Consider the following 56,350-nt stretch of genomic DNA (forward strand, 5'->3'; position numbering starts at 1 on the left):
CCGCCGAGCCCTCCACTGAGCCTTCCGCCGGGCCCTTCGTCGAGCCTTCCTCTGTGCCCTCCGCTGGGCCCTCCGCTGGGCCCTCCGCTGGGCCCTCCACTGTGTTTTCCTCTGGGCCATCGCCTCGGGCGGGTGCCGTGCGTCTGGGCGCGGCGGCGTTCGACGCCAGGACCGGGCGGCTGATCAGCCTCGGGGACGCCGAGCTCGACGGGCCGGTGCTGGACGTGTGGCGGGCACCCACCGAGAACGATCGCGGCCAGGGCCCCAGGAACGCGCTCGCCGCCGACTGGGAGGCCGTCGGCCTTGATCGTTTCCTGCACCGCACCGCGAGCGTCGAACGCCCGGACGACCGCACGCTCGTGGTGCGCGGCCGCAGCGGCCCGGCCACCCGCACCCTGGGTTTCCGCACCACGTTCACCTGGCGATGGCGTCACGGCGCGCTCCACCTGACGATCGAGGCCGAGCCGGTCGGCGACTGGCACGACACCGCCTACGGCCACCTCAGCGTCACCCCGCCGCGCATGGGCGCCAGGTTCGCCCTCCCCGGCGGCTACACCGACGTCGCGTGGTTCGGCCGCGGCCCCGGCGAGTCGTACGCCGACAGCCTGGCCGCCGCCCGCGTCGGCCGCTTCGCCCGGCCGATCGACGACCTGCAGACCCCGTACGCCTTCCCGCAGGAGAACGGCAACCACGTCGAGACCCGCTGGCTGGAACTGTCGGGCGACGGCCTGCCGACGGTGCGCGTGGACGGCGAGCCGCACCTGGACTTCACCGCCCGCCGGTGGACCAGCGAGGCGCTGGCCGCCGCGCTCCACCCGCACGACCTGGCGGACTCCGGCCGGGTCTGGCTTAACCTGGACCACGGCCAGCAGGGCCTCGGCAGCGCCTCCTGCGGTCCCGCGCTGCCCGAGCGGTACCGGCTGCCGGTCCGCCGCTCCGCCTGGTCGATGACGCTGAGCACGTGATGTCCTCCCCAGAGCCCTCGCGAAGGAGTTACCGATGACGTCGAAGTTCGACTTCTGCCCGTGGCTGTACTGGGACCACGCGACCGACGAGGACCGCCGCGCCCAGGAGGGCCACCTGGCCGAGCTGCGCACCAGGATCACCGTGGAGGCCGCGGAGAAGGTCTTCGTCTCCCCGCTGGCGGCCGTCCACGCCGACAGCCTGCGCATGGGCGACCACAGCTACATCGCCGCCCACGCCTACGTCACCGACACCCTCGTCATGGGAGACGACTGCACGCTCAACCCGTACGCCGTGGCGCGGGGCCGCGTCGTGCTCGGCGACGCCGTACGCGTGGGCGCCCACACGTCCCTGCTCGGCTTCAACCACGGCGTCGAGCCCGACCGGCCGGTGTTCCGCCAGCCGATCAGCTCGAAGGGCATCACCATCGGCGACGACGTGTGGATCGGCTCCAACGTCGTCGTCCTCGACGGGGTCACCATCGGCGACCACGCCGTCGTCGGCGCGGGCGCGGTCGTCACCAAGGACGTGCCCGCCTGGGCCATGGTCGCCGGCAACCCGGCCCGCCCCATCCGCGACCGCCGCACGCGGTCACGACCGGGGGAAGACCTGGAAGGGCTGCTCGCCGCCTTCGCCGACCGCGCCAGGGAGCAGGCCGAGGCGGTGCTCGCCCGCTGCTGGACGGGCGAGCGGTACGTCGACCGCCCGGACGCCCCGCCCACCGTACGCGCCTGGTGCGACGCCGTGGAGATCGCCGACCTGCTCATCGGCGGCCCGCCGCCGGTGCCCGCGCGCGAGGAGATCGTCGCCTTCCTGCGCGACCGCCAGGACCCCGCCACGGGCCTGATCCCGGAAATCGGCGCCCCAGGCTCGCCGGAACAGGCGCAGGCAGGGGGCGTTCCCGCCTCCCCGGAACCGGCGGGGGACCCGGACGGCGGCGGGCCGGAGTTGGAGGGCGTCACGGCCTACCACGTGCTCTGCGCCGGTTACGCGCTCGACCTGCTCGGGACCGGCTTCCAGCACCCCGTCCAGGCCGTCCACGACCTCGCGGGCAAGGACCTGACCGCCGCGCTCGACGCCCTCGACTGGGACCGCGAGGCCTGGACGTCGGGCTCGGTGGTGGACGCCATCGGCACCGGCCTCTACCGCAACATCGCCGGCTTCGGGCTGCGCGGCGACCTCGAGACCCTGTACGGCTGGCTGCTCACCCGCTGCCGGCAGAGCCACGGCATGTGGGGCGAGCCGGACTCCGACGCCGGCTGGCTGATGGTGGTCAACGGCTTCTACCGGCTCACGAGGGGGACGTACGCGCAGTTCGGATTGCCGCTGCCGTACCCGGAGCGGGCCGTCGACACCGTGCTCGCCCACGCCCGCGACCCCCGCTACTTCCACGGGGACACCGGCAACGCCTGCAACGTGCTCGACGTCATCCACCCCCTGTGGCTGGCGGGCAGGCAGACGGCGCACCGCCGCGAGGAGGGTGAGGCGTGGGCCCGGAGGCACCTGCGCCGCGCGCTGGGCGGCTGGCAGGACGGCGCGGGCCTCAGCTTCGCCCTCACCGGCGGCACCGGCGCGGCCCGTCTGCCCGGCCTCCAGGGAACGGAGATGTGGCTCGCCATCATCTGGCTCCTCGCCGACCACCTGGGCCTCTCCAGCGCCCTTGGCTACCGCCCCCGAGGCATCCACCGCCCCGAACCGGCGATCCACCTCCCGGCCCGCTGACGCCTGGTTGATCAGATCGCGTCCGTGGCGGCACCGGCCAGGAGCAGTAGCCACCGTTCAGCGGTGGCTTGGTCCACGATGATCGCGGGAACCTCGGCGGCGAACACCTCACCGAGTAGCTCTTTCAATCGCTGGTCGTGGACTTCGCCCAGCACAGACGGGGGTCATGGCGTGGCCTCGCTGGTGCGGCCCGGAACCGCGAGGTAGCCCCGCCGATCACCGGCTCTGGTCCTGCGTGCTGTGTGATCATTGTGTGCCTCGGCGTGGACGCGCTGCTCCGCGACCGCCACGGCCGTGTCCTGCTCGTCGACCCCGCCTACAAACCCAATTGGGATCTGCCCGGCGGTATGGCCGAAGCCAACGAAGCTCCGGCCGACGCGCTACACCGGGAACTGGCCGAAGAGCTCGGCCTCCACCTTCCCCAGGGCATGGCGTTGGTGTGTGTGGATTGGGTCGCCCCACACGGCCCGTGGGACGACTCCCTGATGATGATCTTTAACGGTGGAACCCTCACGCCGGACCACGTTGCCAGGCTCCACCTGGCGGACGCCGAGCTGGCCGCGTTCGAGTTCTGCACCCTGGAGGAGACGCAGAAGCGGTTGCGGCCGTACGTGTGGGAGCGCCTACACGCCGCGATCACCGCCGCCGCCGCCGGTACCGTCGCCTACCTGCACAATGGCCAGACCGCCACCTGATCAACCCGCACGGCGTGAGGAGGGCGGGCGACCCACCTCCCGGCCCGCTGACCCATGATTCCGGCGGTTCGTCCCACGTCTCATTGCCTGTTCGGCAGCGTAGCGGTCGTCTTGGCGGCGGGCGAGAATTCCCGGGCTTCAGCTTCAGCCCGGGGAAGCTCGTCAAGGCGTCTACGAGGTCACGGCGCGGGGATCGTGCCGTTGACGTAGTGGGTTTTCACGGTCTGTGCGATGGATCGCTGCCAGGCCGTCATGTCGGCCTTGAGCTGCTCCGGTGTGCGGGTGCCCTCGCGCAGGTCGGCGATGAAGGCGTCGTACTGGTCGAAGGCCCAGTTCTCGATGCCGAAGGTGTACTTCTGGATGCCGCCCTCACCGTAGTAGCCCACCCCGTCGGCGGGGTCGCCGGCCAGGGCCACGGTGTCGATCGTGTGGTCGGCGTTGCGCCCGCAGCTGTACCCGCATGAGTCGTCGTCGGTGTAGTCGTAGACGAGGTGGCGTTTGGCGTTGCTCGCCTCGTGCATGTCCGACAGCTCGGCCGGGGTCGTGCCCGCGTACGGGAAGAGCGGCACGAACACGCTGACCGTGGGCTCGCCGAGAGCCACCCACATCGTGGTGAGCTTCCCCTCATAGGGGTCGCCGGCCTTCGAGCCGGTGATCACGGTTCCGAACGTGGAGACGAAGCGGTTGAGGTGGTAGCCGGTGGGCTTCTCGGCGGCGGGCAGTTCGCCGACGTTCTTGGACAGAGACTCGATGGTCCACTTGCCGCCGATGCCGTTCGAGCGCACCTCCTTCTGGATGAAGTAGCGGTAGTCCTTCTTGTGGGGGTCGTCCATGCGGATGCCCACGCGGTTGTGGCGCATGACGGCGCTGGTGGAGTCCTCCCAGTCGTGCACGCCGTCCGGCGTGGCGCCGGTGTTGACGACCTCGCCGTTCTCCACGGTGGTGGTCTGCTCGTCCACGAGGTAGGGGAACCCGCTGGGCTTGGTCCACTGGACCTTGCTGAAGTTGGTGCGCCAGTCGTAGCCGGAGTAGGCGCCGTCGGCCGGGTCGGCGGCGTCCTTGTCGTCGGTGTGCGACGCGGCGTAGTTGCCGTTCGCGTCCTGGGCGTACTCGGAGGTGATGTTGTCGCGGGTGAAGCTGTCGCCGTCGATCTCGAAGACGGCGGCGTTGCCCCACCGGTCGAAGACGCTGATGATCGTGGAGGTGTTGCGGCCGGAGCTGGCGTTGAAACCGCCGCCGTCGGCGGTGTCGCGCAGCAGTTGCTCCACCTCGTCGACGCGTTCGGCGCGTGAGAGCACCAGGTGGTTGAGGTAGCCGCCGGTCATCCCCTTGTCGAGGTCCTGGGAGATCGGGAAGCCGTGGCCGGCGGCGAAGGCCGAGGTGAGCGTGTGCCCGGCGACCTGCACGAGGCCGAGACCGCGGTCGTTGGCGCCCGCCCACGGGATCGTCTCGCCGGTGATCGGGTCGACGCCGGAGGAGCCCAGCGCCGTGACGCCGGTGTAGCCGAAGCGGGAGGTGTAGCGGTCGCCGCTGCCGAAGATGCTGCCGTCGGCCGGTGTGTGGAACGGCACGACCTTCCACCCGTCGGGCGTGGACCAGTGGTCGCGGTTCTTCCAGGCGACCGGGCGGCCGTCGACGGTGGACATCCCGGTCGCGATGGCGGAGCTGGAGGCGTGGGCGGGCGGCGTCCAGACGAGGACGGTGACCAGCGCGGCGGCGGCGAGTAAGGGCTTTTTCACCTGGGAGTGGCCTTTCCGATGAGGTCGGCGAACAGCGCCCGGGACTCCGGGCTGGTGTGGATGAGCTCTTCCGGGTGCCATTGGACGGCCAGGATCCGGTGCTCGGTGTGCTCGAGCCCTTCGACCAGGCCGTCCTCGCTGTAGACGGTGGCGTCCAGGCCTTCGGCGAGGAGTTTGACGCCTTGCTTGTGGATGCTGTTGACGCCGAACTGGTCAGGGCTGAACAGCTCGCCCAGCCGTCCGCCCTTCGCGGTGACCGTGTGGGTGACCTCCGTGCGCGACGCGTCGGGGCGGTGATTGACCGTGTACGGCGTACGGGTGAGGTCCTGGTGCAGCTCGCCGCCGAAGTACACGTTGACCATCTGGAGCCCGCGGCAGATCGCCAGCACCGGCAGGCCGCGATCGAGGGCCTGGTCGAGCATGGCCCACTCCAGCCGGTCGCGTTCGAGGTCGAGCTTCACCGTCACGCCGTCCTCCACCGGCGACGCGTAGCGGGCCGGCTCCACCGAGGCGCCGCCGGCGAGGACCAGCGCGGTGGCGTCGGCGGGCAGGGCGAGCGTGCCCTGCGACGGGGTGATCGTGCGCGGGACGCCTCCGGCGTGCTCGATCGCGGCCTCGTAGGGGCGGGCGGGCGTACGGTCTCCAGCGGTGATGATGATCAAGGATTTCGCTCCGTGGGTCATTTGAGGCCGGTGGTGGCGATGCCCTGCACCAGCCGGCGTTGGAAGAACATGAACAGCAGGAACAGCGGCAGCAGCGACACGACGGACATCGCGGTCATCGGCCCGAGGTCGGAGCCGGCGGTTGCGTCGAGGAACATGCGCAGGCCGACGGGGAGGGTGAACTTCTCGGCGCTGTTGAGGTAGATCAGCTGCGGCAGGTAGTCGTTCCACGTCCAGATGAACGTGAAGATCGCGGTGGTGGCCAGCGCCGGTTTGAGCAGGGGCAGGGTGATGTACCAGTACCTGCGGAAGGCGCCGCAGCCGTCCACGGCCGCCGCCTCGTCCAGCTCGCGTGGCAGGCCACGCAGGAACTGCACGTTGAGGAAGACGAAGAAGGCGTCCATGGCCAGGAAGTACGGCACGATCAGCGGCAGCGGGCTGTCCACCCAGCCGAGGGCGTGGAAGATGGAGTACTGCGGGATCAGCAGCACGTCTTTGGGCAGCAGCAGCATGCCGATGGTGAGCGTGAAGCACAGGGTCCGGCCGCGGAAGCTGAGCCGCGCGAAAGCGTAGGCGGCCAGCGAGCACGAGATCACGTTCCCGGCGACCGCCAGAAGCGCGATGACCGTGGAGTTGCGCAGGTAGGTGCCGAACGACTCCACACCCGCGCCGTCCCAGCCCTCGACGAAGTTGCCGAATGTGGGATCGGCGGGAAGGAGCGAGACGTTCTGCGCGATCTCGGCCGTGGACTTGAACGCGGTCATCACCATCCAGACCAGCGGATAGAGCATGACCATGAGCGTCCCGACGATCACGACGTGGGCGAGGCGGTTTTTCATGCGTTGTCCCCGTAATGAACCCAGCGGCGCGAGCTGCGGAACAGGAAGACCGCGACCATGGCCAGCGCGATCAGCATGAGCCAGGCCATCGCCGAGGCGTAGCCCATGCGCTGGTGGTCGAATCCCTGCTGGTAGAGGTTGAGGGCGTAGAAGAGGGTGGAGTCGGCGGGGCCGCCGTTGCCGTCGCCGACGAGCTGGGCGGGAGCGAACGTCTGGAAGGCCCCGATGATGCCCAGCAGCAGGTTGAAGAAGACGATCGGGCTGAGCAGCGGAACCGTGACGCTGACGAACGTGCGCAGCCGGCCCGCGCCGTCGAGCGCGGCGGCCTCGTACAGCTCGCCGGGGATCTGCTTGAGCCCGGCCAGGAAGATGACCATCGGCGCGCCGAAGCGCCACACCTCCAGCGCGATGATCGTCCAGAGCACCGTGCCGGGATCGTTGATCCACGACCGCTCCGAGACGCCGAACCAGCCGAGCACCCCGTTGACCGGGCCGCCGTAGTCGAACATGGCCCGCCAGGTGATGGACACCGCCACGCTGGCGGCCAGCAGCGACGGCAGGTAGAACAGCGAGCGGTAGAGCCCCTGGCCCCGGCGTTCCCTGACCAGGAGGAGCGCGGCGGCCAGCGCCGCGCCCAGCTGCAACGGGACCGCGACGAGCACGTATCCGCCGGTGAGCAGCACCGAGTGGACAAACCGGGGATCGTCGGTGAACAGCTCCAGATAGTTGCCGAGCCCCACCCAGCGCGGGGACGCCAACAGGTCGTAGTCGGTGAAGGACAGGTAGAGCGACCAGCCGAGCGGCGCCGCCACCACCAGCAGCAGTCCGGCGGTCCACGGGATCAGGAACGCGTAGGCCGCCAGGTCACGCCTGATCAACTGGCCCGCTCCAGAACCTTGGCCGCCTCCTGGAAGAACGCCTCGGTGGCCTGCTCGACGGTCGCCTTGCCGAACCAGACGTCCTGAGTGTGCCGGGTGAGCAGGTCGGAACGGATCTCCTTGCCGCCTGTGGGGTCCGGGGCGGGGGCCGGACCGCTGTTGCCGGGCTCACGCAGGTACGCGACGTACTCGGCGATCTGCTGGTCCTGCGGGTCGAGGCCGGCCGCGAGGGAGGTGGCGATGGCGGAGTTCGGTGGAACGCCGCGCGTCAAACCCAGGGCCCGGCCCGCTTCGGGATCGTTGAGCAGGAAGTTCACCAGTTGCGCGGATTCGCGCGGATGCTTGGTCTTGGCGTTGATCGCCCAGCTCACCGAGCGCATCAGGTGGCTGCCCGGCCGCTCCGCCTCGCCGGGCAGCGGACCGTACTTCCAGTCCTCGCGCGGGAGGCTGATGCTGGTGCCGTACACGCTCATGGCGACCTTCTTGGCGGCCACCGGGTCCTGGGACACGTCGCCTCCGGCGGAGCCGCTGGTGACGTCGGCCGGCGGGACCACGCCCTTGGCCCGCAGGCCTGCCCAGAACGTCCACCATTCGGCCAAATCCTCCTTGGCGAAACCGAGCGCCGTGCCGTCGGCCGTGAACCAGTCCTTGCCCTTCTGTCGCAGGAACACCTGCAGGTGGTTGTGCTGGGCGCTGCTGTCGGCCAGCGCCCAGGTGCCCTTCGGCAGGCCGCCGGCCAGCTTCGTGGCCAGGGCCGCGAAGTCCTGCCAGCTCGTCCGCGCCGTGGGGGCGCTCACGCCCGCGCCCTCCAGCAGCTTCGGCTGGTGGACCAGGGCCATCGGGCTGGCGCCGGCGGGCACGTCCATCAGCTTGCCGTCGATCGTGCCCTGGGCGAGGAACTCCTTGCCGAGGGCGTCGGTCTTGAGCACGTCCTGGTGGGCGCCGAGGTCGAGCAGCAGCCCTTTGGCCGCGTACGTGCGCACCTGGTCGTCCTGGAAGACGTCGGGCGCCGCGCCGGAGGCGAACTCGGTGTTGAGCTTGTCGTAGTAGCCGGGGAACGCCGACGGGCGGACCTTCACTTCGATCTTCGGGAACTTCTTGGTGAACAGGTCGATCGCGGCGTTGGTCGCCTTGGTACGCGCGGGGTTGCCCCACCAGGCCACGACCAGCGTGACCTTGTCGCCGGCGGGTTCGCCCGAGGAGCAGCCGGTGAGCAGGAGGGACATCGACGCGAACGCCGCCAAGCAGGAACGCAGCATGAGGGGGCCTTTCGAAGAGCTGCGGTGGTGATCATTGGAGAGTGGATCGCTGGAGCCGGAGCATGAGGTCCCCGTCGGTGCGCAGGGTGTTCAGGACCTGGTCGAGTGAGCGTTCGCTCGGGGCGTGCCGCAGTTCGATCAGCTCGGCCCGCGGCGCCGCGCGGCGGACCAGGGGAGTGGCGGCGCTGGTGTGCAACACCGCGCCGGCGTCGGGCAGGGCCCGCCGCAGCGCGTCGTCGTCATCGTCGGCGACGAACTCCATGGGCGGGATGCCGGGGTGCCGCTCCTGGATCAGCGCCTCGTAGCTGTGCCGGGTGGCCGGCCGGGCGACCAGCACGATCCGATCGCCGTCGCCGAGGCGGCGGATGCGGCCGAACACCTCGGCGTCCAGCTCGGAGGTCAGCGGCAGCACGCGCACGGGTTGCTCGGCCAGCCGCTCCTCGACCTCCCTGACGTGGAAGACCAGGCTGATCACGTGGGTGACGTCCTTGACCCCCGCACGGCGGAACTCCTCGATGTCCAGGGCCTTGATGGCGCCGGGACCGTCGGGCAGCCGTGCCGACAGCGTGGCCGCGTACCGCTCGGCCGAGGCGCGCACGCCGATGAACGACACCCGCAGCCCGAGCCTGAGCATGGTCAGCCGCTGCTGCGTCGCCCGCCCGGCGACGGTGGGCGTGACCCCGTCCGCGAGGAGTTCGAGCAGGGCCGCGTCCACCTTGGCGGTCTGGCGCAGATCCCAGGGGTCGTTGCCCGGCACCGCGGACCGGGCGGGCAGGGTCACCTGGGTTCCCACGCCGTGCCGGGTCTCGGCGAAACCGGCCTGCGCCAGCCCGTCGTACGCCTGGCGCACGGTGTCGACGGCCACGCCGAGCCGCTGCGCCAGTGCGCGCACGGCCGGGAGCTTCACACCGGGCTCCAACTCCCCGGTGGCGATGATGTATTCGAGCTGGGTCCGCAGCTGGACCCAGAGGGGGATGTCCGAATCGGGGTCGATGCGGAGCCGTCTGTCAAGCTCAACGCCAGTCATGGAGTGTTATGGAACAGTAAAACACTCCAGGTGTCAACGGTGGCATGTGCCGGGACGGTACGTGATCTCCAGCCGTCAGGTCCGCAGCGGGGGCACCTCGACGGCGGCGGCCATCGCCTGGTGGCCGGACGTGCTCGGGTGGAGGTGGTCGCCGCAGTCGTAGCGGGGGAGCAGGCGGGCAGGGTCGGCGGGGTCGCGGAGGGCGGCGTCGAAGTCGGCCAGGGCGTCGAACGCGCCCCCGTGCCGGGCGTACGCGTTGACCTCCTGCCGGGCACGTTCCCCCTCCTCGGTGTGGTACTCCGCGCCCGCGTACGGCGTGAGCGTGCCGCCGATCACGCGGACCCCGGCGGAGCGGGCGGTCGCGGCGATGCGATCGTAGGCGGCGATGAGGTCGTCCGCCCGCGCGCCCGCGCCGAGGTCGTTGAGCCCGGCCAGCAGGATCACGGTGTCGATGCCCGGCTTGGTCAGCACCTCGGCGGTCAGGCGCGTCTCGGCGGGACGCCCGGTGCCCGCAGCCAGCACGCGACCGCCAGAGACGCCCTCGTTGACCACGGCCAGCGGGGGAGACCTCCGTACGGCCGAGTCGGCGAGCAGGTCCGGCCAGCCGTGGCCGGTCTCGGAGCCGACGCCGGTGGCGATCGAGTCCCCGAGCACCGCCACGGCCGACACGGGGGCGGGCGCGGTGACCGTCAGCGCGTCCATCCAGTGCCAGACCGCCACCTCCTCGATGAACGCCCCCGAGCCCTCGTCGGCGGCGTGGTCACCGGGAACCGACCGGTAAGCCGGGGCGGTGGCGGGCTCCGGTCTATCGCCCGGCAGCCGCTTCGGGCCGAAGCCGGGCGGCGGGTAAGCGGGGGCGGTGGCGCGGTTGCGGCCGGTCAGCGTGCCCGCTTCGCCGCGGACGTGCAGGCTGACAGCGAGGCGATGGCGCGGGCGCACCGGCACGGGGAGCGGGTCGCTGAGGGCCGTCGCGCCCGGCGCCACCGTCACCTCGGGGCTCCCGCCGAACGTCAGCATCCGGTTCGACCCCGGCTCCAGCGCCGCCCCCGCCAACGGGACGCCCACGTAGACGTGCCCGAACGTCACGGGCCGGTCCCCGAAGGCGTTGGTCAGCCGTACACGCAGGCCGCTCCCGCCCACGGCGGTCCGCACGACGTTGCGCACGGTCAGGTCACGCGGGCCGCCGCCGAGCCGTTCGGCGGCGGCGGCCCACGTGGTGACCGGCCGGTCCGTCAGTGTTCCCACGGCGCGGTGAACGTGTACCGGCCCGACCCGACCCGGCACACCAGCGCCGAGCCGGAGACCCCGGCCGCCTCGATCCCCGCGACGCCCGGGGCGCCCTCCAGCCGGTCGCCGATCGGCGTGCCCGACTCGCGTACCGACGACGGGTCCGTGGTGGGCACGTGGACGGTGGCGAGCGCGCCGGGCGGGACGCGCACCTCCAGCGTCAACGTGCCGCCGGAGATCTCCCACCGGCTGCTCAGCCGCCCCAGCGGCGTGTCGTACGCCGCCGCGGCCCACCGCAGCCGCCCCCCGGGCAACGGCCGGACGAGCGGCCGCCGGAACCCCACCGACCCTTCCTCCTGCCCGATGCCCGCGACCCCGCTGTACAACCACTCACCCACCGAGCCGAGCGCGTAGTGGTTGAAGGAGTTCATGGCGACGGGCCCGAAGCCGTTCTCCTCCGTCCAACCGTCCCACCGCTCCCAGATCGTGGTGGCCCCGCGCTTGATCGAGTAGCCCCAGGACGGGTAGCGGTCGTCGTGCAGCAGGTCGTAGGCGAGGTCGTGGCGCCCGTACGCGGACAGGACGGGCCCCAGCAGCCCCACGCCGGCGAACCCGGTGGTCAGCCGCCGCCCCCGCCGCTCCAGGTCGGCCACCAGGTGCCCCACGGCCGCGGGAATCAGATCGCCGGGTACGAGCCCGTGCGCGAGCGCCAGCAGGTATCCCGTCTGCGTGTCGCCCGAGACCCGCCCGTCGGCGGACACGAACTCCCGGACGAACGCCTCCCCGATCCGCGCCCGCAGCCCCGCGTAGCGTTCGGCGACGTCCGCGAGCCCCAGCACGGAGGCGGCCTTGGCGGTGAGGTCGGCGCTCAGCGCGAAGTACGCGGTGGCCATCACGTCGCGGGAGGTCCGCACGCCCGCCTGCAGCCAGTCGCCGTAGTGGCTGCCCACCCGGTTGCGCCAGATCAGGCCGGGGTTGTGGCGTTCGACGTGGTCGACCCAGCGGCGCATGCTGGGCAGGCTGTCGCGCAGGATCCGCTCGTCGCCGTAGACCCGGTAGAGGTGCCAGGGCACCACCGTGGCGGCGTCGGCCCAGCCGGGGGCGCCGTGCCGCTCCGTCATCACGTGCGGCACCACGTCGGGCACCGCACCCTCGGCGGTCTGCGCGCAGCGCAGGTCGGCCAGCCAGCCGGTGAAGAACGCGGCCACGTCGGCGTTGTAGCAGGCGGTGGGCAGGAACACCTGCGCGTCGGCGGTCCAGCCGAGCCGCTCGTCCCGCTGCGGGCAGTCGGTCGGCACGGACACGAAGTTGCCCCGCTGGCTCCACCGGATGTTGCCCGTCAGCCGCCGCACCATGGCGTCGGAGCAGGAGAGCTCGCCGGCGACCGGCGTGTCCGAGTGCATGGCCCGGCCCACCAGGTCGACGTCGGCGTGCCCGGTGACCTCCACGTAGCGGAAGCCGTGGACGGTGAAGCGCGGCTCGAACGTCTCCTCCGGCAGCCCCGCGGCCACGTAGTGGTCGGTCGCCTCGGCCGAGCGCAGGTTGGCGGTGTAGAGGCCGCCGCCGTCGTCGAGCGTCTCGCCGTGGCGCAGCGTGACGCGGGTGCCGGCCGGGGCGCCGCGCAGCGTCAGCCGCACCCGGCCGGCGATGTTCTGCCCCAGGTCGACGATGGTACGACCGTCGCCGTCCCGCCGGGTCTCGACGGGCACGAGGTCCTCGGTGACGCGGACCGGTTCGGCCGCGGAGGGCACGAGGACGTCGTGGCCGGTGTCCACGACGCGGGCGGGGGCCCACGACGAGTCGTCGAAGCCGGGCAGGTCCCAGCCGGGCTGCTCCAGGCGGGCGTCGTACCACTCGCCCATCAGCAGGTCGGCGTAGCGCAGCGGCCCGGTGCTCTCCCGCCAGCTCCCGTCGGTGCCGACGACCGTGCGCGAGCCGTCGGCGTGGTCGGCCACGAGCTGGACGAGCAGCTCAGGACGCTTGCCGTAGCGCTGGGCCTGCTGCCGGCCGTCCCAGCCGAGGCTGCCCGACCACCAGCCGTCCGCGAGCACCGCCCCCACGCAGGCGGGGCCGTCGCCGATCAGGTCGGTGACGTCGTACACCTGGTACGGGACGCGGTACCGGTAGTCGGTCCAGCCGGGGGTCAGCTCGCCGTCGCCCACCCGGTGGCCGTTGACGCGCAGCTCGTACAGGCCGCGGGCGGTGCAGGCGACGCGTACGGCGGTCACCGATGACAGGTCGACGACGCGCCGGAAGTAGCGGGGCGCGGGCAGGGACCCGGTGCGTACGCTGCGGGGCTCACGGTCGTCGGCAGGCGGTTCGAACGGGGGCAGGGTCTCCGGGTCGTGGCCGATCCAGGCGGCCGCCCACTCGTCCGGGTGCAGCACGCCGGTGCCGAACCACGACTCGGCCGCCGCCGCCTCGCCATCCGCGGGGCGGACCTGGACCTGCCAGGTGTAGCGGGCGAACGACGCCAGCGGCGCGCCGCCGTAGGAGGCGCTGGTGTCCTGGCTGTCGATCCAGCCGCTGTCCCAGGCCAGAGCGCCGTCTGAGCGGACCGCGATCCGGTACGCCGCCTGCGCGTCGCCGCGCCGGTCGGAGGCCAGCCGCCAGCTCAGCCTGGGCGCCCGGGTGGCGATGCCCTGCGGGGTGCCGAGGTGCTCGCAGCGCAGGTCGTACGGGTGCAGCGCGGCACCGGCGGGAACCGCGGGGAGAGTCCATCCGCTCACCGTGCTCACCAGGCCCATTCCGCGGCCGGCCGGGTCAGCGTGTAGTCGCGCCGTGGCGCGGTGGGGTGAACCTTGCGCCCGCTGTACATCGGCCGGGCGGTGCCCTCGGGGCTGATGCCGATCACGTCGTCGCCGCGCCAGCGCACCTGGAACTCCCGGCCGGACGCGACCTCCGTGCTCGTCGACTCGGGCACGGGGAACGTGACGGTGATCCGCTCGCCCCGCCTGGGCGCGCGGACGGACAGGTAGCCGTCGGGCGCCCACGCCCCCGTCTCGGTCCCGCCGAACGCGTCGCCGTCGCGGGTCACGCGCACCTTGGCGTACCCGGCCCAGTCGGGCACCCGCATCCGCAACTCGCGCAGGTCCTGGTGCACGTCGAGGTCGACGCGGCCCTCGTGGGGGAGGTGGCTGAGCACGGTGACCCGCTCGGTGGCCCGGGTGAGCAGCAGGTTGACCCGCACGTCGCGGTCATCGCCGGTGACGATGGAGTTCCACCCCCAGAACAGCCCGCGCAGGCCGGAGCCGACGCAGCACGCCTGCACGTCGGCGGTGTGCCCGCGGCCCAGCTCGATGTCGCAGACGTAGTCGTTGGGCGCGCCGTACCCGGCGAAGGCGCCGCGCACCCGCTCGCCCACCCGCACGTGCGTCACCCAGCCGGGCTCGTCGCCCGAGGTGTCGGGGGCCGACTCGACCCAGCTCAGGTCGAGCAGCTGGGACTCGACGAGGTGGTTGCGCAGGAACCGCTCCACCACGCCCCAGTAGCCGGTGTGCCCGGACCGGGCGAGCGTGACGCCGGTGCCGATCAGGTCGACCAGGGAGCAGCTCTCATGCTCGTAGCGCTGGCCTTCGAGGTCGCCGGGCGTCCAGCCGAACCGGGTGGCCTGGGTGAGCGCCCAGTCGTAGGAGCGGCGTACGAACGCGGTCAGCTCGTGGTCGCCGGTGTGGCGGGCGTAGCGCGCCAGCCCTTCGAGGGTGCCGAGGCGGGTGTGGAAGTGGCCGCTGCGGTAGGCGCGGGCCGCGTTGAAGCTGCCGTCCTCGTGGTAGACGCCGCTCTTGTGCACGATCAGCCGGGCGAACCAGCCGCACAACTCCAGCGCGTCCTCGTTGCCGGTCGCCTGGTGGTAGCGGAGCAGCGGCATGATCAGCCGGCCGCTGAACGACGCCGGATCGGGGGCCAGGTGCAGCGCGATGGCGTTCGGGGACGGCCAGCCGTCGGGGGTGTACTCGGAGGCGGGGTAGAACCAGACGTCCCGCTCCTTGATCGCGATCCGCTTGAGCGCGGCTACGTGCCGGTCGGCCAGTTCCTTGGCCTTGGGGTCGCCGTCGGACACGTACCACGTGGTGAGCGACAGGAGCACGGCACGCTGGTCGATGAGGTTGGCGTTCGGAGCCCAGCCGGCGTCGGGGCGGGCCCGCCGGTAGCTCAGCCCGTCGGGGCCGAAGAAGGTCGTCAGCCGCCGCCTGAAGCCGTCCTCGACCTCCCGCCAGGTGTTCTTGCCCGTCATGTGCCTGGCGAGCAGGCACGCGTCGAGCAGCCGGCCGTGGCTGGAGCCGTAGTCCCAGTCGCCGTGCCGCAGTGCGGCGGGCCGGGCTAGCAGGTCGGCGCTGAAGTACGGAATGCCGTCCATGCCCGTGTCGGGGTCTGTGTCGGGCAGTCCGGCCACCGCGTTCATCGCCAGCTCGGCCCGCTCTTCGAGCAGCACAGTGTCGGGGATCTCTGGCATGGCCATCCCTTCGTTGCACATAAATATTCAAGTGTGCATAGATGTCACATTCAGCCTGCTTCCCCGGTTGACTCTCGTCAAGGCGCGCATAAATATTCGTATCTTGTTGGATATGTAGTGCTGAGGGAGGATGGTGGCATGAGCGTTGATCCGGTGGTGCGGCCAGGTACTGGTGCGGCGGTGACCCTGCGGCCCGTGACGGGCGCCCGTCTCCAGGACGGGTTCTGGGGGGCGCGGCAGCGGGCCAACCGCGAGGTGACGATCCCGCTGGGCGGCGAGCGGGTGCGCGACTCCGGCGCCTTCGCCAACCTGCGGCAGGCCGCCCGCGGCGCCGGAGGGGAACACGAGGGAAAGATCTTCGCCGACTCCGACGTCTACAAGTGGCTGGAGGCGCTGGCCTGGGAGCGGGGGAGACGCGAGGACGACGGCCTCGCCCGGTCGTACGCGGAGGCGTCGGAGCTGGTCGCCGCCGCGCAGTGCGCCGACGGCTACCTCCACACGCACACCCAGCTCACCGGCCGGCGACGCTATTCCGACCTGGCCTCCAGCCATGAGCTCTACTGCGCGGGCCACCTCATGCAGGCCGCCGTCGCGGGCCGCCGCGCCACCGGCGACGAGACGCTGCTGCGGGTCGCGGCCCGTTTCGCCGACCACCTGGCCAAGGACCTCCCCCGGGACGCGCTCGACGGTCACCCCGAGGTCGAGATGGGCCTGGCCGAGCTGCACCGCGAGACCGGGGCGCCCGCGTACCTCGATCTCGCCGCCCGCCAGGTGGCCGCGAGAGGCCGCTCGCTCATCCAGCTCAAGGGCCACCACGGCCCCGGCTACCGGCAGGACCGTGTGCCGGTCGCCGAGGCCACCACGGTCGAGGGGCACGCGGTGCGCGCGATGTATCTCGCCGCGGGGGCGACCGACGTCGCCGTCGAGACCTCCGACCTCGACCTGCTCGCCGCCCTCGACCGGCAGTGGCGCGACATGGTGGCCACCAAGACCTACCTGACCGGCGGCCTCGGCTCCAACTGGTACGGCGAGGCGTTCGGCGGCCACCACGAGCTGGCGCCCGATACCGCGTACTGCGAGACCTGCGCGGCGATCGGCAGCATCCAGTGGTCGTGGCGGATGTTGCTGGCGACCGGCGACGCCGCGTTCGCCGACCTGATCGAGCGCACCCTCTACAACGCCGTGTTGCCCGGCGTCTCGCTCGACGGCGAGCACTTCTTCTACGTCAACGCGCTGCGCGTCCGCGCGGGCGCGGACCCCGACGACCTGCGCGCCCCCGCCCGGGGCCGCCAGGGCTGGTACGGCACCGCCTGCTGCCCGCCGAACGTGATGCGCCTGTTCTCCTCCCTCGACCACTATCTGGCCACCCGCGACGGCGACGGCGTCCAGCTCCACCTGTACGCGCCCGGCACCGTGCGCGCCGCCGGCGTGCTGCTGGAGGTGGAGACCGGCTACCCGTGGACCGGCCGTGTCGAGATCGTGGTCAAGGAGACCCCCGACCACCCGTGGACCCTCTCGGCCCGCATCCCCGCCTGGGCCGACGCGGCCGGGATCGACGGCCGGCCGGCCGAGCCGGGCGGCTACCACCGCGTGCGCAGGACGTGGCGGCCGGGCGACCGGGTGGTGCTGGACCTCGGGATCCGCCCCCGGCTGACGGCCGCCGTGCCCCGGCTCGACGTCGCCCGCGGCCAGGTCGCGGTCGAGCGCGGGCCGCTGGTCTACTGCCTGGAGCAGGCCGACCACCCCGGGGTGATCGTCGACGACCTGTGCCTGGCCGCGGCGGACCTCCGCGACGCCGGCGCGGTCGCCGGCCTGCCCGCCGACGTGGTGCCGGTCACCGCGCGCGGCCGGGTCCACGTGCACCGGGAGGACGACGGCGGTTTCCCCTACCGGACCGCCGTCGCCCCCCAGGACCCGGAGCACGCGGGCCCGGCCGATCTCACGTTCGTCCCGTACTACGCGTGGGCCAACCGCGGCTCCGGGCCGATGACGGTCTGGACGCCCATGCACCGGGCCTGACCCGCGTGCCGCCGCGAGCGCCCGCCGCCCGCGCTTCCTTTTGCCTGACCGCCGCCTCCTCGGCGGTCAGGCAAAAGGAAAGGTCATGATCTGTGATCACAGGTGGAAAACGGGTATGTCGTAGCGGCCGTTCACGATGACGTCCGATCGCGCCACGCACAGCCCGGAAGCGGAGGCGGCCCCCATGGAAGGGGGGCGGTGGAAGCGGTGGACGGCGGGATGTGATGATGTCCCCAACGCTACGGGGAGGAAGCGATCGTGGGGTCCCTCGCGGGCAGCGGGCTGCCCCCGGATGACGTCGTCGTCTCCGCTCTTCGGGCGGGCGACGAGGAGATGTTCGCGACGCTGCTCGACACCTGGGCGCGGGGCATGCTGCGGGTGGCCCGCTCGTACGTCTCCACCGACGACTCCGCCGAAGAGGTCGTGCAGGACACGTGGCTGGCGGTGATCGGCGCCATCGACGGTTTCGAGGGCCGCTCGTCCGTGAAGACCTGGGTCTACCGCATCCTCGTGAACACGGCCAGGAAGCGCGGCGTGCGCGAGAGCCGTACACTGCCGTGGAGCGCCTTCGAGCGGGACGCCGGCACGGTCGCCGATCCCGCCCGGTTCAACGGGGTCGACGCGGCCCTGCCGGGTAGTTGGAAGGAGGCACCCGCGGCCTGGCCGACGCCTGAGGGGCAGGCGCTCGCCGCTGAGGTGCGGGGCCTGATCGGCGAGGCGCTGGCGACGTTGCCCCCACGGCAGCGCATCGTGATCACGCTGCGCGACGTGGAGGGATGCACCTCCGAGGAAGTGTGCGAGATCCTGGAGATCTCCGCCGTCAACCAGCGGGTGTTGCTGCATCGAGCCCGTGCGGCGGTCCGAGAACTGTTGGAGAGTTACTTCGAGTCGGTGAAGCGGCCAGAATAGGTGAAACGGTTCAATACGCAGAAGGTAAGGCGGTTAACGTCGTGAAGCGGTTCACGTGCGGCGAACTGGTGGAATCCATCACCGCCTACCTCGACGACGCCCTCGACCCGCCCGCCCGCGCCGGGTTCGAGACCCACGCGGCCTGCTGCGACGACTGCCGGCGCTACGTCCACCAGTTCCGCGTCACCATCCGGGCGGTCGGCGACCAGCCTCCAGAGAAGTTGTCGGCCCGCACGCGCGAGCGGCTGATGTCCGCCTTCAAACAGCGGCGACAATCCTGACCATTTCCCCGTAACGCTCGCGCTGCCGGCGGCTCTATAGAGCCATGCGCCACGTGAGGGCAAGACGATGATCGGGCTCACGGCCGAGGGCTCGCCGCTCAGAGACGCCTCGGAGGTCGGAGACTACGCGGGCCGGTGCTTCCGCTCCACCGGTGACGACCGGGTGGGCGTGGAGCTGGAGTTCCTCGTCTTCGACCGCACGTCGGCCGCCCGCCACGTCCCGATGGACAGGGTCGAGCGGGCGTTGCCGCCACTGCCCGGCGGGAGCCGGGTCACCTTCGAGCCGGGCGGCCAGCTGGAGTTGTCCGGCCCGGCCGGCTCGCTGGCCGGCGCGATCGACGGCCTCACCGCCGACGTGGCCGCCGCCCGCCAGGCGCTGGCGCGCGACGGCCTGGTGCTGGCGGGCGTGGGCCTCGACCCGATGCGCCCGGCGGTACGACAGTTACAGCAGCCGCGGTACGACGCGATGGCGGAGTTCCTCGGCCGGCCGTACGGGGCGCTGATGATGTGCTCCACGGCGTCCATCCAGGTCAACCTGGACCTGGGGGAGCAACCCCGGACACGGTGGGAGCGGGCGCACCTGCTCGGCCCGGTGCTGACCGCGGCCTTCGCCAACTCGCCGCTGAGCCGGGGCCGGCCGTGCGGATGGATGTCGGGCCGCCAGGCCGTGTGGGAGCACCTCGACCCCACCAGGACGGCGCCCGTACCGGTGTCCGCCGACCCGGTGGCCGATTGGGCCCGCTACCTGCTCGACGCCCGGGTCATGCTGGTGCGGGAGGACGAGGACCGTTGCCGCGCCGTCCGCGACGGCTCGACCTTCCGCGACTGGCTGGGCTCGCGCGAGCGCCCGCCCACCGCGGAGGACCTGGCCTACCACGCCACCACGGTGTTCCCGCCCGTGCGGCCCAGGGGCTGGCTGGAGATCCGTTTCCTGGACGCCCAGCGTACGGCGGACTGGCCGGTGTGCGTGGCCGTCACCCACGCCCTGATCAGTGACGACCGCACCGCCGACGCCGCGCTCGCCGCCGTCGAGTCCTGCCTGGGACCCCGGTGGCGGCGAGGGTCCGGGCCGGAGCGGGCGACGTGGGCGGCCGCCGCGCACCGCGGCCTGTCCGACCCCCGGCTCGCCCGCGCCGCGGACGCCTGCTTCCGCGCCGCCATCGAGGCGCTGCCCCGCCTGGGCGCCACCCCCGCCCTGATCGGCGAGGTGGCGGCGTTCGCCGACCGGTACGTGACGACCGGCCGCTCCCCGGCGGCCGACCTGATGGACCTGGTGAGACAACCGGGGCGGCGCCTGCCGGCCTGGCTGACCGACGAGGGACAAAGTTGACTTCCTCCCCACGGCCGAAGCCGAGGGTCTCTAGCGAAGGAGCAGCCTTGACGAGCGACTTCAAGGAACGCATCGCGAACGATCTGCTCGCGGTGCGCAGCCGGTCCCTGACCTACACGGAGGCGGACGACGACCTGCTCGTACGCCAGCATTCACCGCTGATGTCGCCCCTCGTGTGGGACCTCGCGCACGTCGGCAACTACGAGGAGCTGTGGGTGTTGCGCGAGGCCGGCGGCATCACCCCGCTCAGGCCCGAGATCGACGACATCTACGACGCCTTCAAGACCCCGCGCAAGGACCGCCCCAGCCTGCCCTTCCTCGGACCGGCGGAGGCCCGCCGCTACATCGAAGGGGTGCGCGGCCGTGTCCTCGACGTCCTGGACACCGTCGACTTCGACGACCCCGCGCCGCTGCGCCGTGACGGCTTCGTCTTCGGCCTGGTCATCCAGCACGAGCACCAGCACGACGAGACCATGCTGGCCACGCTGCAACTGTCGAAGGAACCCGGCCTGGTGCGCGACGGGCACCTGCCGCCGGCCCGCACCGCCGGACGGGACGAGGTGTTCGTGCCCGCCGGCCCCTTCCTCATGGGCACCGACACCCAGCCGTGGGCCTACGACAACGAGCGCCCCGCCCACCGCGTCGACCTGCCCGGCTACTGGATCGACCGGCTGCCCGTCGGCAACGGCGCCTACGCCGCGTTCATCGAGGACGGCGGCTACCACGATCCCCGCTGGTGGACCAGGGAAGGCTGGGAGTGGCGGCAGCGGATCGGCGTCTTCGCCCCGCTCTTCTGGATCCAGGACGGCGGCGCCTGGCACCGCACCCGCTTCGGCCGCACCGAGCCCGTGCCCATGGACGAGCCGGTGCAGCACGTGTCCTGGTACGAGGCCGACGCCTACGCCCGCTGGGCGGGCAAGCGGCTGCCCACCGAGGCCGAGTGGGAGAAGGCCTGCGGCTGGGACCCCGAGGCGGGCCGTGCGCGGAAATATCCGTGGGGCGACCACGAGCCCACCCCCGACCTGGCCAACCTCGGCCACCGCGCCGCCCGGCCCGCGCCGCTCGGCGCCTACCCGGCCGGCGCCGGCGCGTACGGGACCGAGCAGATGATCGGCGACGTGTGGGAGTGGACCGACACGTGGTTCGGCGGCTACCCGGGTTTCCGCAGCTTCCCGTACCGGGAGTACAGCGAGGTCTTCTTCGGCCAGGAGTACCGCGTGCTGCGCGGCGGCTCGTGGGCGGCCGACCCGGCGGCGATCCGCACCACGTTCAGGAACTGGGACTACCCGATCCGCCGGCAGATCTTCACCGGGTTCCGCTGCGCCCGTGACGGGGAGCGGGCCTAGTGTGCCGGCACGCGGCCTGGCTCGGCGCCCCCCGCGCCCTGGCCACGCTGATCCACGAGCCCGAGCACGGCCTGCTCGCGCAGTCGTACGCGCCCCGGCGGCAGCGGCACGGCACGGTCAACGCCGACGGCTTCGGCATGGGCTGGTACGACCCCGCCCGCGCCGAGCCCGTCCGCTACCGGCGTGCCATCCCGATGTGGGCCGACGCCAACCTGCCCGCGCTCGCCCAGGTCGCCCGCTCGGGCTGCCTGCTGGGAGCCGTACGGTGCGCCACCGTCGGCATGCCGGTCGAGGAGAGCGCCACCGCGCCGTTCACCGACGGCCGGTGGATGCTCAGCCACAACGGCCGCGTCGAACGGGACGCGGTCAGGGCGCTCGCCGACGGCGCCGAGAGCGCCTGCGACTCCGCCTGGCTCGCCGCCGCCGTCTTCCAGCGGCTGCGCGCCGAGCCCGACCTCGGGGAGGCCCTCGCGGAGGTCGTCGCCCACGCCGGGGAGAAGGATCCCGGTGCCCGCCTGAACCTGCTCGCCTGCGACGGCGAGTCCATCGCCGCGACCGTCTGGGGCGACACGCTCTTCCTTCACCGTCACCAGGACGGCGTAGTCGTGGCGAGCGAACCGCTCGACGACCTGCCCGGCTGGCAGGCCGTGCCGGACCGCAGCCTGCTGCTCGCCTCGTCCGAAGGCGTGCGCGTCCAGCCCATGTGACCCTTTCCTGAGGAGGCACCGTGCCTGTCAGCCATTCGACCGTGCGTCTGATCAACCATCTCGACCTCGACTACCTGCGCTCCTCCCTCGAAAACGATGTCAGGACCGGTTTGACGTCGACGCCGAAGTTCCTGCCGCCCAAATGGTTCTACGACGAGGTCGGCAGCGACCTGTTCTCGGAGATCACCAGGCTGCCCGAGTACTACCCGACCAGGCGCGAGCTGGCCATCCTGCGGGGACATGCCGCCGAGCTCGCCGCCGCCGGCCGTGCCGACACGCTGGTCGAGCTGGGATCGGGCACCAGCGAGAAGACCGTGCTGCTGCTCGACGCCCTCACCGCGGCCGGCACGCTGCGCGGTTACACGCCGGTCGACGTGGACGCGGTCACGCTCGCCGCGGCGGCGCAGCGGCTGGCCGAACGCTACCCCGGGCTGGCCGTCCGCGCGGTGTGCGCCGACTTCGAACGCCACCTGCGGCTGCTGCCCCGCACCGGCCGGCGTATGGTGGCCTTCCTCGGCGGCACGATCGGCAACCTCGAACCCGACGCCCGCCGGGTCTTCATGAAGGAACTGCGCGGCACGCTCCGTCCCGGGGACACGTTCCTGCTCGGAGCCGACCTGGTGAAGGACAGGAAGCGGCTGGTCGCCGCCTACGACGACGCGGCCGGGGTGACGGCCGCCTTCAACCGCAACGTGCTGCACGTGATCAACCGGGAGCTGGACGCCGACTTCGAGCCGGACGCGTTCGAACACGTCGCCTGCTACGACGAGGAACACGACTGGATCGAGATGCGGCTGCGGGCGTCCCGGGCCATGCGGGTGCACGTCGCGGCGCTCGACCTGGACGTGGACTTCGCCGAGGGGGAGGAGACGCGTACGGAGATCAGCGCCAAGTTCCGCCCCGACGGCCTGCGCGCCGAGCTGACCGCCGCCGGCTTCACCGTCAGCCGCTGGTTCACCGATCCCGCGGAGGACTTCAGCCTGCTGCTGGCCGAGGCATGATCGGCAAGGCGTGGCGGGCGGCACGATCCGTCGTGCCGCCGGGCCATCTCGACGCGGCAGGCTGCAACGTACCCAGCGACCGGGTGTTCGACGCGGTCGTCGGGCACCTGCGGCTCGAACGCGAGCGCGGCGGCTACGTGGCCGCCCCCGACCTCACGGAGCCGAAGGCTTTCCTGGCCACCCTGGTCGGCCAGGAAAGCCCGTCTTCCGGCGGCGTGGCGTTCGTCGAGAGCGGCACGGCGGCCATGGCGGCGCTGCTCGGCGGCTGGCGGCTCCCACCGGGCAGCCGCGTCGGCTTCGCCCGCACCGAGTACGGCAGCACCCTGATGCTCCTGCGCCGCCTGGCCGCCGACCGCTCCTGGACGCTCGTCGAACTGCCCGTGGACACCGACTCCCGCCTCGACCTCGCCGGCCTCGGATCCGCGCTCGCCGCGGGACTGGACCTGGTCACCCTGGTCCACATCGCCTCCCACCGGGGCGTCGTCCAGCCCGCGCGGGAGGCCGGCGCGTTGTGCCGCGCCGCCGGGGTTCCTCTGGTGCTGGACGCCTGCCAGTCCTTCGGCCACACGGACGTGAGCGGGGTGGGCGCGGCCGCCTACGTGGGCACGTCCCGCAAGTGGCTCGCCGGCCCGCGCGGCGTCGGCTTCCTCATCGTGCCCGGCCTCGCGACGGATATGGACGCCGCCGCCCCCGCACTCGGCGGCCATGCGTGGGCGGCGGACGGCAGTCCTGAGCCCCTGCCGGGGGCGATCCGCTACGAGGGTTCGGAGGGAGCGATCGCGTCCCGGGCCGGGCTCGGCGTCGCCGTGCGCGAATATCAGGAGCTCGGCCCCCTGGACGTGCACGAGCACGTGGTGGAGCTGGGCCGCACGGCCCGGCACCTCCTCCACGGCGCCGGCGGCTGGCAGGTGGCCGAGCCGCTCGACGAACCCTCCGCCATCGTCACCCTCCGGCCTCCGGCGGGCGACTCGGCCGAGGTCGCGCGGGCCCGGGCAGCGGAGGCAGGACTGCTCGTGGGGGTCGCACCCGTCGCCAGGGCGCCGCTGGACCTGCGAGAGCCCGTGCTCCGCGTCTCGCCCGCCCCCGGCACGGAGGCCGAAACCCTGCACACGCTCGCCCGCGTCCTCAGCGCACCCTAAGGACCGGCCCGGCCGCCCGCGTGCCGACCGCCGCAACGCTCCCACCAGCCGGACGCCGACGTTGAGGAATCCCGTCCGATCCAGGTGATCGGACGGGATCCCGTCAATGGTCCGTCGTCCTCCGGCCGCGTCAGTAACCCCTCACCCACAGCTCATGGGTACGCCAGTCGCCCGGACCGGCGACCGAGGTCCAGCAGGTGAACCCGCGCCATGCGCCACCGTGGACGCCGTCCCAGCCGGCGGCGATGCATTGGCTGCATGAGGTCGTCCCGACGAAGGCGCGGGCGTAGACGTATCCGTCGCCCGGGAGGCGACTTGAGCAGCTGTCAAGGATCGCTGCGGACGTCCGCGCCTGCCAGGAGCCCGAGGCCGCGGCCGCCGGGCGCTGCTGCGCGGTGGCCGGCGTCGCGACCAGGCCGGCGCCGATCAGCGTCAGCACGCTCAGCGTCAGGACCCGGAGGCCGGTCGGCATTCTCTTACGCATGGGCTTGCTCCTTCACGGTGTCACCGGACGTCTTTGCAGGCGAGCCCCACGGATGGACCTGTCGGGGCATTCGCGAGATCCCACCCCTCCGCGCATGCCTTGCCGGCTCCCTTGCCGACCGTTCTGATGGACGGATCGAAGTCGATCTCCGAGTAGCGGTTGACGCCAGGTCCCCAGATGTGAACATGGCCGAAGAAGCCGTGGCCGCTGCCGGTGATGAAATACTTCGAGGCGTTTCCGGTCAGCGTGACGCAGGTTTTGACGCTGCATCCGTGAGCGTCCATCGGGGCGACCGTTCCGTCGGGAACGAGGCGGATGCACACCTGACCGCTGCAGGTGTACTCGGTGGACTGCTGCGCCAGCGCGGGGCTCGCGGTCGCGGCCGCTGCCGCGACGAGCGCAAGAATCATGCTCAGGACAACGAAGAGTCTGCTTGTCCGTGCTCCGATTTTCTGTGCCATGGTGCGGGTTGCCTCCCAGGTTTCCGTCTTTTCGCGATCAAATTTTCGCCCGTGGCGCGGACGGCTGATCACGATGGTGCGGCGTGCGGGAACAACGGCCACGGTTCCCTTTCACGCCAGGAGTGCCGGATTCGGTGGCGTACGGGCTCACGGCCATGCGCCGATCGAATATCTCGTGGGGGAGCCGAGTGCGAGACTTTCGCCGGGCTTCAACTCGATTCCACCGGTGCAGTTGCTGCTCGCCGCCAGTTTCTGAGGCCAGCTCGTCCGGTTGTACGCTGAGCGATATCCGGGGATGATGACCTTGCAATCACCTGGCTGGACGCGGAGGACCCGGTACATGAGCCCGTCGAAATTCGGCCCCGTCCACACACACATGTAGCCGCCCGGGCAGTCGTCGATACCTTCTTTCGCGACCGCCTCCGCATGGGCCGTCGTCACGGGCGAGACCGTCGCCGGCAGCCCCAGTGCGACGACGAACATAAGCGCCGCTCCGACCTTCTTCATCTGCAATGCGCCCTCCTGGAATTGGCTGTTGAACCGACCCTTCGAGCGAAATCCTCCTCGGTTGTTCTCATTCCACCGCCGATTCTCTAGGGCCCGCTCGGCATCAACCAGGGCAATAACCGGACACTTGCCGGACACTGACCGGACAGGCGGAATACTTCGTACGCCGGACGAAAACGATCGCATGCGATCGTCGTCATCACGCGTCGCGGTGCTGGACGGGGCTTCGTGTCCCCGTTGATGATCGCTCCCGGCACTGGCGGCGGCCTGCGCGGGGCCGCATACTGGGCGTGGCGGATCAGCCGAAGGAAGAGGACGGATGAACACGCGTTCCGGGGCGGGCGACCGCCTCACCGCCCTGGGCACGCAGCTGCTTGAGGTGCACATCTGGCTGCGCGAGATGCTGGACGACCTCCAGGACGGCATTGACGACTACTTCGACGGCAAGGGGCTGCCGCCCCGCGACCTGCGCGCCCACTGCCTGTCCTTCTGCACGGCGCTGGCCCGTCACCACACCGGCGAGGACGCGGGCGCGTTCCCTGCGATCGCCGAGGAGTTCCCCGAGTTGCGCAAGGTGCTCTCCGACCTGCGCAGCGACCACAACCAGCTCGACTGGCTCATGGGAAACCTGCGCAAACTCCTCGAATCCCTCCCCGAGCGGCCGGACCCGGCCACGGCCGTCAAGGTGCGCGAGGAGGTGGGGGCGCTGTCGGCGGTGATGCAGACGCACTTCATCTACGAGGAGAAGAAACTGGTCTCCGTGCTCAACTCGATGGACGTGCCCGAGTGGCGCGACAACCGGCCCGGCTTCCTGCTGGTCGACGATGAGGACGACCCCGGGCCTTCCGCTCGGTGAGGCGAGCGACCACGTACCGTTCAGGCCGCCCTCATCCGACGGCTAGGTGATCTCGCTATGGACGTTGACCGGTGTCTTCCAGGGCTTCGTCAAGTTCCAGCTCCCGGTACGCCGGACCGTGGCCGTCGGCCAGCTGCCGGCACCCGACGGGCTCGACACTCAGCTCGGCCGGCTGTACGAGGGCGTCGAGCTGTCACACGGCGAGTGGCAGCGGCTCGCCCCGGCCCGTTCCCTGAGGCGTCCCGATCGGCTCGAATCCCCTCCTGGCCAGGATCAATCCCGCGCACGGGCCCCGGTTGAGCGCACTGCCATGCGAGCTGGTCTGGGTGTCCGCACACCACCACGGGCAGGCCCTGCTCCATCACGTCGATCCCCGCCGGGGCCTCGGCGACGCCGACTACGCCGTGCTGACCGAGCCAGATCAGCCCGCACGTGAGGATCGACCTGCTCGGCCCTGTAGAGCGTCGCATCCAGAGATCCATGGGCGTCTGGGATGACTGGTGCTCCAGGGGCGGCAGGTTCGGACACGAGCGCGTCGTTTCGCTAATCTCCCGGCCTATGGCTGAGATGTTCACCTTTGAGGCTAGAGGGCTCCATGAGGACGCCGTCGACACACCGGTCCTTCTTCAGACCATGAAACGGGCCGCGACGGCTGTCGGCTGGACGCTCGAAGAGGAGAGCGACGAAGACTTCAGAATGCGCAAGGAAGACCTGCCAGCCTGGGTGAGCCGGTGCGGCGATGATCGGCTCTGGGAGGTGGGCGTCATGGACTGTGACCTGTCCTGGGCCAACTCGCGGCCTCACCGAGCCGGCCAGTCATGGCTGCTCGAGCTCATACGCGCGCTGTTGCTCGCGGCACCCCCCTACGTCGCGGTCACCGGCTGGGGGGAGGAGTTCGCCTTCCCCGAGGAGCCCGATGCCTCGGTGCCCTACACCCTCAGCCACGTAGGTTCGGTGACGTTTCTCGGCGAGCGGTACCTGGCGACCCACCTCCCCCAGCTCAACAGGGCGGCCCTGCCCGTGAGGTTCCACCGCGAGCTGGCCGGAGGCCTGCTGCTGGTCGCCGACGACACACTGTTGCGTTCGGACGAAGACGGCCACCGCGACGAGTTGCGTGCCCTCCTCGGTCTCCCTCCCGCTCCCAAGCCTCCGTCCTACTAGGAGTTCCGGCATGCCCATGGACGAAAACGCCGTCCTGCGCTTCCAGGCGCTCATGCTGGACGACGAGACCACACCGTGGACCGCCGCGCGAGTCGCCGAGGTCCTCGCCGCCCTCGGGGACGCGGGTCTGTCCCCTGTGCACGAGGCGGACCCCGCTCAGTGGGCCGCCGACGTCAGCAAGATCCATCGCTTCTCCGGCGCCTCGGGGTTCTCCGTGCTCCACCTTGACGGGTCCGGAGGCTGGTCGTGGGACACCCCGTACGCCACGTTGATGGAGAACCGGCACAAGGCCCGGCCGGAGGCCATCCTAGAGCTCGTTGACGCCGTGCGCGCCATCACCAGGACGGCGCCGCCCTACTACCACGGCCGCACCTTCTACGCGCCGAACCAGAGGATGCCCTGGTGGGCGCACACCCGAGGGCAGTTCGAGGTCGAGGACGTCGCGGCCGTCCAGTTCTTCAGCGGCCGATATCTGGCGGCCCATCACTACGGCCGGCCGTTTCGCGAGCCTCCAGGCAGCTCGGATGAGCTGGCCGGCGGCCAGCTCATCGTCGCGGACGTCAAGCGCTTCGGTGAGTTCGACCTCAGAAGCCTTGACGCCTTCTGGCTGGACCTGCAAATACGCAACCGGTGCTGGGCCGGCCTCGGCCGCCCCGGCCGTTCCGCCCTGGATCAGGTCCGTCTGTTCCTCGCCACCTTGGTCGCCGACGCATCGGGCCTCGACGAGGTGCGCGCGAACGTGGCCCGACTCGCGGAGGTCGACCCCGAGACCGTCGAGCGCGGTGCACGGGCCCTGGACGACCTGCTCGCCGCCCCGCCGGCCGACGGCACCCTCGCCTGGCTGGTCGCCTGGGACGCCAACACGGTTCTGGACGACGACACCTCCGACACCGTGGCGGCCCAGTGGCTGCGGGAGCTGGCCGAGGTTCTTCGTGAAGTTCTCGCCCACGTCCCCGGCCTCTCGAACAAGAATGTCTAGCGATGCGTGGGTTCGCGTCCATCCCCGGCACACATCCCAGCCGGATTGTCAGCAGGAGGTAAAGCGTTCATCGCGTCTCGTTCGCCGGCCGGCGACGCACTGACCTTGGCGTCGGGATAGGCAGCCGCTGGGCGTCGTTCGTTCCGGCCACTGAGTAGCGTGACCACGTCGTTGGCGGGCATCTGAAGCGATCTTCGTGTTCTTGTTGCCGTCCTTGGTGCGCGACGACAGCGTGGGCATGTCCATGGAACGGCGTGATGATGTCTCGGTGATCGGGGAGGCGTTGCCGCGGTCGGCGCTGGTGATCAGCGGGCTCTCTGGCCTGGCGCGCGAGCTGTGCCGGCGCCGATCGGCCGCTTCAGAGATCCCTCAAGGTCCGCGGCGACCACGTTCCAAGCCACCGCCGGCAGTCCCTGCACGCGCATCTGCGGCCGGCCCGGACTCGCTGCTTTCCCCGGATGACCCTGGCCGGGAGTTCGTCCAGCCACTCCGGCAATTCCCGAAGGGCGTTGTGGGCCACGTCGAACTTCTTGAGAGCGGTGAGCTTCCGCAAGGACTCCGGCAGCGTGGTGAGAGCGTTACCCCGCAGCAGCAGCCGCTTGAGGGAGCGAAGATCGCCCAGCGACTCCGGCACGTCGGTGAGAAGGTTGTGCATGACATCGAGGTATCCGAGTTCGGGTAGCCCGCCCAGCGACTCCGGTAGCGAGATGAGCGCATTGCCGTCGAGGCTCAGATACCTCAGGGCGGGCAGATGTCCCAGCGACTCCGGCAACGAGCCCAGAGAATTTCCCGTCAGGTCGAGATGCGTGAGCGAGGCGAGCCGCCCTAGCGTCTCCGGCAGCCTGGTCAGGGCATTCCTTCTCAGGTCGAGGTTGTTGAGCGAGGACAGGTTCCCCATAGCCTCCGGCAACTCGGCGATGGCGTTTCTGTCAGCGCTGAGATGCTCCAGCGCCGTGAGGTTTCCCAATGATTCCGGCAGTGCAACGAGCTTGTTGTCCGTGAGGGACAGGCCTTTGAGGGAGGTGAGGCCGCCCAGTGAGTCCGGTAGCTCAGTGATGCTGTTGCCATAGACATTGAGGTAAGTGAGGGAGGTCATCCGCCCCACGAATTCCGGCAGCTCGGTCAGGCCGGTGCCCTGCACCCACAGGCTGCGGAGCGACCTGAGTTCCACCAGCCAGTCCGGCAGCTTCCTGACGTCGTTCGCCGGCAGGTCGAGACGCTCCAGGACGGGAAGGTCCCGCACGCACTCCGGCACTGCGGTGAGACGGTTCCAACGCAGGTCGATGCGCGTGAGAGAACTCAACTCTCCCAGCCAGTCCGGCAAGTCGGTCAGAGCGTTGGTGTTGACGTTGAGAGACTCAAGCGACGTGAGGTTCCGCAAGGACTCGGGCAGGCGAGAGAGTGCGAGTCCGGAAAGGTCCAGTTCGCGCGCTCCCTCGCGCAGCGCCCCTTCAATACGCGCTGTCGCTTCCGTCGTCACCACACACCCCGTTGACACGATATTCCGGACATGGATCACGGGAGGCTAACACGATGCCGAGTGCGCGGCATCCGCGCTGCGCTGTCAACGACGGCCGAATTCGGGCACAGGGCGAGGGGGATGCTCGGCGCGCTGCCAGCCTGCCGGTACGTCAACCGTCCGGCCGCGCCAACGGTCCGAACGAGCTGTTGACGGTTGGGGAGCCGGATGTGAGGGGAGGCGTAACTCCCGTGTCCGCAGAGATCGACGTCGAGTTCATCCAGGCCGAGCGGGACCCGCTTTGACGTCGGAGATGGTCAATCCGGCCACGTCGCTCGCCACGTCGGCCCGCTGCACGTGGGCGAACGTGCTGTCCCTGATCGTGATGTCCCTCAGGGGCTGCTCGGGATACCCCCGCAGCAGGTACGCGCTGCGCGTCCTGTCACTCCGCACACCCGCCACGTTGATGTTGCGGATGGGGGGCGGGTCGTCGCCGTTGTGGCCGTCGCCGTGGTAGAGGTCGATGGAGACGGCCTCCTTGGTCAGCTCGCTGATCTCGACGTCCTTGACGTAGACGTTCTCCACGTAGCCGCCGCGCACGGAGTTCGTCTTGATGTAGAGGCCGAAGTAGAGTCCGGGGCCGCCCCAGCGGCAGCGGCGGACGAAGACGTTGCGGATGCCGCCGGTGGTGTCCGTGCCGATGGCGACCGAGCCGTAGCGGTAACGCATGTCGCAGTCCTCGATCAGCACGTCCTCGCACGGCACCCCCACCCGCCGGCCGTCGGGACCGCGGCCTGCCTTGATGGCGATGCAGTCGTCGCCGACGTCGAAGACGCAGCCCGAGATCACCACGGACCGGCAGCTCTCCGGGTCGCAACCGTCGTTGTTGGGCCCGCGCGAAGAGATCGACACGTTCCTGACCAGGACGTTCTCGCACCGCACCGGATGGATCTCCCACATGGGGGAGCGCACGATGCGCACACTCTCGACGAGCACGTTGCGGCACAGGTACGGCTGAATCATGTTCGGCCGCAGGTGGTGGCCCGCGCCGAACACGCGCTCCTCGACCGGCACCCCATCCGCGGCCATCCGCTGCAACGCGGCCCAGTCGCCGGCCTCGTGCGGCATGCCCGGCTTCCAGCCGAAGGCCGGCGTGCCCACCCACCACCACCAGTGCTCGGGCCCGGCCCCGCCGTCGAGCGTCCCGGCTCCCGTGATGGCGATGTTCTCCTGGCCGTGGGCGTAGATGAAGGGGGAGTAGTTGTAGCACTCGATGGCCGAGAAGCGGGTGAAGACGGCCGGGAGGTAGTCGGCGGGATCGGTGCTGAACAGGATGGTCGCGCCCTCCTCCACGTGCAGGTCCACGTTGCTGAGCAGGTGGATCGCGCCGGTGAGGTAGGTGCCGGGCGGCACTCGCACGTGCCCGCCGCCCGCCTCGTGACAGGTCTCGATCGCGGCCCGGAACGCCCTGGTCCACGTGTCCCCGCCCCCGAAGTCGGTGACGTCGAACCACAGGTCGGGGAACTCCGGCGGCCGCACCCGGTCGCGCAGCTCGTCCGCGTACCGCCAGGCCTCTTCCTCGTTCACGACACCTTCCTCATCCGCAGCGCGTGGTAGAGGGGCAGGGCGATCACCCAGGACGGGTTCCACGTGTTCGCCTCGCCCTTGCGCTGCCAGTTGGTCTGGAAGAACCCCTCGCCCTGCTCCCCGGGCACGTCGAAGCCCCAGTCACCGGGCTCCGTGCAGATGCCCTGGCCCATGGCGTGCAGGATCGTCCCGGCCCGCTCCGCGTAGTGCGCCTTGCCGGTCATCAGGCCGAACTCCATCAGCTCGGACGTCGGGAAGAACACGTCGAGGTGGTGGTTCTGCACGCTGACCGCCGGCCAGCCGCACGCCTTGAAGCCGCGCCGCTCGAACGTGCTGCCCTCGTCGAACTCGGGCGACCACACGTAGACGAACGTCAGCAGCCAGTCGGCCGCCGTCTCCGCCCACCGCGCGTACTCCTCCCGCCCGGTGAGCCGGTACAGCTCGAAGGCGGCCAGGAAGTAGTACATCCCGGCCTCCTTGTCCTCACCGGAGGCGTCGAGCGTGGCGTGCGCGAAGGGCCGCTCGAACGTGGCAGCGTGCAGCCGGTGGTAGCGGCCCAGCATCTCCTCCGCGCGCAGCAGCCACACCTTCTCGCCGCTCAGCCGGTACGCGCCCAGCATGGCCTGCACGCAAGCGGCCCCCGCGGCGGAGACCAGGCGCGTGATCGGCGTCCCTTCCGGGGTCCAGCCGAGCGGGACGACTCCCTCGGGCAGCCTCGTGTGCCAGAACAGGGCGGCGGCGTCCTCCACTGCCTCCTGCCACTCCGGCGGCACCTCCAGGCCCGCGTCCCTGAACCGGAGCGCGAGCTCGGCCAGATCCGCGATCGTCTCGCCGTGGGCACGGCTGGAGGCGAACTCGGCGCCGTCCTTGCGGAACATCTCCCAGGTGCCGTCGTCCAGCAGATAGCGGCCATGGCGCAGGCCGCGCACCGGCGTCGTGCTGCCCTCGACGTAGAAGTCCGCGGCGCGTCGGGCGCGCCCGACCCGCTCCGGCTCGTCGCGGTCGAGGCCGAGCTCGGCGTCGCAGCGGGCCAGTTTCATGCACTGGCCCGTCCAGCCGTACAGGTACGACCGGGGCTTGCCCGGCCGGCTGCCGTCGGAGGCGAGGTAGCCGTCGCCCGCCCAGCGCGCGTCCATGGCGTTCGTCTTGAGCCGGACGATCTCGTCGCGGGGCAGCGGCCTGGCGCCCCGGTCGTGGTAGAGCTCCTTGTGGGCGAGCACCGTGCGGACGAGTTTCGTGAAACCGAGGCCGCGCGGCTCGACCGGGCCCCAGTCGAGGGTGTGGCGGGTGGTGATGGTCTCGCCCGGCGCCAGGTCGCGGTAGCCGACGGGCCGGTCGGCCACCTCCGCCTTGCTGACGTAGCAGACGTCCGGCCTCCCGTCGAAGGCGATCACGCCGGTCATGGCCGCGACGGTGAGGCCCGGCGACCGTACGACGCCGAGCGAGCCGTACGCGACCGTGCCGTCGTCGAGCCTGGTCGCCGTGGGGTGGGCGAACAGGCTGACGTAGCGGCCGTCCCAGGCGGCGTTGACGGCGGGGACGGGCAGGCGGTGCTCCTCGCCCACGAAGCCCTCGCGGGGGACCTTCTTGCGCGGGTCGGATGAGGGGTTGCCGTTGTAGAGGACGCCGGGCATGGTGACGTGCGCGTCCGTGGTGGGGAGGGGCAGCAGGAGGCCGGCCGCCACGTCGGTGACCTCCTGATCGGCGTGGTTGCGCCAGGTGGTGGTGAGGGTGAGCAGGCCGCCGGGGGCGAAGGCCAGTTCGAGCCGGGCGCTCAGCGGCCCGAGCCCGGCCGTGACCACGACGGTCCCGCCCGCCGAACGTACGCGGACGGAGTCGCCGAAGGCGGGCTCGATGCGCCACGGGCGGCCCGTGGAGGCGGTGAGCATGCCGCTCAGAGGGGCCCGCAGGTGCGACCCGTCCACGTCGCGGCGGCGCAGCAGCATCTCGGGTCCGCCCGCGCCGGCCACCACCTCGACGACCTTCCCGCCCGGCTCCTCGACGGCCATGAGGACGCCCGCCGTCATGGGCGCCGCCGGATCCTGACGGCCTGGCCGACCGTCCCGGGCAGCGGCACCGCGATCGTCCCGCCGTCCAGCACCCCGAGCGGCGTGACGGTCATCTCCCACGTGTCGATCACCTCGACCTCGTACCGCCCCTCCGGAACCTCGTACGTCCTGTCGGGGAAGCGGTGCTCCCCGCAGTACTCCAGGTAGAACTCCCCGGGCACCTCCAGCATCGGCGCGTCCCGATCCTGGTAGCGCGCCTCGTCCGGAGTCCCGGCGATGACCTGGCGCAGCAGCGCGAGCCTGGGCACGGCGGCGCCGGTGAGCGTGCCGCCGTCCTGCGACCAGGTCAGCCCGTCGTCGTCCACGTACGACTCGCCGTGCGTCAGGTAACGCCGCCGCACCGACCCGTCCCAGGCCATGGTGACGACCTTCTCGGGCGGCAGGCTCAGCGACGGGTCCTCGGCGTCCCCCTCGTACCCGCACACGTCCATCAGCACCGGCTTGTGGTGGTCGCGCGTCGCCACCCACGCGTCGCGCGGGCTGGGCGCGCGGACGCTGCCGTGCGTGAACGTGCGCCGCCACAACAGCGGCGAGTCCGCGGGAGCGGTGATCGACCGCGGGTGGTGGCCGGGGTCCTCCTCGGCCACCAGGTCGGCCAGCCGCACCCAGTCGTGCTCGGTGAACGCCGGAAACCGCGAGGGGTCGGCGGTCAGCGACCACCACACGTTCGGGTGCGCGGCCAGGCGGGGCACCACGTCCCGCACGTAGCGGGAGGCGGTCTCGACGTCGGAGACGCTCTCGCCGGGATGCATGAGCACCAGCTCGGCGGTCACGCCGATCCCGGCCAGCTCCGCCACCCGCTCCTCCAGCGCGTCGAGCGAGCAGCGGGTGGCGAACGCCGCCATCCGCACCCGATCGAACGGCGACGACTCCAGCGTGGCGAGGGTCCGCGACCGCCGCTTCTCGTCGTGCAGGTGCCAGCCGAGCGCGGTGGTCGCCATCGGCCCGATGTTCATCGGTCTCCCACTCTCGTCATCCGCAGCGCCAGGTACGGCCTGCGCGGCAGCCCGACCCGCACCCGTTCGCGGTGCACCCCGTCGATCGGGGTGATGGTCATGTCCCAGGTGTCGATCAGCTCGACCTCGTAGGCATCGCCCGCCGGCAGGTCCACCGTGACCTGGGCTGGTTGCCGCCGCCCCAGGTAGCGCAGGAGGGTGCCGTCACGGCGCTGCTCCATGATCGTGCGCAGGAAGGCGATCCTGTCCGGGCTCTCGCCGTACAGCCCGCCGCCGTTGCCGATCCACGCGCGTTCCTGGAAGCCGGCCAGCGACTCGCCGTGGCCCACGTAGCCGCCGCGCGACATGCCCTCCCAGAACCGGTCCATCAGCTCCTGGGCGGTGACGTTGCCCCAGCGTTTGCCGATGTTCCCCTCGTAGGAGATCTCGTCGATCACGACGGGCTTGGGGCAGGCCGCCAGCCAGGCGTCCGTCGGGGTGGCGTCCCAGTGCTGGATGCTCTGGTGCGTGATCCACGGCTTGCCGAAGTCGTACAACGACGCGACCTCGAACATGCGCGTCCCGTTGTGGATGGAACGCAGGTGCTCGTACGGGTCGTGCCGCACGATCGTGCGGAGGATGTCGTCCCAGTCGGCCACGGTCTTGGACCGGTTGAAGTCGTACTCGTTGGCGGCCGACCACCACACGTTGCGGTAGGCGGCCAGGCGGGCGACGACGTAGCGCACGAAGGCGTGGTCGACCTCGCGGCCCATGTCCTGGAAACCGCGCACCCCGCCGTCGTACGGGTGGAAGAGGATCACGTCCGCCTCCACGCCGATGTCGCGCAGGTCGCGGACCCCGGCCTCCAGGTGGCGGAAGAACACCGGGTTGAACCGGGTCAGGTCCAGCCCGTCCGGGTCCTTCCCGGCGAACGGCACCTCCGGCGGCGCCATCGGCCCCGTCGGCAACACGCACATGCGCAGCTTGTTGAACGGCGACGACTTGAGCGTCCGCAGCGTCCGGCGTTCCCGCTCCTCGTCCATGTCGTGCGTCCAGTGGTACGCGGTCGTGCCGAACGGCAGGTACGGCGTGCCGTCCGCGTACTCGAAGCCGGTTCCGGCGGCCCGTACGGGGCCGTGGTTGCCCGGGGCGGGCGGCCCCACGTCGAAGCCGCCCGAGCACCCGTCCATCTCTTCCACGTTGCTGACAGTCGTGAACCGCCACGGGCCCACCGCGTCCGGCATGAACCGGACGCGGTAGACGCCGTCCCCGTCGTAGAAGCCCTCGGCCTCGACGACGCGGTTGCGGTACTGGTACCGGGCCGACAGGCGAACGTCCGCGAAGGGGTTGCCGCCGGTCGGTCCGGCCAGTTCGATCTCGTGGACGCCCCAGCGTTCCACGGTGGTGGAGAAGGTCACCAGTCCTTGCCCGCTTCCGCCTGTGCCTTGATGTAGTTGGGGATGTCCTGCTGCTGGGAGAGGCTCAGCGCCTGCTCGGGCGTCCCGCCGTCACGCAGGATGTGCTGGCGGTAGACCGACCACAGCGGCAGGTCCCAGTACTCGGTGTTCTGGTAGTTCGAGACCGCGGCGTTTTCGCCCCAGTAGACGGCCGAGGTGTCGATGCCGGCCAGCTCGGGGATGGCCTTGCCGAAGCTCTGCACGACCGTGTCGGTCTGCAGGACCGCCTTGACGCCGTGGCTGGACAGTTCGGTCTGGCCCTCCTCGGAGACCAGCCACTTCACGATCTGCAGCGCCTGTTCCTTCTTGGGCGAGGACGGCGGGATGAACGCGGCCCGCGTGTTCGGCTGGTAGGTCGTCTTGGACCCCTTCTTGAGCATCGGGATCGAGCTGACTCCGATGTCGACGCTCTTGGCCTGCTCCGCGAAGGAGTCCTCGTCGCCGTCCTCGATGAACAGCTCGCTGCCGGCGTACATGTTCAGCCGTGACAGCGTGTCGACCGCCATGGCCAGGTGGCCCGGCTGGCTCATGTCGCCCTTGAAGAAGTCGGTGACGGTGGTGAAGTCGTTGCGCGGGATCTCCAGGAAGCGGTACAGGTTGTCGACGTACGTCTTCCAGGCGTCACTACTGATGTCGACCTTGACGTCTTCGGGCGCGGGCTCCTCGCTCGTCGTCGGCAGGAACGGGTAGAGACCGGCCTGGTTGAAGTCCAGGTACTGGTCAGGGTGCTGCATGTACCCCTTGTAGTGATCCAGGCCGTCGTCCGCGGTCAGCTGCTTGGCCTTCTTGTACGCCTCGTCGTACGTCATGCCGGGCTCGGGGTACTTCACCCGGAACTTGTCGAAGATCTTCTTGTTGTAGAGCAGCACGTGCTCGTCGATGAACAGCGGCACGCCGTAGATCCCGCCGTCGGAGCGCGACTTGGTCAGCTCCACCGCGGACTTGTTCAGCGTGTTCAGGTCGATGCCGGCCTTCTGGAGGTCGGGGGTGAGGTCGCCGACCCAGCCCATCGGCTCGAGGTCGCGGTCGATGCGGTTCTTCGGGTCCTCGATGATGATGTCCGGGGTGACCCCGGCGGCCTTGAGGTCCTCGTACCGCACGGGGTAGTCCCACGTCGCGTACTTGATCTTGACGTCGGGGAACGTCTCGCGCAGCTTGTTGCCGATGATCTCGTCGAAGACCCTGGTTGCAGCTCCCTGCTCACCCTCGACGGTCGACTCGAACGGCTTGTAGTTGGCGGCGAAGATGAACAGCTCGTCGTCGCAGACGCTGAACGGCAGGTTGTACCTGTTGGGCACGTCCTTGCAGGCGGCCGACGGCTGCGGTGAGGCGTTCGCGGCGGCGGGGACGGCGGTGGTCACGGCGAGGGCGAGCGCGAGCAGCGCGAAGCCGCGGGACTTCTTCATGTGATCTCCCTGAGACTATTTCGCGGAGGCTGTTTCGCTGGGCGAGTAGCTGCACTGGCGTACGACGTTGCGCCGGACGCCGTTCTTGAACTCGGTGATCGTGTGCTCGGGCCAGTTGGACAGCAGGCCCACCGCGTCGCGGAGATACGGCTCGTTGAAGACCACGTGCCGGATGTTGTTGCGGTTGTAGGAATAGACCATGTGGATGAAGCCGTCGCTGCTCTGGGTCAGCACGGGATAGGTGAACTGCGGTCCCGACTGCGCCTCCACGTCGACGGAGTTCTCCCAGGTGCGGCCCTTGTCGGGCGACAGCGACAGCCGCATGGGGGAGCGGTGCTCGACCCACGGGTTGTAGGCCAGCACGAGCTTGCCGTTGTCGAGCTTGAGCGCGGCGACGCGCGAGTTCGGGTTGCCGATGGGCTCGGCCACGGGTGTGCTCCACGTGCGCGCGAAGTCGGTCGAGTCGCTCGTGTAGATGGCGCCGTCGCCGGTGCGCATGTAGGCGCGCAGCCGTCCCGGCTCGACCTCCACGACGGTCGGCTGGATCGACCCCTCGGGCGTGCGGATCCAGCTGCCGTGCTCCTCCGGGTACGCCGTCCACGACGACATGTCCTCGCTGAAGACGTAGAAGCCGGAGCTGGAGCCGCCCTCGTCGTAGATGGGCAGCAGCACCTCGCCGTTGGACATGCGGATCGGGTTGGTGCCCACCATCCATCCCCACTCCTTGCGGATGGTGGTGGGATCGCTCCAGGTCCTGCCGCTGTCGTCCGAGGTGATCAGCCGGATCGGGGCCTGTTCCCAGCCGTGTCCCTCGATCGTCACGAAGAACAGGTAGAGCCGCTTGCCGTCCGACCACAACACGGGGTTGCCGTCGGCCTTGTCCGCCTCGTCGAACACCACCTCGGGCGCGGACCAGGTGTGCTTGCCCGTCGCCAGCCGCGACATGTAGAGCGCCTGGTTCGGCGCCCCTTCCGTGGTGCCGCCGTAGTAGACGGTCAGCATGTCGCCGTTCGGCGCCTGCGCCAGCCCGGCCGCGTGCACCTTGGGGACGTCCGGGTCGGGTGCGGCGACATCCTGGCGGCAGGCGTAGGAGCCGGTCGGCTCCACCCGCACGTCACCCTCGCCGGCGCTCTCGCCGGCGCCGTTCGCCAGATAGGAGGGAACCGCCACCGTCACCGCCAGAGCCCCGTATAACATGCTCTGCCGAAGTTTCATCACACGCCAATCTCTAGATATTTGATGGTTTTCCGGAGGTAGGAGAAGGCGACGTCCACGCGCCCGTCCCCGCCGTCAATGACGCTCGGATAGGAGTAGCCGAGCTCGTTCTGCCAGTACTCGCCGTCGGAGTCCTGCAGGACCCGCCGGTACGGCCAGCTCTCGCCGCCGTCTTCCGACACCGCGAGCACCAGAGGGGTGCGCAGCGCCTTCTTGCGCTGCTTCCCGTTCTTGACCACCCACCTGTACTGCTCGCGCTCCAGGCTCGCGTCGTTGTAGACGAGCGCCAGCCGTCCGTCCCCGAGCTTCGTGAGCTGGACGGAGGAGTCGTTGTTCGGCAGGCCGGTCCGTTCCGGTGCCGACCATGCGCGGCCGTCGGCCGAGGTGGAGGCGTAGATCCGCCCCGCCCGCCGGTCGCGGTACATCGCCAGCAGCCCTCCGCCGGGCCGCTCGGCGATGGTCATCTGCACGAGGTCGCCGCTGCCGGGGACCGCGTGCTCGGCCCACGTGCGCCCGCCGTCCGCGCTGACCTGGACCACGCTGCGGTCGCCGGACTTGCCGCAGTGGTAGGCGGGCAGCAGCCACGTCCCGCCGGCCAGGAGGACCGGCGGGTGCCGGACGAAGATGCCCGGCTCGGCGAAGAGCACGTCCGGCTCGCTCCAGGTGCGGCCCGCGTCGGCCGACGTCCTGACCACGACGTGCGCCGTCGTCTGGTCGTACGGTTCGCTGGAGGTGTGCAGCAGCCGGATCAGCCCGTCGCCGCCGTCGAACAACACCGGGTTCTGCTCGCTGCGCAGCGGGTCTGCGGCGACCAGCCGGGGGGTCTCCCAGCGCTCGCCGGCCAGCCGGGAGACGACCACGTTGGTGCCGGGAGCGCCCTCCTCGGGGCCGCTGAACCAGGTGCACAGCAGCTCGCCGTCCCGGGTGCGCAGCAGGTTGGCCGCGTGGTTGTCCGGGGAGGGGGCAGGGCCGTGCGACGTGGGCAGCAGCGCCTCCCGCACACCCGGCAGCGTGCCGGACGGGCGGATGACGCCGTCGAAACGGGGGTCGGTCATGCGGTCACCACCGGGTCCTCGCGCACGTCCGGGTCGGGGACGCCGCGCAACTCGAGTTCCTCTGCGAAATGGCAGGCGACGCGGCGCCCTCCGACCTCGCGCAGCGGCGGCGGGTCCGTGCGGCACACGTCCTTCGCGTACACGCAGCGCGGGTGGAAGGGGCAGCCGGGCGGCACGTTCGCCGGGTCGGCGATGTCGCCGAGCAGCTTGATGCGCTCGCGGCGCTTCTTGGCCGCCGGGTCGGGGTCGGGCACCGCCGACAGCAGCGCCTCGGTGTAGGGGTGCAGGGGGCGCCCGTAGAGCTCGTCGGTCGGGCCCTGCTCGACGACCTTGCCGAGGTACATCACCGCGACGACGTCGGCGACGTGCTCGATGATGCCGAGGTCGTGGCTGACGAACAGGAACCCGATGCCCGACTCCTCCTGCAGATCGGTCAGCAGGTTGAGGATCTGCGCGCGGACCGACACGTCGAGCGCGCTCACCGCCTCGTCGGCGACGACCAGCCGGGGCGACAGGGCCAGCGCCCGCGCGATCCCGACCCGCTGGCGCTCGCCGCCGCTGAAGGCGTGCGGGTAGCGGTTGGCGTACTCGGGGCGCAGGCCGACGCGGTCGAGCAGCTCGCCGACGCGGGCGTGGATCTCCTCCTTGGTGCCGTACCGGTGCGCCCGCATCGGCTCGCCGATGATCTCGCGCAGCGTCTTGCGCGGGTTGAGCGACGAGTGCGGGTCCTGGAAGATCATCCGCACCTGCCCCCTGTACGGCTTGAGCTCCTTCTCGTTCAGCCCCGCCACGTCGACCACGGAGCCGTCCGGCCGCCGGTAGAGCATGCGCCCGCCGGTGGGGTCGTGCGCCCGCACGATGCACCGGCCCAGCGTGGTCTTGCCGCAGCCGGACTCCCCGACCAGCCCGAGCGTGGTGCCCTCCTCGATGGTCAGATCCACCGCGTCCACGGCCTTGACCGCGCCCACCTGCCGGCCGAGCAGGCCGCTGCGGATGGGGAAATGCTTGGTCAGCCTCTCGATCGTGAGCAGGGGTTCCGTGCTCATGGACGCTCCTCCTGCTCGTCGTCGTAGAGGAGGCAGGCGACCTCGCGGTCGCCCACCGGGATGCGGCTCGGGGTCACGGTGTCGCACCGGCCGGCCATGGCGCTGTCGCAGCGCGGGTGGAACGTGCAGCCGTCCGGCCGCGCGAACGGCGGCGGCACCATGCCCTTGATTGCCGCCAGCCGGGTCCGCGAGGCGCGCCCGAGCCGGGGCATCGAGCGCAGCAGCGCCTGCGCGTACGGATGCCGGGGAGCGGAGAGCACCTGCTCGGCGGCGCCGTACTCGACCACCCGGCCCAGGTACATGACCGCCATCCGGTCGGCCACCTGCGCGGCCACGCCGAGGTCGTGCGTGATCAGCATGATCGCCATGCCGAACTCCGCCTGCAGGTCCCTGAGCAGCTCCAGGATCTGCGCCTGGGTGGTCACGTCCAGCGCGGTCGTCGGCTCGTCGGCGATGAGCAGGCTCGGGCGGCACGACAGCGCCATCGCGATCATCGCCCGCTGCCGCATGCCGCCGCTCAGCTCGAACGGGTAGGCGTCGACCCGGCGCTGCGGCTTGGGGATGCCGACGCGGTCGAGCATGTCGATCGCCCGCTCGCGTGCCTCGGCCTTGCCGACGTTCTCGTGCAGCCGGACCGCCTCGACGATCTGGCTGCCGATGGTGTGCACCAGGCTCAGCGAGGCCATCGGCTCCTGGAACACCATCGCGATGTCCTGCCAGCGGATCTGCCGGAGCAGCCGCTTGTCCGCCCCGACCAGCTCGACGGGTCCGTCCTCCCGGTGCAGCGTGATCCGCCCGCCCTCGATCTGCCCGGGCGGGTCCACCAGGCGCAGGATCGAGCGGGCCATGACGCTCTTCCCGCAGCCGGATTCGCCGACGATGGCCAGCGTCTCGCCCTTGCGGACGCGCAGGTCCACGCCGTCGACCGCGCACACCACACCGTCGTCGAGCAGGAAATGGGTACGCAGCCCCTCGATCTCAAGCAGCACGTCGTCTGCGGGCACGCCTGCTCACCTTCCTGTTCCCGTGTTGATGGTCGCGCTCGCCTTGCGCCCTGCGCGGATACGCCAGAAGGGCTTGCTTCTCCGGGCCCGGCTCGCCGCTCCGTACGGGTCGGCCGCGTCTCTCAAGCCGTCTCCGAAGAAGTTCATGGCGACCACGACGACCACCACCGCGACACCCGGCGCGAGCAGCCACGGCGCGTTCGCGACGACGCGCACGTTCTGCGCGCCCTCCAGCAGCACGCCCCAGCTCACCGCCGGTGCCTGCAGTCCCAGGCCGAGGAAGCTCAGGCTGGTCTCGCCCAGGATCATGGCCGGGATGGCCAGCGACAGCGAGGCGATGATGTGGCTGGCGAACGACGGGATCATGTGCCGGAAGATGATGGACAGGCGGCCGACGCCGTCCAGCCGGGCGGCCGTGACGAAGTCCTCCTCGCGCAGCGACAAGAAACGCCCGCGCACGTCCCTGGCCAGCCCGGTCCACCCGATCAGCGACAGCAGCACCGTGATGGCGAAATATCGGGTCAGCGGCCCCCAGTCCGTGGGGAGCGCGGCCGACAACGCCATCCACAGGGGCAGTGTCGGGATCGCCATCAGGAACTCGATGACCCGCTGCACGACGTTGTCGACGCCGCCCCCGAAATATCCGGAAATGCCGCCTATGAGCATGCCGAGTAAGAAGCTGGCGGCGACCCCGACCAGCCCGATCGACAACGACACCCGGGCGCCGTGGATGAGCCTGGACAGCAGGTCCCGGCCGTTCTCGTCGGAGCCCAGCAGGAAGAACTGCTCGCCCTGGGTCACGGGGCCGATCAGGTGGATGTCGGACGGGATCAGACCGAGCAGCTTGTACTCGTCGCCGTGCACGAACAGCCCCACCTTGATCACCTTGGTGGGGTCCTCGGTGTAGGTCTGCGCGTACGTCGTCGCGTCGCGTTCGGTCGTGTACCCGTAGACGTGCAGGCCGTGCTCACCCGAGTACCGCACCACCTGCGGCGGCGCGTACGTCATCGACGTGTTCGCCGTCGAGCTGGACATCGGCGCGAAGAACTCCGCGAAGATCGCCACGAAGTACACCGGGATCAGGATCGCCGCGCCGGCCATCGCGAGCCGGTGCCGGCGGAACTGCCGCCACATCAGCCGCCATTGCGGCAGCGTCCCTACTTCCTTCGTCGGTCGCCTGAGGAACATGTGGCGCTACTCTCTCTTGTACCGTTTGCGGATTCGCGGGTCCCACCACGCCAGCGCCAGGTCGCTCACCACGGTGCCGACCACGGTCAGCGTGCTGAGGATCATGATGAAGCTGCCGACCAGGTACATGTCCTGGCTCATGACCCCGCTGAGCAGCAGCGGGCCGCCTGTCGGCAGGCTCATGACGACCGACACGATGGTCTCCCCGCCGATCAGCCCCGGGAGCAGCCAGCCCACCGTGCTGAAGAACGGGCTGAGCGACATCCGCACCGGGTACTTCAGCAGCAGCTTCCACTCCGGCAGCCCCTTGGCCCTGGCCGTGTGCACGTAGGGCCGGTAGAGCTCGTCGAGCAGGTTCGCCCTGGTCACCCGGATCATGCCGGCCGTGCCGGACACCCCGATGACCAGGATCGGCACCCACAGGTGTCCCATCAGGTCCAGTACCTTGCCCAGGTTCCAGGCCGCGTCCTGGAACTCCGGTGAGAACAAGCCCCCCACGCTCGCCCCGAAGTAGCGGAACCCGATGTACATGAGGACCAGCGCCAGCATGAACTCGGGGATCGCCATCCCGATGAAGCCGAGGAAGGAGAATCCGTAGTCACCCCAGGAGTACTGCTTGACCGCGCTGTAGATCCCGATGGGGAACGCGATCGCCCAGACCATGAGCAGCGAGCTGATCGACAGGATCGCCGAGAGCGCGACCCGCTCGCCGATGAGCGTGGCGACGGGCTGATTCCAGGCAAACGATTGACCGAAGTCGCCGTGGAGCAGGATGGCCGTGATCCAGCGCCAGTACTGGACGAAGATCGGATCGTCCAGGCCGTACCGCAGCCTGAGGTTTTCGATCTCCGCCGGAGTGAGGCCCTCGCCGCCCGCCTGCGCGTTCGCGATCAGCGTCGAGACGTAGTCGCCCGGCGGCAGGTTGATGATGACGAAGGTGGCGATCGAGATCGCCCACATCGTCACCACCACGTACAGCAGGCGGCGGCCGAAATAACCCAGCATTCCGGCGCCTCAGAAGGAGTACTGCTCGGGCTGGGTCGGCCCGGGATTCACGGGACAGACGGACATGGAGTCGGGCACGTTCTTGACCTCGTTGGAGACGATGCCGTACTCGTCGGGGTGCGAGCTGATGCCGATCGCGTAGAACTGGTCCTTGGCGATCCGCACGACCTTCCTGGCGTGCTCCAGCGCCTTGTTGACGTCCGGCTCGGTGCGCATCGCGGTGAACGCCTCGAGTTGCTCGCGCACCACTGCCGGCGGCTCGTCGCCGTTCTTGCCCTTGCTGCCGTACCACAGGGCCCAGCGGATGGCGTAGCGGGCGCTGCCGGAGTTGCTCGGCACGTAGTAGTGGCTGCCGCCGGTGCCGGTGATCACGTCGAAGTCGCTGCACGTGAACGTGGACGCCTGCGGGTTGTTGCCCATCGTGCGTTCGGTGTACAGCGTGTCCGACACCGGATCGACGCGCAGGCTGACCCCGACCGCCTCCCAGTGCTTCTTGACGAACTCCAGCGCCTGGACGTGGTGCGGGAACTCCGCGCTGGTCATGACGGTGACGATCAGTGGCTTGCCGTCGGGGCCCAGCCGCCTGCCGGCGGAGTCCTTCTTGGTCAGCCCGGCCTTGTCCAGGTACTCGCCCGCCTTGGCGACGTCGTACTCCGTGTACTGCTTGGCGAACTCCGCGTCGTAGACGGCGTTGTTCTTGGACGGCGCGGCCTGCCAGGGCTCGCCCTGCCCGGCGTACACGCCGTCGATGATCTCCTTGCGGTTGATCGCGTACGACAACCCGATCCGGAAGTCCTTCTTCTGGAACAACTCGCGCAGGTCGTCGTCGCCGATCGTCTGGTTGAACTGGATGATCATCGTGTTGCTCAGCCGGCTCGGCACGTTGAACAGCCGGTACTTGCCCTTCCCGGCGTTCTGCGCGACCACCGGCTTGTTCTCCGGCGTGTTGAAGTTGCGGAGTTGCATGTGGATCTCGCCGTTCATGATCTTCAGCAGCTCCACCTCGACGTCGCCGAGGAGATCCGACCTGAACCGGTCGATGTAGGGAAGCTGGCGCCCCTGGTCGTCGACCTTCCAGTAGTACGGGTTCCGCTCGGCCACCACCGCCGTGCCGTCGCCGATCGCGGTGGTGATCTTCCACGGGTGCAGCGTCGGGATGTCCGCGTTGTGCGCCCAGTCGTTCTTCTGCATGAACAACTGGGTCCAGTCCTCGAACTGCTGCTCCTTGGCCAGCTTGTCGGCGTCCGGGTTGTACTTCTTGTGGAACTGTTTGAGGTAGTGCTTGGGCAGCAGGAACCCGGCCGCACCGCCACGCTCGAACGTGGCGACCGCGATCTGGAACAGCAGGCCCGCCTTCGGCTCCTTGTAGACGTAGCGGACCGTCCGCTCGTCCACCTTCTCCACCTTGACCAGCTCGTCCGTGGTGCCGTTCTCCAGGTAGAGGTCGTAGACGCCGGTCGTGTGCAGGTCCTTGTAGACGGCCACGTCCTCGAAGGCGAACAGCAGGTCGTCGGCCGTGCAGGGCTGCCCGTCGGACCACTTCAGGCCGTCGCGCAGCCGGAAGACATACTCCCGGCCGTCGTCCTTGACCTCGAACTCGGCCACGTTGGGGATGATGTCGTCCGGGCCCTTCTGGCCGTTGGTGCCGGGCTTGAGCCTGACCACGGGCTCGTAGGCGAGGGTGTAGATCAGCCAGTCCCAGTCGTCCTCGCCCACCATGGCCGAGTTCCACGTGCCGCCGTACGAGCCGGGCTCCTTCAGCGGCTTGACCACCAGAGGGTTCTTCGGCAGGCGCTCGGCGAGCGGCGGCAGCTTGCCGTTCTTGACCAGCTCGGCCAGCGCCGGGGCCTCTTTGGCCGACATGTCGACCGCCTGCGCGGCCTTGCCGCCCGTGTCGGGGCTGGTGTCGAAGAAGCCGCATCCACTGGCGGACGCCAGCAGCAGGAAGCCTCCGCCGGCGAGCAGACCCCTCCTCGTCAACGGTTGTGGTGTCATGAGCATGCTCCTGTCTTGTCAGCCATTGATCTTCACGAGGCTGAACCGCGCCGTGGTGTAGGTGCGGACGGCGATCGCCTCCTGGTTCCCGTCGACCGCGAGGCCGATGTAGAACCGGCCGCTGCGCATCGCGATGCGCTCGTAGCCGATGCGGTCCCAGTTCAGCGAGTTGTCGGAGAGGAAGGCCTCGAACTCGTGGTCACCGGTCGGCAGGCTCCGGCAGACCAGGCGCAGCCAGTACGGCTTCACGCTCAGCGGATCGCCGTCGTACGGCCAGAGGCCGACGCTGGGCTCCTTGCCGTTCGAGGCGACCCTGATCGCCTTGGCGCGCATGCCGGCACCGTCGTCACCGCTCGCGGAGTAACCGATGCCGGCCATCATGAACGGCGAGTTCGGCGCGAGGTCCTGGCGCACCATGACGCCCGCCACGGCGTCGATGTGACCCGTGCTGATGTCGTCCAGCCGCGCGGTGATCTCGATGACCTCGCCCTGCTTGGTGAACCCGACCGCCTGGTGGGCGAAGTGGAAGGAGTCCTTCCAGCCGGCGATCTTCCCTGATCCCTTCAGCGTGAGCACGCCGTCCTTCAACGCCGTGCTTCCGGGGATGGGGACCTCGCCGATGTCCTGCGCCTTCCACGGCTTGTGGGTCGTGGTGCGGGTGACATGGATCGGCACCAGCGACGAGGTGGTCGCCGACCCCGTGCTGTCGGTCGCGCGAGCCGTCAGGCAGTAGCTGCCGTCGGCCGCCTCCGCCCAGGTCACCTCGTACGGCGCAGCGGTGGCCTCGCCGATCTTCTTGTCGCCGTGGAAGAACTCGACCGTGGCGATGGACGCGCCGTCCAAGGCCTTGGCGTCGGCCTTGACCACGATGGACTGCTTGTCCTGCGCGGCCGCGAACACCTGGTCGGCCTTGGGGGAGAGGATCGACACCTGGGGGTTGCGGGCTCCGGCCCGCTGGATGGAGTTCAGGTAGCGCTCCAAGTTCGTGTACCCGCTGCCGTCCACCGTCTTGGCGTCGTCGGCGTTCTGCGGGTCCAGCCCCTGCGCGGTCTCCCAGTCGTCCGGCATGCCGTCGTGGTCGCTGTCGGCGGGAGCGGGCACCTCGGAGGGCAGGGGCAGCCGGCCGCCCACGTCCTTCTGCGAGTTGATGTGCCGCCCCGTTCCGGTGCGCGCCTCGTTGACCAGCCGGGCGTCGATGGCGTCCCGCCGCGGCAGGGTGGCTCCCGCCTGCTCCAGGACCGTGGCGTACGCCTGCGCCGGGGTCTGCTCCGTGATGCCGTTCTCGAACTCCACCGGCCTGGGCAGCAGCGTGACGCCGCCGGGCGGGTAGGTGATGCCGAGCGTGTTGTCGGCCGTGATGTCGTCGTGGCCCTCGACCGTGTTGCCGCTGACGTGCCACTGGCCGAACCGGCCGGGAGCCACGATCGTCCGGGCGATCGGAGGCCGCGTGTTCGGGCCGGGCTTGTAGTAGTTGCCGATGATGTTGATGCCGTTGGACCACTCGCCGCCGTAGCAGGACGTGATGCCGGGGTTGTAGATCACGTTGTTGCGGTGGTCCACGACCAGGCTCATGCCTTCGGTGAAGCTGAAACGCGGGTTGCGGCCGTTCTCGTGGACGAGCAGGTTGTGGTGGTAGGTGATGGTGTCGCCGCCCCACAGGCCGCCCATGCCGTGGCGGCCCTTGGGGTGCACCGAGTTCACCAGTCCTTCGGAGATGATGCACCACTGGACGGTCACGTTGGTGTTGCCGTAGACGGAGAAGCACTCGTCCACGCCCCAGCTGAACGAGCAGTGGTCGATGATGAGGTCGCGCACGTCGCGGGCGCCGAAGGTGTCGATGGGGGTGCCGAGCTCGTCGCCGCCGCGGAAGCGCAGGTGACGCAGGATGATGTTGTCACCCTTGATCTGCGTCTCGTTGCCGGTGATGGTGACGCCGTGGCCGGGAGCGGTCTGGCCGGCGATGGTGAGGTTGGAGCCGGTGATGTCGAGGCCGCCCTCGATCCGGATGTTGCCGGCGACCCGGAAGACGATCGTCCCGTCGGACTTCGCGACCGCCTCGCGTAACGAGCCGGGGCCGTCGTCGTCAAGGGTGGTCACCTCGTACACGGCGCCGCCCCGGCCGCCGGTGGTGTACATCCCGGCCCCCTCGGCGCCGGGGAAGGCGGGCACGCCCTTGGCCCGCTCCTTCGCCTCGACCGTGGGGGTGGGGCTCGGGCTCGGCTTCGCCGCCACGCTCGATGTGCTCGCCCACGCCACAGCGGGCGGGGCCAACGCCGCGGACCGCACGAAATCCCGGCGGCTGAAATGTGAATGATGGCGATCGAAGCCAAGGGCCTCGGTCATGCGGAACGCTCTCTTTCCGCCCCGAATAGACAGGGCTGTGCCGTCTTTCGGCACGACTCCGGAACCACGCTGGCGCTTGCTGAGAATTTTTATTCAGGCATGAATGGAGTGGATTCATCACATCGTGAACGACACGGTTGTGGCTGTCAAGAGTGGTCACGTACGCGGATGAAACAGTCAGTTAACAGACCTGTCACGGCTTCCTGGGAGCGGAGACGGCGAAGGCCGCCGGGCCAGATGCCCGGCGGCCTTCGCGCACGAGAGAAGAGCCCCGGGCGGGATCGCCGCCCGGGGGAGCGGGGGTCAGTCCTTGAGCAGCTGCTCGGCCACGCCCACGTCCGTGATCAGGGTGTTCACCCAGCCGCCCTTGAGCGCCGCGCGGATGGCGGCCGCCTTGCGGCGGCCCCCGGCGATCGCGATGCGCCGGGGCACCCGCAGCAGGTCGGCGGCCGGGATGCCCAGGATGCGCCGCTCCAGCGGTGAGTCGATCAGGCGGCCCTCGGCGTCGAAGAACCGCAGGCACACGTCGCCCACCGCGCCCAGACCGCGCAGCGTCTCCAGCTCCTCCTCATCGATGGCGTTGCCGCTGTCACGCAGCAACGGCGACGGGTCGAGGCTGCCGATGCCGACCAGCACGGTCGTCAGCCGTGACCACGCGTCGACGACCTGCCGCACCACATGGTCCTCCGACAGCGCCTGGCGCGCCTCCGGCGTGCCGACCAGGCCCGGAGCGGGCAGGAAAACCGGCTCGGCGCCCGTCAGATCGCCCAGGTGGGCGGCCAGCCGGGTGGCCTGCACCTGCGCCGACCCCTTGCCCACGCCGCCGATGAGCTGCACGACCTCCTCGGCCACCCGCACCGGACGGCGCTGCATCGCCTCGACCGTGGCCAGCAGGCTGGCGCTCCATGACGAGATGCCGAGGTGCTCGCCGCCGATGAGGGTGGCGTCGAGATGGGTCGCCCCGGCCGAGCCCAGCGCGGCCACCACGTCGTGGTTGTCGCCCGCGGCGTCCACGACGATGATCTGCTCCACGCCGTATTTGCGCTCGAGATCCTCCTCCAGCAGCGCGTGCACGCCGCTGGGCACCACGACGACCGTGCGCACGATGCCGATCTCCGCGGCCTCCTTGAGCAACCGGGACACCCGCGGCTGCGAGATGCGCAGCTGGGCGGCGATCTGCGGCTGGCGTACGCCGTGCTCGTGGTAGAGGCGGGCGACCCGCACCAGCAGCCGCATACGCTCGGACTCCTGGCTGAGCCGGCGCCCGGTGTATCTCACGGGCTCGCCGCCGGCACGGCTCTTCTCGAACTGACTGTCAGCTCCCACGATCGCTGGCCTCCGCTTCGGCTCCGCCGCTCCTGCTGGTCCGGTGGCGAGCCCGGGCCACTGCTGAGTGCCATTCTGCTAGGGCGCGGCGGCGCTCGCACACCGGAAGGCCGGGCGTGTAGCTCCGGCCATGGCGGGGCAGCCCGGACAGCTCCCGGCGGGACCATACACCGGACGCCGCCCCGGCCAGGTGAGCGGCCCCCAGCGCGGACAGCTCCGGCCGCCGCGCCACCCGCACCGCGCGTCCGGTCACGTCGGCCTGCCACTGCATGAGGTCGGCGTTGGCGGTGGGGCCCCCGTCGGCCAGCAGCTCGTCGACCGGGCCCGCCGCCCGCTCCAGGGCCGCCACGACATCGCCGACCTGCAGCGCGATCGAGTCGACCGCCGCCCTGGCGAGGTCCTCCCTGCTACTGCCGAGGCCGAACCCCGTCATGACCGCCACCGCCTGGTCATCCCACCACGGCGCGCCGAGGCCGCCGAACGCCGGCACGAGGTGCACCGCGCCCCTGCGCCCCCGGGTCGCGAGCCGCCCCAGCTCCTCCGGCTCCGTGCCGAGCACCCCGGCCAGCCAGGTGATCGTCGCCCCGGCGGACAGGATGTTGCCCTCCAGCGCGTACGCGGGCGCCTCGTCCTCCTGCCAGCCGATGGTCAGGCACAACCCCTCGTCCCCGTCGGTTCCCGGGTCGGCCAGTCCCATCACCGAGGAGCCCGTGCCGTACGTGACCTTGACCCGTCCCGGACGGCCCGCCGCGTGCGCGAACAGGGCGGCGTGTGAGTCGCCGAGCACCGCGCCGACCGGCACGCCGGCCAGCGACGGGTGCAGCGCGGCGGCGTCGGCGTGCGCCCCGGTGAAGGGCGCTGCGGAGGGCGATGCCGAGGGTGCTGCGGACGGCACGATCCCGGGCAGCGTCTCCTCGGGGATCCCGAACAGCTCCAGCAGGTCCGGGCTCCAGCGGCGGGCCCGCACGTCCAGCAGCTGGGTACGCGAGGCGCTGCCGATCTCGATCACGTGCCCGGCGCCCAGCCGCGACAACAACCACGAGTCGACCGTGCCCAGGCAGAGGCCCCCCGTCCGGCCCTCCAGTCGGCCGCCCGCCCGGCCGTGGTGGTCGAGCAGCCAGGCCGCCTTGGCCGCCGAGAACATCGGGTCCAGCGGCAGGCCGCTGATCCTGCGGACCATGGGCGCCGCGCCCGAGGCGGCCAGCCGGGCGCACAGGTCGGTGCCCCTGCGGTCCTGCCAGCTCACCAGCGGGCTCAGCGGCTCGCCCGACGCGCGGTCCCAGAGGATCAGCGACTCGCGCTGCACGCTCAGCCCCACGGCGGTCACCCGTCCGGCCGGCACCCCGGCCAGGCAGGCCGACACCGCGTCGCGGACGCTGCGCCACAACTCCTCGCCGTCCTGCTCCACCATGCCCGGCGCCGGATGCCGTTGCGCGAGCGGCACGGAGGCCCGCGCCACCGTCTCGCCCGCGGCGTCCACGACGATCGCCTTGGTGGCGCTGGTGCCCTGGTCGACGCCCAGGACGAGCGGGTCAGCCGTCATGGCCCGCACCTGCGAGGTCGCCGTCCCCAAGGCCCAGCACGTCCAGCGCCGAGCGGGCGATGCCCTCGGCGGTGAGCCCGAAGTGTTCCAGCAGGAACGCCGTCTCCCCGGTCGGCGCGAACGTACGGGGACCGAGCAGGCGCATCGGCACCGGCCTGGTCTCCAGGACGACCTCCGCCACCGCCGCCCCGAGCCCACCGGTGGGCACCGCCTCCTCGGCCGTGACGACCGCCCTGGTCTGCCGGGCGGCCGCGATGATCTCGTCGCGGTCGAGCGGGGAGATCGTCGACACGTTCACCACCCGGGCCTCCACCCCGCGCTCGGCGAGCAGCACGGCGGCCTGGAGCGCGCGGCTGACCATCGTGCCGGTCGCCACGAGCGTCGCGTCCTCGCCCTCCCGCAGCCGCACCGCCCGCCCGTAGGCGAAGGCGGGGCCACCGGGCGGCGAGACGTCCGGCACGGGGAAGCGGCCGATCCGCAGGAACACCGGCCCCGTCGTCTCCGCCGCCCACCGGATCGCCGCGCTGGTCTGCGCGGGATCGGCGGGCACGACGACGGGCAGGTCGGCGATGGCCCGCAACCACGACAGGTCCTCCGTCGAGTGGTGGGTGGGCCCGAGCGCGCCGTAGGCGAGCCCGGGGCTCATCCCGCAGAGCTTGACGTTGGCCAGGCTGTAGGCGACGTCAGCCTTGATCTGCTCCAGCGCCCGCGCGGTCAGGAACGTCGCCGCCCCGCACACGAACGGCACCAGCCCCGCGTTGGCCAGCCCTGCGCCGATGCCCACCATGTCCTGCTCCGCGATGCCGACGTTGATCAGCCGGTCGGGGAACTCCTGGGCGAAGGCGGCCAGCTTGCTCGACCCCACCGAATCGTTGCACACGGCCACGATCCGGCTGTCGTGGCGGGCCAGCCGCACCAGCTCCGCGGCGAAGGCGTCCCTGCAGTCGTGCGTCTCTTCGACGATCAACGCAGTTCCTCGAGCGCCATGCGGGTCTGCTCGGCGTCCGGCACCTTGTGATGCCACTCCACCCGGTCCTCCATGAACGACACCCCTCGCCCTTTCACGGTCCTCGCGATCACGCAGCGCGGCCTCGGCTCGGCGCGCGGCGCGGTCACGGCGTCCAGCAGCGCCAGATGGTCGTGCCCGTCGACCTCGGCGACCTCCCACCCGAACGCCCGCCACTTGTCCGCGAGCGGCTCCAGGTCGTTGGTGTCGCCGGTGCTCGCGCCCTGCTGCAGCCCGTTGCGGTCGATGACGGCCGTCAGCGACGACAACCCCCGGTGCGCCGCCGTCATGGCGGCCTCCCAGTTGCTGCCCTCCTGCAGTTCGCCGTCGCCGAGGACGACCACGGTCCTGGCCGGTGACCCGCGCAGGCGCAGGCCGACTGCCACGCCGACGCCGACGGGCAGCCCGTGCCCGAGCGGGCCCGAGCTGGTCTCGACGCCCGGCACCGCCTTGCGGCTGGGATGGCCGTTGAGCGGCGACATCGGGGCAGCGAACGTGGCCAGCCGGTCCGCGGGGAAGAAGCCGCAGGTCGTGAGCGTGGTGTAGAGGGCGACCGAGCAGTGTCCCTTGCTCAGGATGAGGCGGTCGCGCTCGGGCCAGTCCGGCCTGGCCGGGTCGATGCGCAGCACGGCGCCGTACAGCGTGGCGAGGATGTCGGTCACGGACAGGTCGCCTCCGGTGTGCCCGAGGCCCGCCGTGCGGATCGTGCTGATCACCGTGCGCCGGATCCCGCCCGCCAGCGCGGCCAGCGCGGCAGCGGAGGCGGTCCGGTCGGCGTGCGCCAGCCGGTCGCGCAGCCGGCGCCATTCGCCGATCGCGTCGTGGTCGGGCAGCAGGAGGCCGCCGGCGGTCTGCGTGAGGGTCACGGCGCGCCCCCGTCTCCGGGCGCGGCCGGCCGGGCGTCGCTACGTCTCACGTGCGGTCCCGGTCGTTTCGCCCGCCGTCCCGGCCGTCTCACGTGCGGCTCCGAGCGCCGACCAGAGCAGCGCCTGCGCCCTGAGCGCGTCCTGCCGTTCCTGCGCGTCACGCAGCTCGTCGAGGTCGACGCGGTCGCACACCTGCTCCAGCATCCGGATCGTGGCGATGCTCTGCGACAGCGCCCGCACCGGGTCCTCCCTGAAGGGGAACTGGTCGAGCAGGACCGGCGCGCTCCAGCCGATGCGCCGCACCGCCAGCAGGTATTCGATGGTCTCGAACAGGTGCACCGACGCCACGGGCAGGTCGTCGTCCCAGCCGCGCCAGTTGTCGTTCAGCTCCACCGACACCAGCCGCCCGCGCCGGTGCACGAGCTGCACCGCCTCGGCGGGCGTCTCGCCGGCGAGCAGGGAGTGGCCGAAGTCCATGACGATGCCGACGTTCGGCTGCCCGGCCTCCTCGATGGCCAGCAGGGTGCGGGCCGCGTCGGAGAGCGTGATGCGCACCCGCGGCTCCTTGGCCTTGTACTCGATCGCGAACTGCACGTCCGAGTGCGCCGAGGCCAGCTCGCGGATCGCGGACACCGTCAGATCCCACAACCGCGCGTAGTCGGCCTGTCCCGGCATGTCGAAGCCGTCCTGACCGGGCCAGAACTTCACGTAGCCGGCCCCGAGCTCCCGCGCGACGGCGACCGCCTCGTGCACGCGCTCCACGGCGCGCTCGCGCACGGCGGGATCGGGGTTGGTGAACGCCCCCTTGACGAACTCCCGCGTGTACAGGTGCGGCGTGATCGCCCTGGCCCGCAGGCCGCGCTCGGCCAGCGCCGCCGCCAGCTCGGACGTCTTGGAGACGCCCTCGGCGAACGGCACGTTGATGTCGAGGCACTCCAGCCCGTCCACGGACGCCGCCAGGTCGAGCATCTCGGTCATCGTCCTCGACGGCCCGTAGCCGTCGGTCGCGTACCTGTCGACGATCTGCCCGAACGCCCATATCCCGGCGCCGAACGTCAGCGCGCTCATGTCACACCCTCCTCTGCGCGAAGGCCCGCAGTTTGGCGAAGAAGTCCTCGTGGATGAACCGTGCGTCGATCGAGTCGTAGGTGCGGATGGGCCGGTTCGCGACGGAGAAGTCGTGTGAGCCGTCGTGGCGGAAGTTCGGCGCGGGCCGCTCCACCCAGGTCCCGCACGCCGGGTGCAACATCAGCCCGATCGCGGGGGAGTCGCCCAGCACGCGGAACTCGATCGACCCGCCGTGCTGGCGTTCGTTCCACTCGACGAGCTGGCGTACGAGGTAGTCGCCGATCTCGCCGTACGGCGCGACCTTCTCGTCCAGCTCGGCGTAGCCGACCGCCATCATCCGGTACGTCGGCGCGGGGATCTGCCAGACCCGCAGCGCGGACGAGAACACGATGTTGGCCGCCACGATGTCGTTGGACAGGTTGAACTCGGGGCGTCCCGGGTCGCCACCTCTGCCGTCGTAACCGCCTCCGCCGATCCAGACCACGGTCACGTCCCGCTCGGCGATGCGCGGCTCCAGGAGCAGGGCCGAGGCCATGTCGGTGAGCGGGCCGAGGAACGCCACGAAGAGCGGCTCGGCCACGTCGCGCATGGCCTCGGAGATGATCAGCTCGACGCCCGGCGTCCTGACCGGGGTGCCGACGTCGGGCAGCGCGTACGGCACGCCGTCGGCCACCGGCACCTGGCCGTCGAGCTTCATCAGCCGCAGCAGCAGCTCGATCTCCTCCCGGCTTTCCTCCAGGCTCGACCGGGTGCGTCTGTTGCCGAAATGCGCGGGCACCAGACCTCGAATGTCGAGGCTCGGGGAGAGCAGGGCGTGCACGATCGCGAATTGGTCGTCCGCCTCATTTTTGGCATCGGTGTTCACGATCACCCGGCGCCGGTGGGAAAAAGTCCTGACCGCCACGCAATCCTCCGCCTGAATATTTATTCAATAATGTATCTATATTCCGATATTAGGTTGTGATATTTGAGGTGTCAAGATCCCAGAGAATCACGGACAGCGCGTGCGGCGAGATGGTGTGGTCCTCGTGCGTGGCGTCCTCGAGGATGTCCCACCGCCCCTCCTCGGGCCGCCCGCCGGCGAGCAGCGCCACCCGGTCGCGCACCGGGGCGTGGTAGGCGCGGTGCCCGACCCCGTTGAAACAGCAGTCGTCGAACCGGTTGAGAATCTGCAGCTGGCCGCGCCCCCGGCCGATCGAGGCCAGCACGTACATGTCGAGGAAGTCGTCGGACTCGGCGGCGTAGAAGCCCGGCAGAGCCGCCTTGGTCTGCTCGAAGTCGCCGATCGTCGGGCTCGGCTTGGGCGAGGCCGGGCGCAGGAAGAAGGGCAGCGACCCGGCCACCGGATAGCTGCGCGTCACACGCGGGTCGAGCGCGGAGTAGACCGTGGTCGTCCAGCCGCCGCCCGACAGGCCGACCATCTCCACGGAGTCCGGCCCGTACGTCGCCGCCGCGTAGTTCAACGTCACCGTGAGCGGTTCGAGGAAGAACGTCAGCGTCGAGAACCCGGGCCTCTCCCACGGCGGGAGTTCCCGGTGCGAAGGGCCGGGCAGCAGCTTGTCCGGGTCGTCCGGGTCGGCGATCTGCTGGGCGTTCCAGTGGTGGAACGGCATCGCGTACGCCATCACCCGGTAGCCCCGGTCCAGCAGCGCCTGGACGGTGCGGAGCATGGTGTCGAACGGCTCGCCGTGCCCGTTGTGGTAGAGGGCCAGCCGCCGGTTCCAGCCCTTGCGGGGCAGGAGGTCGTACACCTTGGCCGAGACGCGGTAGCGCAGCGGGACCGTCAGCCGGTCGATCCTGCGCACGCCGGTCAGCGAGGCGAAGTCGGGCGCCTCGACGCCTCTCTCCACCTTCGGCAGTGACGTGGGCAGGCCCGCGCCCTTCCAGATGTAGTCCGCCATGGCCTTGCGCCTGGCCGCGATGTCGGCGGCCGAATGCATGCCGATCAGCGGCTCGATGTCGACGCCCGCCACGGCCTCGGGCAGTGTCCTGTACTCGGGGCCGAACCTGGCGGCGATCTCCTGGTTCACCGGCGCCACAGGGCGCGGCGGGTGCTTGGCCCCGAGCCCGGCCGCCCCGGTCGTCCCCCTCCCGGCCTGCGACGTGGCCGCCGAGGCCGGCGCCGCCGCGCCC

Annotated in this window: 47 protein-coding genes; 14 read left to right on the forward strand and 33 right to left on the reverse strand. The window is 70.7% G+C overall.

Translation table 11 applies throughout. The features are described from left to right. Positions 1 to 137 precede the first annotated feature (137 nt). The 3 genes from E1294_RS18750 to E1294_RS18760 all read left to right on the forward strand — a co-directional run bounded on the left by E1294_RS18750 (position 138) and on the right by E1294_RS18760 (position 3,380). On the forward strand, positions 138 to 965 hold the full coding sequence (locus tag E1294_RS18750; protein WP_220447812.1) for a beta-galactosidase small subunit: 828 nt from the start codon (positions 138 to 140) through the stop codon (positions 963 to 965). Positions 966 to 999: 34 nt separating this feature from the next. Further along, entirely contained in the window at positions 1,000 to 2,685 is a 1,686-nt protein-coding gene (locus E1294_RS57235; RefSeq protein WP_132509807.1) for an acyltransferase, read from the forward strand. Between the two features lie 263 nt (positions 2,686 to 2,948). Then, a complete protein-coding gene (locus E1294_RS18760; protein ID WP_246083102.1) occupies positions 2,949 to 3,380 on the forward strand; it encodes an NUDIX domain-containing protein in 432 nt (143 codons plus the stop codon). Between the two features lie 179 nt (positions 3,381 to 3,559). Here E1294_RS18760 and E1294_RS18765 read toward each other — a convergent pair whose 3' ends face one another. From E1294_RS18765 to E1294_RS18805, 9 genes are all read right to left on the reverse strand, one after another. Beyond that, positions 3,560 to 5,119 carry a C45 family peptidase gene (locus E1294_RS18765; protein WP_132509808.1) on the reverse strand — a complete coding sequence of 520 codons (1,560 nt, stop codon included), beginning with the start codon at positions 5,117 to 5,119 and terminating at the stop codon, positions 3,560 to 3,562. Then, the gene (locus E1294_RS18770; RefSeq protein ID WP_165977359.1) at positions 5,116 to 5,781 is read right to left on the reverse strand and encodes a gamma-glutamyl-gamma-aminobutyrate hydrolase family protein; all 666 of its coding nucleotides are present in this window, start codon (positions 5,779 to 5,781) and stop codon (positions 5,116 to 5,118) included. The genes E1294_RS18765 and E1294_RS18770 overlap by 4 nt, the downstream gene beginning before the upstream one ends. A gap of 17 nt (positions 5,782 to 5,798) precedes the next feature. Continuing rightward, positions 5,799 to 6,620 (reverse strand): carbohydrate ABC transporter permease, encoded by an 822-nt coding sequence (locus E1294_RS18775; RefSeq protein ID WP_132509810.1) that lies wholly within the window; start codon positions 6,618 to 6,620, stop codon positions 5,799 to 5,801. After that, on the reverse strand, positions 6,617 to 7,498 hold the full coding sequence (locus E1294_RS18780) for a carbohydrate ABC transporter permease (RefSeq protein WP_220447813.1): 882 nt from the start codon (positions 7,496 to 7,498) through the stop codon (positions 6,617 to 6,619). Before E1294_RS18780 ends, E1294_RS18775 begins: the two co-directional genes overlap by 4 nt. After that, positions 7,495 to 8,757: an ABC transporter substrate-binding protein gene (locus E1294_RS18785; protein ID WP_132509812.1), complete on the reverse strand. Its 1,263-nt coding sequence runs from the start codon at positions 8,755 to 8,757 to the stop codon at positions 7,495 to 7,497. Before E1294_RS18785 ends, E1294_RS18780 begins: the two co-directional genes overlap by 4 nt. A gap of 31 nt (positions 8,758 to 8,788) precedes the next feature. Continuing rightward, positions 8,789 to 9,784 (reverse strand): GntR family transcriptional regulator, encoded by a 996-nt coding sequence (locus E1294_RS18790; protein ID WP_132509813.1) that lies wholly within the window; start codon positions 9,782 to 9,784, stop codon positions 8,789 to 8,791. A 75-nt stretch (positions 9,785 to 9,859) separates the two neighbouring features. Beyond that, positions 9,860 to 11,029 carry a GDSL-type esterase/lipase family protein gene (locus tag E1294_RS18795; protein ID WP_132509814.1) on the reverse strand — a complete coding sequence of 390 codons (1,170 nt, stop codon included), beginning with the start codon at positions 11,027 to 11,029 and terminating at the stop codon, positions 9,860 to 9,862. After that, positions 11,017 to 13,749, reverse strand: a complete 2,733-nt coding sequence (locus E1294_RS18800) for a glycoside hydrolase family 78 protein (RefSeq protein WP_220447814.1) — start codon at positions 13,747 to 13,749, stop codon at positions 11,017 to 11,019. The genes E1294_RS18795 and E1294_RS18800 overlap by 13 nt, the downstream gene beginning before the upstream one ends. Next, positions 13,746 to 15,464, reverse strand: coding sequence for a glycoside hydrolase family protein (locus tag E1294_RS18805; RefSeq protein ID WP_220447815.1), 1,719 nt, complete (start codon positions 15,462 to 15,464; stop codon positions 13,746 to 13,748). The genes E1294_RS18800 and E1294_RS18805 overlap by 4 nt, the downstream gene beginning before the upstream one ends. Before the next feature lie 138 nt (positions 15,465 to 15,602). Here E1294_RS18805 and E1294_RS18810 point away from each other — a divergent pair, with 138 nt between their 5' ends. From E1294_RS18810 to egtE, 8 genes are all read left to right on the forward strand, one after another. Then, positions 15,603 to 17,483 (forward strand): glycoside hydrolase family 127 protein, encoded by a 1,881-nt coding sequence (locus E1294_RS18810; protein WP_132509817.1) that lies wholly within the window; start codon positions 15,603 to 15,605, stop codon positions 17,481 to 17,483. Positions 17,484 to 17,741: 258 nt separating this feature from the next. Then, positions 17,742 to 18,392, forward strand: a complete 651-nt coding sequence (locus E1294_RS18815) for an RNA polymerase sigma factor (protein ID WP_246083103.1) — start codon at positions 17,742 to 17,744, stop codon at positions 18,390 to 18,392. Between the two features lie 41 nt (positions 18,393 to 18,433). Further along, entirely contained in the window at positions 18,434 to 18,673 is a 240-nt protein-coding gene (locus tag E1294_RS18820; protein WP_132509818.1) for an anti-sigma factor family protein, read from the forward strand. Positions 18,674 to 18,740: 67 nt separating this feature from the next. Next, the gene (gene egtA / locus E1294_RS18825) at positions 18,741 to 20,003 is read left to right on the forward strand and encodes an ergothioneine biosynthesis glutamate--cysteine ligase EgtA (protein ID WP_132509819.1); all 1,263 of its coding nucleotides are present in this window, start codon (positions 18,741 to 18,743) and stop codon (positions 20,001 to 20,003) included. 47 nt (positions 20,004 to 20,050) lie between these two features. Next, on the forward strand, positions 20,051 to 21,349 hold the full coding sequence (egtB, locus tag E1294_RS18830) for an ergothioneine biosynthesis protein EgtB (RefSeq protein WP_220447816.1): 1,299 nt from the start codon (positions 20,051 to 20,053) through the stop codon (positions 21,347 to 21,349). Next, positions 21,349 to 22,056 (forward strand): ergothioneine biosynthesis protein EgtC, encoded by a 708-nt coding sequence (gene egtC, locus E1294_RS18835; RefSeq protein WP_132509821.1) that lies wholly within the window; start codon positions 21,349 to 21,351, stop codon positions 22,054 to 22,056. Before egtB ends, egtC begins: the two co-directional genes overlap by 1 nt. Positions 22,057 to 22,076: 20 nt before the next feature. Further along, on the forward strand, positions 22,077 to 23,057 hold the full coding sequence (egtD, locus tag E1294_RS18840) for an L-histidine N(alpha)-methyltransferase (protein ID WP_132509822.1): 981 nt from the start codon (positions 22,077 to 22,079) through the stop codon (positions 23,055 to 23,057). Continuing rightward, a complete protein-coding gene (gene egtE, locus E1294_RS18845) occupies positions 23,054 to 24,196 on the forward strand; it encodes an ergothioneine biosynthesis PLP-dependent enzyme EgtE (protein ID WP_132509823.1) in 1,143 nt (380 codons plus the stop codon). The genes egtD and egtE overlap by 4 nt, the downstream gene beginning before the upstream one ends. Before the next feature lie 130 nt (positions 24,197 to 24,326). On the opposite strand, the gene E1294_RS18850 is transcribed toward egtE, so the two are convergent. From E1294_RS18850 to E1294_RS52795, 3 genes are read right to left on the reverse strand one after another with little or no spacing between them, the layout of a single operon-like run. Then, positions 24,327 to 24,680, reverse strand: coding sequence for a hypothetical protein (locus E1294_RS18850; protein WP_132509824.1), 354 nt, complete (start codon positions 24,678 to 24,680; stop codon positions 24,327 to 24,329). 20 nt (positions 24,681 to 24,700) lie between these two features. Then, entirely contained in the window at positions 24,701 to 25,243 is a 543-nt protein-coding gene (locus E1294_RS18855; protein WP_132509825.1) for a hypothetical protein, read from the reverse strand. 45 nt (positions 25,244 to 25,288) lie between these two features. Then, positions 25,289 to 25,648, reverse strand: a complete 360-nt coding sequence (locus E1294_RS52795) for a peptidase inhibitor family I36 protein (protein WP_165977360.1) — start codon at positions 25,646 to 25,648, stop codon at positions 25,289 to 25,291. A 319-nt stretch (positions 25,649 to 25,967) separates the two neighbouring features. Here E1294_RS52795 and E1294_RS18865 point away from each other — a divergent pair, with 319 nt between their 5' ends. The 3 genes from E1294_RS18865 to E1294_RS54600 all read left to right on the forward strand — a co-directional run bounded on the left by E1294_RS18865 (position 25,968) and on the right by E1294_RS54600 (position 28,644). After that, positions 25,968 to 26,504, forward strand: coding sequence for a hemerythrin domain-containing protein (locus tag E1294_RS18865; protein ID WP_132509827.1), 537 nt, complete (start codon positions 25,968 to 25,970; stop codon positions 26,502 to 26,504). Positions 26,505 to 26,936: 432 nt separating this feature from the next. Beyond that, positions 26,937 to 27,665 (forward strand): hypothetical protein, encoded by a 729-nt coding sequence (locus E1294_RS18870; RefSeq protein WP_132509828.1) that lies wholly within the window; start codon positions 26,937 to 26,939, stop codon positions 27,663 to 27,665. A gap of 10 nt (positions 27,666 to 27,675) precedes the next feature. Then, positions 27,676 to 28,644, forward strand: coding sequence for a hypothetical protein (locus E1294_RS54600; protein WP_220447817.1), 969 nt, complete (start codon positions 27,676 to 27,678; stop codon positions 28,642 to 28,644). Positions 28,645 to 29,002: 358 nt separating this feature from the next. Here the strand turns inward: E1294_RS54600 and E1294_RS18880 are convergent, their stop codons facing one another. From E1294_RS18880 to E1294_RS52800, 21 genes are all read right to left on the reverse strand, one after another. Beyond that, positions 29,003 to 30,124, reverse strand: a complete 1,122-nt coding sequence (locus E1294_RS18880; RefSeq protein ID WP_165977361.1) for a leucine-rich repeat domain-containing protein — start codon at positions 30,122 to 30,124, stop codon at positions 29,003 to 29,005. A gap of 255 nt (positions 30,125 to 30,379) precedes the next feature. Further along, positions 30,380 to 31,690 carry a glycoside hydrolase family 28 protein gene (locus E1294_RS18885; protein WP_132509830.1) on the reverse strand — a complete coding sequence of 437 codons (1,311 nt, stop codon included), beginning with the start codon at positions 31,688 to 31,690 and terminating at the stop codon, positions 30,380 to 30,382. Beyond that, positions 31,687 to 33,717: a hypothetical protein gene (locus E1294_RS18890; protein ID WP_220447818.1), complete on the reverse strand. Its 2,031-nt coding sequence runs from the start codon at positions 33,715 to 33,717 to the stop codon at positions 31,687 to 31,689. Before E1294_RS18890 ends, E1294_RS18885 begins: the two co-directional genes overlap by 4 nt. Next, the gene (locus tag E1294_RS18895; protein WP_132509831.1) at positions 33,714 to 34,715 is read right to left on the reverse strand and encodes a DUF5605 domain-containing protein; all 1,002 of its coding nucleotides are present in this window, start codon (positions 34,713 to 34,715) and stop codon (positions 33,714 to 33,716) included. The genes E1294_RS18890 and E1294_RS18895 overlap by 4 nt, the downstream gene beginning before the upstream one ends. Further along, positions 34,712 to 36,112, reverse strand: a complete 1,401-nt coding sequence (locus E1294_RS18900; RefSeq protein WP_132509832.1) for a DUF5060 domain-containing protein — start codon at positions 36,110 to 36,112, stop codon at positions 34,712 to 34,714. Before E1294_RS18900 ends, E1294_RS18895 begins: the two co-directional genes overlap by 4 nt. After that, positions 36,109 to 37,557, reverse strand: coding sequence for an ABC transporter substrate-binding protein (locus E1294_RS18905; RefSeq protein ID WP_132509833.1), 1,449 nt, complete (start codon positions 37,555 to 37,557; stop codon positions 36,109 to 36,111). The genes E1294_RS18900 and E1294_RS18905 overlap by 4 nt, the downstream gene beginning before the upstream one ends. Before the next feature lie 15 nt (positions 37,558 to 37,572). Further along, positions 37,573 to 38,754, reverse strand: coding sequence for a sialidase family protein (locus E1294_RS18910; RefSeq protein WP_165977362.1), 1,182 nt, complete (start codon positions 38,752 to 38,754; stop codon positions 37,573 to 37,575). 17 nt (positions 38,755 to 38,771) lie between these two features. Then, positions 38,772 to 39,827 (reverse strand): sialidase family protein, encoded by a 1,056-nt coding sequence (locus tag E1294_RS18915; RefSeq protein WP_132509835.1) that lies wholly within the window; start codon positions 39,825 to 39,827, stop codon positions 38,772 to 38,774. Further along, on the reverse strand, positions 39,824 to 40,873 hold the full coding sequence (locus E1294_RS18920; RefSeq protein WP_132509836.1) for an ABC transporter ATP-binding protein: 1,050 nt from the start codon (positions 40,871 to 40,873) through the stop codon (positions 39,824 to 39,826). Before E1294_RS18920 ends, E1294_RS18915 begins: the two co-directional genes overlap by 4 nt. Then, positions 40,870 to 41,877 carry an ABC transporter ATP-binding protein gene (locus E1294_RS18925; protein WP_132509837.1) on the reverse strand — a complete coding sequence of 336 codons (1,008 nt, stop codon included), beginning with the start codon at positions 41,875 to 41,877 and terminating at the stop codon, positions 40,870 to 40,872. Before E1294_RS18925 ends, E1294_RS18920 begins: the two co-directional genes overlap by 4 nt. 6 nt (positions 41,878 to 41,883) lie before the next feature. Then, on the reverse strand, positions 41,884 to 43,065 hold the full coding sequence (locus E1294_RS18930) for an ABC transporter permease (RefSeq protein ID WP_132509838.1): 1,182 nt from the start codon (positions 43,063 to 43,065) through the stop codon (positions 41,884 to 41,886). A gap of 6 nt (positions 43,066 to 43,071) precedes the next feature. Next, positions 43,072 to 44,070, reverse strand: a complete 999-nt coding sequence (locus tag E1294_RS18935; protein ID WP_132509839.1) for an ABC transporter permease — start codon at positions 44,068 to 44,070, stop codon at positions 43,072 to 43,074. A gap of 9 nt (positions 44,071 to 44,079) precedes the next feature. Further along, a complete protein-coding gene (locus tag E1294_RS18940) occupies positions 44,080 to 46,065 on the reverse strand; it encodes an ABC transporter substrate-binding protein (RefSeq protein ID WP_165977363.1) in 1,986 nt (661 codons plus the stop codon). A gap of 18 nt (positions 46,066 to 46,083) precedes the next feature. Continuing rightward, complete coding sequence (locus E1294_RS18945) at positions 46,084 to 48,297, reverse strand: Ig-like domain-containing protein (protein WP_132509842.1); 2,214 nt, start codon at positions 48,295 to 48,297, stop codon at positions 46,084 to 46,086. Positions 48,298 to 48,711: 414 nt separating this feature from the next. Beyond that, the gene (locus tag E1294_RS18950) at positions 48,712 to 49,734 is read right to left on the reverse strand and encodes a sugar-binding transcriptional regulator (protein ID WP_246083104.1); all 1,023 of its coding nucleotides are present in this window, start codon (positions 49,732 to 49,734) and stop codon (positions 48,712 to 48,714) included. Further along, positions 49,724 to 51,277 carry an FGGY family carbohydrate kinase gene (locus E1294_RS18955; protein WP_132509844.1) on the reverse strand — a complete coding sequence of 518 codons (1,554 nt, stop codon included), beginning with the start codon at positions 51,275 to 51,277 and terminating at the stop codon, positions 49,724 to 49,726. Before E1294_RS18955 ends, E1294_RS18950 begins: the two co-directional genes overlap by 11 nt. Beyond that, a complete protein-coding gene (locus tag E1294_RS18960) occupies positions 51,267 to 52,244 on the reverse strand; it encodes a transketolase family protein (RefSeq protein WP_132509846.1) in 978 nt (325 codons plus the stop codon). Before E1294_RS18960 ends, E1294_RS18955 begins: the two co-directional genes overlap by 11 nt. Then, positions 52,241 to 53,149 (reverse strand): transketolase, encoded by a 909-nt coding sequence (locus tag E1294_RS18965; protein WP_220447819.1) that lies wholly within the window; start codon positions 53,147 to 53,149, stop codon positions 52,241 to 52,243. Before E1294_RS18965 ends, E1294_RS18960 begins: the two co-directional genes overlap by 4 nt. A 39-nt stretch (positions 53,150 to 53,188) precedes the next feature. After that, on the reverse strand, positions 53,189 to 54,217 hold the full coding sequence (locus E1294_RS18970; RefSeq protein ID WP_132509849.1) for a sugar phosphate isomerase/epimerase family protein: 1,029 nt from the start codon (positions 54,215 to 54,217) through the stop codon (positions 53,189 to 53,191). A gap of 1 nt (position 54,218) precedes the next feature. Further along, a complete protein-coding gene (locus tag E1294_RS18975) occupies positions 54,219 to 55,121 on the reverse strand; it encodes a nucleoside hydrolase (protein ID WP_132509851.1) in 903 nt (300 codons plus the stop codon). Between the two features lie 49 nt (positions 55,122 to 55,170). Continuing rightward, a partial coding sequence (locus E1294_RS52800) for a hypothetical protein (RefSeq protein ID WP_220447820.1) occupies positions 55,171 to 56,350 on the reverse strand: 1,180 nt, incomplete at its 5' end.

It is taken from the genome of Nonomuraea diastatica (assembly GCF_004349015.1).
GTDB lineage: Bacteria > Actinomycetota > Actinomycetes > Streptosporangiales > Streptosporangiaceae > Nonomuraea > Nonomuraea diastatica.

Bases quoted from the DNA above. Each gene is read 5' to 3' on its own strand.
- E1294_RS57235 (WP_132509807.1), top strand. From the start codon at position 1,000: ATGACGTCGAAGTTCGACTTCTGCCCGTGGCTGTACTGGGACCACGCG.
- E1294_RS18775 (WP_132509810.1), bottom strand. From the start codon at position 6,620: ATGAAAAACCGCCTCGCCCACGTCGTGATCGTCGGGACGCTCATGGTC.
- E1294_RS18785 (WP_132509812.1), bottom strand. From the start codon at position 8,757: ATGCTGCGTTCCTGCTTGGCGGCGTTCGCGTCGATGTCCCTCCTGCTC.
- E1294_RS18790 (WP_132509813.1), bottom strand. From the start codon at position 9,784: ATGACTGGCGTTGAGCTTGACAGACGGCTCCGCATCGACCCCGATTCG.
- E1294_RS18805 (WP_220447815.1), bottom strand. From the start codon at position 15,464: ATGCCAGAGATCCCCGACACTGTGCTGCTCGAAGAGCGGGCCGAGCTG.
- E1294_RS18810 (WP_132509817.1), top strand. From the start codon at position 15,603: ATGAGCGTTGATCCGGTGGTGCGGCCAGGTACTGGTGCGGCGGTGACC.
- egtA (WP_132509819.1), top strand. From the start codon at position 18,741: ATGATCGGGCTCACGGCCGAGGGCTCGCCGCTCAGAGACGCCTCGGAG.
- egtE (WP_132509823.1), top strand. From the start codon at position 23,054: ATGATCGGCAAGGCGTGGCGGGCGGCACGATCCGTCGTGCCGCCGGGC.
- E1294_RS18850 (WP_132509824.1), bottom strand. From the start codon at position 24,680: ATGCGTAAGAGAATGCCGACCGGCCTCCGGGTCCTGACGCTGAGCGTG.
- E1294_RS52795 (WP_165977360.1), bottom strand. From the start codon at position 25,648: ATGAAGAAGGTCGGAGCGGCGCTTATGTTCGTCGTCGCACTGGGGCTG.
- E1294_RS18865 (WP_132509827.1), top strand. From the start codon at position 25,968: ATGAACACGCGTTCCGGGGCGGGCGACCGCCTCACCGCCCTGGGCACG.
- E1294_RS54600 (WP_220447817.1), top strand. From the start codon at position 27,676: ATGCCCATGGACGAAAACGCCGTCCTGCGCTTCCAGGCGCTCATGCTG.
- E1294_RS18890 (WP_220447818.1), bottom strand. From the start codon at position 33,717: ATGACGGCGGGCGTCCTCATGGCCGTCGAGGAGCCGGGCGGGAAGGTC.
- E1294_RS18895 (WP_132509831.1), bottom strand. From the start codon at position 34,715: ATGAACATCGGGCCGATGGCGACCACCGCGCTCGGCTGGCACCTGCAC.
- E1294_RS18905 (WP_132509833.1), bottom strand. From the start codon at position 37,557: ATGAAGAAGTCCCGCGGCTTCGCGCTGCTCGCGCTCGCCCTCGCCGTG.
- E1294_RS18910 (WP_165977362.1), bottom strand. From the start codon at position 38,754: ATGTTATACGGGGCTCTGGCGGTGACGGTGGCGGTTCCCTCCTATCTG.
- E1294_RS18915 (WP_132509835.1), bottom strand. From the start codon at position 39,827: ATGACCGACCCCCGTTTCGACGGCGTCATCCGCCCGTCCGGCACGCTG.
- E1294_RS18920 (WP_132509836.1), bottom strand. From the start codon at position 40,873: ATGAGCACGGAACCCCTGCTCACGATCGAGAGGCTGACCAAGCATTTC.
- E1294_RS18930 (WP_132509838.1), bottom strand. From the start codon at position 43,065: ATGTTCCTCAGGCGACCGACGAAGGAAGTAGGGACGCTGCCGCAATGG.
- E1294_RS18935 (WP_132509839.1), bottom strand. From the start codon at position 44,070: ATGCTGGGTTATTTCGGCCGCCGCCTGCTGTACGTGGTGGTGACGATG.
- E1294_RS18940 (WP_165977363.1), bottom strand. From the start codon at position 46,065: ATGACACCACAACCGTTGACGAGGAGGGGTCTGCTCGCCGGCGGAGGC.
- E1294_RS18955 (WP_132509844.1), bottom strand. From the start codon at position 51,277: ATGACGGCTGACCCGCTCGTCCTGGGCGTCGACCAGGGCACCAGCGCC.
- E1294_RS18970 (WP_132509849.1), bottom strand. From the start codon at position 54,217: ATGAGCGCGCTGACGTTCGGCGCCGGGATATGGGCGTTCGGGCAGATC.